The following is a 55,309-nucleotide window of genomic DNA, read 5'->3' as shown; positions in this document are numbered from 1 at the left end:
AGGCGTTCATCCGCGAGGGCACGGCCGACTGGCCCGCCCTCATGGCGGCATCCCTCATCACGTCGCTCCCGCTCGTCATCATCTTCGTCCTCCTGCAGCGCTACTTCGTCTCCGGCCTCGCCGCCGGAGCCGTCAAGGGGTAGCCATGCGTCTCCCGAACAGCTCTACCCCCATCACCTCGAAGGAGCAGTCTCCATGACCATCTCGAACTCACAGCTGAGCCGCCGAGCCTTCCTCGGAGGCGGCACCGTGCTCGCCGCATTCGGTGCCCTCGCGCTCGCCGGGTGTGCAACGCCCGCCGCCCCCGGCGCCGGTGCCGGAGGGGCCTCGGCCGGTGCCGCGACAGCAGCCAAGACGATCAACTTCTACGGCAACTCGCTCGGCGAGGAGGCGCTGAAGTCCGCGTGGCAGGGCATCCTCGACGGGTTCTCCAATAAGGAGGGCGTCAAGGTCGCCCCGGTCATCTACCCGTACGACCAGGCGGCCACGCAGCTCGCTCTGACCGGGCGCTCCGGCAACCTCATGGGCGTCGGTCAGTCGGGCGGGTGGCAGGTCCTCACGCCGATGAACGTACTCGCCGACCTCACCGACCTCGCCAAGGGGCTCGGCATCCCGCAGGGCGTGCTCGACTCGTACACGATGGACGGCAAGCTGCTCGTGCTGCCGCTCACGGCCGCCGGCATCGGCATCATCACCAACGGCGAGATCGCGAAGAGCGTCGGCATCAAATCGGGTATGACGGTGGAGCAGTTCGCCACCGCGCTCGAGAAGATCAAGAAGCAGGACAAGTCGCTGATCCCGTACGCCGCGGTCACCAAGAACCCGGACCTCAAGGACTCCGTGCCGTGGATGTGGGGCTTCGGCAGCGATGTCGTCACCGACGACCTCAAGTGCACGCTGGGAGACGCCGAGAGCGTCGAGGCCGTCACCTGGTACAAGTCGCTGCAGGACCAGGGTCTGACGCAGACCAACGTCGCCCGTAGCGACGCCCGCATCCTGTTCGCCAGCGGCCGGGCAGCGCTCTACGACGACGCCCCGCTCGCCTCGACCTTCGTCAAGACGAACGGTGCCGCGCAGAACATCATCGACAACATCGGGGCGATCTCGCGTCCGACGGCCGGAGGTAAGGACTCCTTCAACCGTGCCTGGGGCAGCGGCGTGTTCGCGACCGCGGGCGAGGGCGAGCTCACCAGCCGCGACTTCATCCTCTACGCCGCGACCAACGTCGAAGCGGCGACGGCACTGTACGAGAACTCCGCCGTGGCTCCGGCCGCCAAGAGCGTCGCGGACAAGATCCCGGCACTCGCGGCCGACAAGTTCCAGGGTGCGTTCCGCACGGAGGTCTCCGAGCACGCTCGGGGCGCCGCGTGGGATCGTGTCGCCGTGACGGCGCAGATCGATGCCGCCATGGGTGCCGGAGTCGCAACCATCCTCGCCGGGCAGGTCGAGGCGCAGGCCGGCCTGAACGCGCTGAAGAAGGAAGTCCAGGGGCTGCTCGACTCCAACGCCTGAGTCCCTGCACGAAGAAGGCCGCGTCCCGAAAGGGGACGCGGCCTTCTTCGTCGTGGGGACGACGGGGTCAGAGCCAGCGATCCCGGAGGACCGGCTTCAGCCAGGCCGCGGGGGACGAGATCGAGAGGCCGCCGTCGACCGCGATGGACGTTCCCGTGACGAAGGAGGCGGCGTCGGAGGCGAGGAACGCCACGACCGAGGCGACCTCCTCCGGCCGGCCGATGCGTCCGAGCGGGTAGCCCTCGCTCTCGCCGGTGTCTACCGCTGCGATGCTGCCCGGCTGCACAGCGTTGACGCGGATGCCCCGAGGGCCGTTGTCGAGCGCGAGCTGCCGCACGAGGCCGTCCACGCCCGCCTTGGCGGCTGCGTAGGCGGCCAGGGCAGGGGCGGCGAGCGAGGAGTTCACCGAGGTGACCGCGACGATCGACGATCCGCGGGTGAGGCGGGGGAGTGCGGCCCGCGCCACGAAGAACGCCGAGTCCAGCGTGGCGCCGAGTGCGCCGCGCCAGTCGTCGTCGCTCGTGGCCTCGGCGCGCGCGATCGGCATGCGGCCCGCGGCGAGCACCACGACATCGAGGCGGCCCAGAGCCTGCTCGGCGTCGGCGACGGCGCGGTCGGCGGCCTCCGGCGCGCTGCAGTCCGCGACGAGGTAGCGCTCGAAGACCGGGTCTGCCGGGTCCTCGAGCCCTACGCCGACGACGGCGTCTCCGCCGTCGACGAAGGCGCGGGCGATCGCGAGTCCGATGTCGGAGCTGCCGCCGATCAGCAGCACGCCGCGGCGTGTCACACGCGCACCGTGGCGGGGATCGGGGGCAGCGCGAGCTCGTCGATCACGAGCTTGACCGAGGCGCGGCTGCCCGCGTCCAGGCGCGAAGCGGGGTAGCGCACCGTCGCATGGTCGATCACGCCGCGTGCGACGAGCACCTCCTTGTGCACCGCCCAGGCGATGCCTCCCTGCAGACCGATGAGCACGAGAGGGAGCATACGACGGAACTCGGCACGCGCCTCCTCGACGCGCCCCTCGGTGAACAGCGCGAGCACCGGGCCGAGCAGGTCGGGGAACTCGCAGGCCGGCATCGTGCCCACCGCACCCCTGGCGTACTCCTCCAGGCAGAACTGGGCGTTCTGACCGCCGAGCACCGCGAAGTCGGGGTCCTCGATCGCCGCGACCACCGCGCCGACCTTGGGGGCCGTCGGCGGCGCCTCGACCTTGACGGAGTCGACCCCGTCGAGGCGGGCGATCTCGGCGATCAGGCTCGGCGCCATCGCGACGCCGGTGACGCCGGGTGCATCCTGCACCATGACGGAGAGCGTGGTCGCGGCGGCCACGTCCCCGTAGAAGTCCACGAGGGTGCCGGCGGGCGGCTTCACCATGAACGGCGGGAGCACCATGAGGGCATCCGCGCCGCCTTCTTCGGCGAGGAGGGACTGCTCGATGGACGTCGCGGTGGAGGTGCCGTTGACGCCGGCGATCACAGGGATGCGGCCGTCGACGACCCGGACGACATCGTCCAGGATCGTGCGGCGCTCCTCGGTCGTGAGAGCGAAGCCCTCGCTCGCCATCCCGAAGACGGCGACACCGTCGACTCCGGAAGCGAGCTGGAACTCGACCAGTCGGCGCAGGCTCGCGCGGTCGAGGGCGCCCGTCTCGTCGAACGGAGTCGCCAGAATGGGCATCAAGCCGTGGAGTGTCGGAGCCATCAGCTGTTTCCCCGCTTCATCATCGTGTATCCACATTTCTCGCAAGTGTTATGCATATTGTGAGATAGTCTGCCACATAACGGTTACGAGCTACCAGCGAAGGATGATCCGGATGTCGCACACCCCGCCCTCCCGAACCGTCGAGATCATCTCCGACGCCCGTTACGTGCAGGCCGAATCTCCGCGCTGGGACGGTCGCGACGGCGGCCTCGCCTGGATCGACATGGCCACCGGGTCGCTGCATCGCGGACGTATCGAGCACGGCAGAGTCGTCCCCGAGACCGCGGTCGTGGTCGGTGCGCAGATCGGCGCTCCCATCCCGCTCGCGCAGTCGGGCGGCGGATGGCTTGTCGGTGTCGATCGCCGCGTGGTGCACGTCGGCGATGACGCGGTCGTCACGGCGCTCACCGACGACGTCGCCGCACCGGGCGACTACATGAACGATGGCGGCGGCGACCCCTCCGGCCGCTTCTGGGTGGGCAGCCAGTCGATGCCGCGCGATCCCCACTGCACGCTGTGGAGCATCGGCGCCGACGGCATCCCCGTCGCGCGCCTCGACGGTGTGACCGTGTCGAACGGTCTCGCTTTCGACCAGACGGGCACCACTCTCTACTACATCGACACCCTGCCCCACCGCAGCATCGAGGCCTTCGACGTGGCCGCCGACGGCACGCTGTCGAACCGCCGCACGGTGTGCCGCGTGGACGGCGGCAACCCCGACGGCATGACCATCGACCTCGACGGCAACCTCTGGGTCGCGGTCTGGGATGCCGCCGAGGTGCGCCGCTACTCGCCGGAGGGTGAGCTCCTGGAGGCGATCGCCCTCCCGGCGAAGCGACCCACCGCTGTGGCGCTCGTCGGAACGCTGCTGGTGATCACGACGGCGAGCATCGGACTCGCAGACCCGGCGGATGCCGATGGTGCGCTGCTCGGCGTGCAGGTCGATGTCGCCGGCGTCCCGGCGTGGCCGTGGGCAGGTGCGGTTCCGGTCGTGAGCGCAGCCGGTTCCGTCGCGGAGGCGGCGCTGTGAGCACCGTCGACAACGCGCAGCTCCGGGAGCGACTGCGAGCCACGCGGCTCGTCGCGATCCTCCGGGGCACCGACGTCGATGCGACGGTGGCCGCGGCGCGCACGCTCATCGACGCGGGCGTCGTGACGCTCGAGATCGCCCTCACCCTGCCGGACGCCGAAGAGGCGATCGCCCAGGTCGTGCAGGATGCTCCGGAATCGGCGCTGATCGGCGCCGGGACCGTGCTCAGCGAGGCCGACGTCGAGCGGGCAGCATCCGCCGGCGCGCAGTTCATGGTGACGCCCACCCTCAGCGCCTCGGTCGAGTATGCGGTCGCGCAGGGGATCGGCGTGCTCCCGGGTGTGTATACGCCGACGGAGATCCAGCGCGGTCACGACCTCGGCAGTGCGGCGGTCAAGCTGTTCCCGGCGTCGGCGCTCGGAGCCGGCTTCATCCGCGCGGTGCGCGACCCCTTCCCCGATGCGCGGATCATCCCCGTGGGCGGAGTGCGCGTCGACACGGTGGGCGAGTACATCGCGGCCGGAGCCTTCGGGATCGGGGTCGGTGGACCCCTCGTCGGCGATGCCGCCGCACCGGGCGGCGATCTCGCGGCGCTCGCCGTTCGCGCCCGTGCGTTCGTGCAGGCCGTGCGCTCCGCCTGATCGCGTCCCTCCGGGCGTCGCAGAAGGTGGTGCGCGATGGCGGGGCTCGTGCTTACCATGTCGCCATGGTCGATAGCGCTGCTGCTTCCGTTCCCCCTGTCCGCCGCCCCTCCACCGTCGAAGAAGTCGCCGAGGTCGTGCGACTCGCCTCCCGCGAGGCCGTCCCCTTGACCGTCGTGGCCGGCGGGCACGGGCCGTGGTCGCACGCCCCGGCCGAGGGGATCCGTCTCGAACTCGGCGGTCTGTCGGGCATCGAGGTCGACGGCACCACCGTGCGCATCGGTGGCGGCGCGGTCTGGGGCGATGTCGCTTCGGCGCTCGCCGGGCACGGTCTGGCGCTCAGCTCCGGCGACACCGCCTCGGTCGGCGTCGGAGGGCTCACGCTCGGCGGCGGAATCGGATGGATGGTGCGGGCCTGGGGTCTCGCCGCAGACCAGTTGATCGGCGCACAGGTCGTCACCGCCTCGGGCGAGGTGGTCGAAGCGTCTTCCGCGACGAACCCCGAGCTCTTCTGGGCACTGCGTGGCGGTGGCGGCAACTTCGGCGTGGTCACACGGTTCGACTTCGCCGCGCATCCGCTGGCCGGGATCGCCTTCGCCGAGAGTGTGATCGACGGTGATGCGGCCGCGGTGCTGCGTGCCGCGCGCGATCTGCTCCGCGACGCTCCGCGTGAGCTCACGGTCACGTACATGGACGTGCCGCCGATGGACCCGAGCGCACCGGCGGGAGCGCGCCTGAGCGCGGTGTGGGCGGCACCGGAGCCCGATCGGCTGCGTGCCATGTGGGAGCCGATCTCCGCGCTCCCCGGCGTGCAGACGCAGGTGACGACTCCGCCGTATCGCGAAGTGCTGATGGAGATGCCCGAGCCGGAGGGCGATGATGTGCCCGCCCCTCCTGGTTTCCTCGGCGGCAACGGGCTCTACGCCGAGCTCGATGACGCGCTGATCGAGCGGCTTGTGGCCTTCCGGCGCGCGTATCCGGCCTCGGTGGTCTTCCTCCGGTCGCTGGGCGGCGCGTTCCACGACGTCGCGCAGGAGGAGACGGCGTTCCCGGCGCGTGCGGCGAACTGGTTCGTGATGGCCGGGGCGTTCGACATCCCGGGCATGCTCGACGATCAGACCCGTGCCGCGATCGATGCGGACGGCGAGGGCATCCGGGCCGGTCGCCTGGCCGAGTACGGCAACTTCGCCGACACCGAGCGCGCGGATGCGGTGCCCGGCATGTTCTCGGCGGATGCGCTCGCGCGGCTCCGGGCCACCAAGGCCGCGTGGGATCCGCAGAACGTCTTCCACCGCAACCACAACATCGTCGTGTGATGCACGAAGGGCCGGGTACCTCGCGGTGCCCGGCCCTTCGTGACGAGACGTCAGTGCGTGTCTTCGGCCTCGATCTCGGTGCGGTCGCCCGACCACAGCGTGTGGAAGGTGCCTTCCTTGTCGATGCGCTTGTAGGTGTGCGCGCCGAAGAAGTCACGCTGTCCCTGGACGAGCGCGGCCGGGAGGCGGTCGGCACGGATGCCGTCGTAGTACGACAGCGACGACGAGAACGCCGGGGCGGGGATGCCGGCTTCGGCGGCCGCGATGACGACTCGGCGCCAGGCTGCCTGGGCACGCGTGATCGCCTCGGTGAAGTACGGGGCGGTGAGCAGAACTGGCAGCTCCGGCGTCTCGGCGTAGGCGTCGGCGATCCGGTTGAGGAACTGGGCGCGGATGATGCAGCCGCCGCGCCAGATCTTGCTGATCGCGCCGAGGTCGATGTTCCAGCCGTACTCGGCGGCGCCGGCGCGGATCTCGTCGAAGCCCTGCGAGTACGCGACGATCTTCGACGCGTAGAGCGCGAGGCGCACGTCTTCGATGAACGCGTCGGTGTCCTCGACTGAGAACTCCTCCTCCGGGCCCGGCAGGTCGCGGGAGACCGCGCGCTGCTCGGGGTGCGAGGAGAGCGAGCGGGCGAAGGTCGCCTCGGCGATGCCCGAGACGGGGACGCCGAGCGACAGCGCGGTCTGCACGGTCCACGCGCCGGTGCCCTTGGCGCCGGCCTGGTCGAGGATCACGTCGACGAGCGGCTTGCCGGTCTCGGCATCCACCTGGCGGAGCACCTCGGCGGTGATCTCGATCAGGTAAGACTCCAGTTCGCCGCGGTTCCACTCGGCGAAGATCTCCGCGATCTCCGCGGGGGTCTTGCCCGTGCCGCGACGGATCAGGTCGTATGCCTCGGCGATCAGCTGCATGTCGGCGTACTCGATGCCGTTGTGCACCATCTTGACGAAGTGTCCGGCACCGTCGTGGCCGACGTGCGTCACACACGGCTCGCCCTCGGCGACTGCAGCGATGGACTTCAGGATCGGTCCGAGCGTGATCCAGGACTCGTCCGAACCGCCGGGCATGATCGACGGGCCCAGCAGGGCGCCCTCCTCGCCGCCGGAGATGCCGGCGCCGACGAAGTTGATGCCCGTCTCGCGGACGGCCTTCTCGCGACGGATCGTGTCGGGGAAGTAGGCGTTGCCGCCGTCGACGATGATGTCGCCCGGCTCGAAGACCTCGACCAGGGAGTCGATCACGGCGTCGGTCGGGCCGCCGGCCTTGACCATGATGATCGCGGTGCGCGGCTTCTGCAGCGAGTCGGCGAACTCCTGGTAGGTGCGGGCCGGGACGAATCCGGCCTCGGGGTGCTCGTCGAGGAGCGTCTGGGTCTTCTCGTAGCTGCGGTTGAAGATCGCCACGGTGTTCCCCTCGCGGCTGGCGAGGTTGCGGGCGAGGTTCGATCCCATGACGGCGAGTCCGACGACTCCGATGTTCGCTGATGCTTCGGGCACAGAAGGCTCCTCGAGGGTGAAGAAGGGGTGGTTTCAGCGTATCGCTGTCCGGGAGGTCAGTGCTCGCCTGTGTCACGCGACGCGATGAAGCGTCGGGACACGGCGATGTCGCGGTCTCCGAGACCCGCGGCCACCAGCTCGTCGAACGCGGCGCGCAGGGTGGGCAGGAGCACGGGGGAGGTGCCGGTGGCCTCGGCGATATCGGCGGCGAAGCCGAGATCCTTCACCATGTACTGCGCGACGCCGCTGGGGGAGTCGTCGCCGGTGACGAGCTTCTCGCGACGGCTGTCGAGCAGTCGCGAGCCGGCGTAGCCGCCGGACAGCAACGACCAGAGGGCATCGAGGTCGAGTCCGGAGCGGTCGGCGAGCACCGTGGCCTCTCCGAGCGCCAGGATCGTCGCGGACACCACCAGCTGGTTGCAGGCCTTCGCGACCTCGCCGGCGCCGAGCGGACCGAGCAGGACGGGCGTGCCGCACGGGGCCAGCACCTCGGCTGCGAGGGCCGCATCCTCGGGGTCGCCGCCGAGCATGATCGAGAGAGTCCCGGCGATGGCGCCGTCTTCGCCGCCCGAGACCGGGCAGTCCGCGACCCGCACCCGCCCGTCGGTCTGCGCGCCGATGCGCTCTGCGAGCGCACGGACGGCCGGTGCCGACGAGGTCGATCCGATCATGATGAGCAGCTCACCGGCGTCCGCGAGGAGTCCGTCCGGGCCGTCGAGCATCGCCTCGAACGGGGGCAGATCCGGCAGCATCATGAGGAGGGCGTCTACTCTGGAGGCGAGTTCGCGCGGTGTCTCCGCCCAGGTGGCTCCGGCCGCCAGCAGCTCCGGCTGCGGGCGTCGCGCGTGGATCACCAGTCGTCCGTGCGCGGCGAGCAGATGGTCGGCCATGGGGCGGCCCATGGCGCCGAGTCCCACGGCGCCGACGGTGACGGATGACATGTTCATGGGCACACGGTAGCAATAATCCAATGGATAGAACAGTGTCCAACAGGATGGATCTGAGCTAAAGTGAGGGATCCAGGATTTCCCGAGGAAGGGATCAGCATGACGGGGACCGAGAACAAGCTGCGTGCCGTCGTGACGGTACCGCTGCGCGAAGACCTCTGCCGGCTCATCGAAGAGCTCGAGCCTCGCGTCGAGGTGGTCCGCGATCACTCGCTCCTCCCTCCGATGCGGGGGCCTGCGGATTGGTCCGGCGACCCGGACTTCGCTCGCACGGAGAGCGAGCAGCGGGCCTTCGATGAACTGGTGGACTCCGCCGACGCCCTCTTCGGCATCCCCGATGTGGACGCCACGGCGCTGGCCCGCACGGTGACGGCGAACCCGCGACTGCGCTGGGTCATGACGACGGCGGCCGGCGGCGGGGCCGCGGTCAAGGCCGCAGAGCTCGACCGCGCGGACCTCGATCGGATCGTCTTCACCACCAGCGCGGGCGTGCACGGCGGGCCCCTGGCTGAGTTCGCCGTTTTCGGCGTGATGGCGGGAGCGAAGAACCTCCCTCGCCTCCTTGCGGATCAGAGCACCCGCACCTGGCCCGACCGCTGGGAGATGCGGCAGCTCGACGAGATGACCGTGCTCGTCGTCGGCCTCGGCGGCATCGGCGCGGAGTGCGCGCGTCGCTTCCACGCGCTCGGTGCCAGGGTCTGGGGCACCACGAGGTCGGGGGAGCCCGTCGCCGGCGTCGATCGTCTGGTGCGACTGGACGAGCTGCGAGACGCGGTTGCCCATGTCGATGCGATCGTCGTGACTCTGCCCGGCACGACCCAGACCCACCACCTGATCGGGGCCGACATCCTCGCGGCGGTGAAGCCGGGAGCGATCATCACCAACGTCGGTCGCGGCACGGTCATCGACGAGACGGCACTGCTCGCCGCTCTCGAGGACGGTCGTATCGCCTTCGCCGCTCTCGATGTCTTCGAGCAGGAGCCGCTCGGCGATGCGTCACCGCTGTGGACGCATCCGAACGTGCTGGTGAGCCCGCACACGGCCGCGCTCAACTCGAAGGAGGAGGAGCGGATCGCTCGACGCTTCGCCGAGAACGCGGCGCGCCTGCTCGATGGCGAGCCGCTGACCGCCGTGGTCGATACGGTCGAGTTCTACTGATCCGCAGGCGGGTGCGTGCGCACCCGCGGCCCCACTGATGGCGGAAGGCGCAGCCATGGACGACGACACCCGCGAGGGGCGCGATCCCGCGCCTGCCGTCACCCGCAGCATCCGCCTGCTCGGCCTCCTCGCTGACGCGGGTGGTCCACGCACCCTGACGGAGCTCGCCGGCGAACTGGGGCTCGCGAAGTCGTCGACCGCGAATCTGTGCCTCGCGCTCGAGGCGGGGGGCATGGTCGACCGCACCGCCCAGGGCTATCGACTGGGCGTGCGAACTGCGGAGCTGGGCGGTGCGTTCGCCGCGCAGTTCAACCAGGTGCGCGAGTTCTACAGCGTGTGCGAGGCCTCGCCGCAGCTGGCCTCCGAGCTCGTGCAGGTCGCCATGCTCGACGGCACGGATGCGCTGTATCTCGCCAGGCACGAAGGGTCGCGGTCGCTGCGACTGGGAACGCCGCTGGGCTCGCGGCTCCCCGCGCCGCTGTCGGCCACCGGACGCGCGCTGCTCGCCGCGATGAGCGATGCCGAGGTCGCCGAGCTCCTCGGGGAGGATGCCGTCTTCCCGTCGCTGACGGAGCGGAGCGCGACGACCATGGCCGGGCTGCTGGAAGTGCTCGCCACCGCCCGCCGGCGCGGCTGGGCGCTGGATGCGGAGGAGTCCTTCCGCGGCATCGTCGGCGTGGCCGTGCCGCTCGAGGGGTGGGCGCCGACCGATCCGCCGCTGGCGCTCGGTGTGGCGATCCGCGCCGCCGAGGCGGACTACGAGCGCATCGAGCGCGTGGGTGAGGCTCTGCGCGCGGCTGCCGCGGCGTTGACGAACCCGTTCAGCACCGCCGTTCGTCGCTGACTCTTTCCGCGCTTCCGTGTCTCGGGGCGCGGTCGGTACTTTCGTGCGTCGAAACCCGGTCCAAAGGGTTGAACGCAATCCAACGGGCTGGTACAGTCGTGCTCACGCCGCAGGCGAAGCCGATCGAAGGAGATGGCAGTGACCGACCCCCGCACCTCAGCACGAGCAGTGTCCGATGACCCGGAGTACGCGGCGAATCTGCGCCGCGCGACGCTGGCCTCCAGCATCGGGAGCGCGCTCGAGTACTTCGACTTCGCGCTCTACGGGCTCTCCACGGCGTTGATCTTCAACGTCCTGTTCTTCCCGCAGGACGACCCCGCCATGGCCACGGTCGCCGCGTTCGCGACCTTCGGCGTCGGTTTCCTGGCACGTCCGTTCGGCGGCCTGTTCTTCGGTGTTCTGGGCGACAAGCTCGGGCGCAAGTGGGTCCTGGTCGCCACGATCGTCCTGATGGGCGGCGCATCGACCGCGATCGGTCTTCTGCCCACCTACGAGGCGATCGGGCTCTGGGCCCCGGTCCTGCTGGTGCTGATGCGCCTCCTCCAGGGCTTCGGGGCGGGTGCGGAGCAGGCCGGTGCCACGGTGCTGATGGCCGAGTACGCGCCGGTCAAGCGCCGCGGGTTCTTCTCCGCACTGCCGTTCGTCGGCATCCAGGCGGGCACCCTGCTCGCCGCGGTCGTCTTCGGGTTGATCACCCTGCTTCCCGAGGACCAGCTGCTGAGCTGGGGATGGCGCGTGCCGTTCCTCGCCTCGTTCGCCCTGATCCTGCTCGCCCTGTTCATCCGGATGCGGCTGCGCGAGACGCCGACCTTCATCGAGCTCGAGAAGCACGAGCAGGTCGCCGATCGCCCCATCAAGGAGATCTTCACGCACGGACTCCCCGGCGTCATCGTCGGCATCGGTCTGCGGATGGCCGAGAACGGCGGCTCCTACATGTTCCAGACCCTCGGTCTCGCGTTCTTCGTCACCGTGGTCGGCGACAGCGCAGACAAGAGCCTGCTCACGTGGGGTGTCACCCTCGGGTCGCTGATCGGCGTCTTCTCGGTGCCGTTCACCGGACACCTCTCCGACCGCTTCGGGCGCCGCACGGTGTACCGCTTCGGTGCCGTCTTCATGCTCGTCTACACGTTCCCCGCGTGGTGGCTGCTGTCGCTCGGCAACTACGCCGTCGCCATCGGCGTGATCGCGATCGGCATCGGCGTCGCCGTGAACAGCATGCTCGGACCGCAGTGCGCCATGCTCCCCGAGCTCTTCGGCAACCGTCACCGCTACCTGGGTGTCGCGATGGCCCGCGAGATCTCGGCCGTGCTCGCCGGCGGCCTCGCCGGTGTTCTCGGTGCCTACCTGATCGCAGTCAGCGACGGGAACTGGGTGCTCCTGGCGATCTACATGGCCGTGCTCGCCCTCATCACCACCGCCTCGACCTTCCTCGCTCCCGAGACGCTGCGTCGCGATCTCACCCGCGTCGACGACGCGATCAAGGTCTCCCGCGAAGAGGGTGGCGACGACGTCTTCGCCACGACGGTCTCGATCAAGGCCGTCGGACGGTGAGCGCCCTGCCTGCGGGCCTCGCCCTCTTCGACCTCGGCGGGCGCACGGCGCTCGTGACCGGATCGAGCCAGGGCATCGGCCGGACCCTCGCGGAGGGACTCGCCGGAGCGGGTGCGACGGTGGTCGTGCACGGACGCGATGCCGCGAAGGCGGCGGCGGTCGCGGCCGAGATCGCACAGAGCACGGGCGCCGCGGTCCACAGCGTCGTCTTCGACGTGACCGATTCCGCGGCGGTGGATGCGGGGATGCGCGAGGTCGAGCAGCTCATCGGCACCCCCGACATCCTCGTGAACAATGCCGGTGTGCAGCGGCGGGCGCCGATCGCGGAGTTCGCGGACGAGGACTGGGATGCGCTCGTGCAGACCAACCTCTCCAGCGTGTTCCACCTGTCGCGCCGCGTCGCCGCCGGCATGATCGCCCGCGGCTCGGGGAAGATCATCCAGATCGGCAGCGTGCAGTCGCAGCTCGCCCGTCCGTCGATCGCCGCATACTCGGCGACGAAGGGTGCGATCGTGATGTTCACGAAAGGGCTCTGCGCCGACCTCGCCCCGCACGGCATCCAGGCCAACGCCATCGCTCCCGGCTACTTCGCGACCGCTCTCACGCAGCCGCTCGTCGAGGACGAGGAGTTCTCGGCGTGGGTCCGCGGGCGCACCCCGGCAGGGCGCTGGGGAGACACCCGCGATCTCGTCGGTGCCCTGCTCTTCCTCGCCGGCGGGGCGAGCGACTTCGTCAACGGCCAGACGCTCTTCGTCGACGGCGGCATGACGGCGGTCGTCTGATGCGGCTCGGTCGAGTCGCGTCCGCCGTCGGCCCCCGCTGGGTGCGCGAGACGACCGACGGGCTCATCCCGATCTCCGACCCGTTCCTCGCGTTCGCGGACGGCCGCACCCCGGATGACGAGGGCGAAGCCATCGACGGGGGCGTCGTCGCCCCGGTCGACCCTCTCGTCATCGTCGGCATCGCCCAGAACGGTCCCGGCCACGAGTCGCCGGTGCAGGCGTGGCTCAAGAGCCCGCGCACCGTGATCGGAAGCGGAGCGGAGGTCACCCTGCGGCGCGATGCGGGCGCCCCGGTGGCGGAGGGCGAGATCGCCGTCGTGATCGGCCGGGCGACCCACGGCTTGACGGCGCAGAACGCTCACGAGTACGTGCTCGGCGTCACCGCGGTGAACGATCTCTCCAGCCCCGATCGCGCGATCCGCGATCCCCGCAACTTCGAGTCGAAGTCGGGGGAGGGCTATACGCCGCTCGGTCCGTGGATCGACACCGCGGCGGGAATCGACGACGTCGAGCTCGACGTGGAGGTCGACGGGCTCCTCGTCGCCCGGACCGGGAGCCGGCAGCTGCCCATGCCGATCCGCGAATGCCTCGCGTACGTCGCGGCGTGGTCCGTTCTGGGCCCCGGCGATGTCGTGATGACCGGTGCCCCGCACTCCCAGGCGTCGGTGCGTCCTGGCCAGCGCGTGACGATCCGGGTGGCCGGAATCGAGCTGGTCACGGCATTCGCCTGACCGAGAAGGAGACGTGGTGTACAATCTCGCCGTGGTGGCCCACGCCGCCGACGATCTGCGGATCGAAGACGTCGGCGCCCCAGCGCCCCGCCCCGACGAGGCGGTGATCGCCGTCGCCTACGGGGGCATCTGCGGCTCCGACCTGCACTACTTCCGGCACGGCGCGGCTGGGGCCTCCGTGCTCCGCGAGCCGATGATCCTGGGGCACGAGGTCGCGGGCGTCGTGGCCGTCGCCGCGGCAGACGGGTCGGGCCCCGTCGTCGGGACGGCTGTGGCCGTGCACCCCCTCACCGCGCACGGCGACGGACGCACACCCTGGCCGCCGGATCAGCCGAACCTCGCGCCGGCCTCGACGTACCTCGGGTCGGCGATGCACCTCCCGCACACGCAGGGAGCCTTCGCACGACGGGCCGCGGTGCCCACGCGCATGCTGCACCCCCTGCCCGCCGGTCTCGACCTGAGAACCGCCGCGCTGGCCGAGCCTGCGGCCGTGGCCTGGCATGCACTGCAGCGAGCCGGAGAGGTGGGCGGACGTCGTGTCGTCGTCATCGGCGCGGGACCTATCGGTCAGCTGGTCGCCGCGGTCGCCCAGCGCGGAGGGGCGGCGTCCGTCACCGTCACCGACCTGCAGCAGCGTCCGCGCGCGATCGCGGAGGCGCGCGGCATCCGGGCGATCGATGCGCGGGCCGAGGCGGAGATTGCGGAGCTGCACGCCGACATCGTGGTCGAATCCAGCGGCACCGTGCCCGGACTCGCGGCCGCGGTCTCGGCGGCGACCCGTGGCGGCACCGTCGTGCTGCTCGGCCTGCAGCGCGGGGGAGATGTTCCGGCGCCCCTGGCCACGGCCATCACCCGTGAACTGACGCTCCGCGGCTCGTTCCGCTTCGGCGCCGAGTTCGACGACGTCATCGCCGCCCTCGCCGACGGCAGCCTCGACGTGCGCGGTATCATCAGCGAGGTGCTGCCGGTGGAGGATGCTCACGAAGCCTTCGCGCTGGCAGCCGATCCTGCGAGCTCCTGCAAGGTGCTCATCGACTTCGGCCTGGAGATATGACTGTGCGCATCGTCGTGATGGGTCCCAGCGGCTGCGGCAAGTCCACTGTCGGCAGTGCGCTCGCGGAGAGCATGGAGGCGCGCTTCATCGACGGCGATGACCTGCATCCGCTGACCAACGTCGAGAAGATGGCCGCCGGCATCCCGCTCGACGATGCGGACCGGATGCCGTGGCTTCGCACCGTCGGAGCGACACTCCACGGCGAGGACCGGATCGTGATCGCCTGCTCCGCGCTGCGTCGTCGCTACCGGGACGCGATCCGCGAAGAGGCACCCGACACGTTCTTCGTGGAGCTGGTGGTGGATCGTGCCACTCTGGAGGCGCGGCTGACGCAGCGCGCTGAGCACTTCATGCCCGCATCGCTGCTGGATTCGCAGCTGGAGACCCTGGAATCGCTGCAGGACGGCGAAAGCGGGATCCGGGTCTCGGCGTCACTCGCTCTGGACGAGGAGATCCGCCTCATCCGCGATGCGGTGCAGGCGTCGGCGGTCTGAGCCGCGTTCAGTCCTTGCGGTAGCTCGAACGCCCCATGGCGAACAGAGCGATGAACGACGTGACGGCCGCGCACACGGTCATGGCGCCGATCAGCCAGAGGATTGCGTGCGAGAGGAAGGCGCCGTCGAGCATGGGGGTTCTCCGTGTTCTGCAGAAAAGGACCGGGTGTCCTCAGCCTATCGGGTCATCCGGTACCATTGAGGCTGTACCTCGGCGAGGGATGCTTCTGCGCGTGCGCGTTCATCCGTTATCGACGCGGCGAAGCAAGCCCGGTGGCTTTCCTCCTGCGTCAGCGAGTTCGACAATTCCAAGACCACCGCGCGGCGCCTTCGCTGCGTGCCCCGAAGGAGAACCCCATGTCTGAAGACACCAAGGTCCAGGCCGAGCTCCGCGAGAGCTTCGGCAAGGGCTTCGCCCGCCGCCTCCGCGCCGCCGGCAAGATCCCCGCCGTCATCTACGGCCACGGCACCGAGCCGGTGCACGTCGCGCTGCCGGGCCACCAGGTCTCGCTCATCATCCGCCGCGCCAACGCGCTGCTCGAGCTCGACATCGAGGGCAAGGGCCAGCTCGCCCTCGTCAAGGACGTCCAGCGCGACCCGGTGCACCAGATCATCGAGCACATCGACCTGCTCGTCGTGAAGAAGGGCGAGAAGGTCGCCATCGACGTGCCGATCGTCGTCACCGGCGAGTCGGCTTCCGGCACCATCGTGAACCTCGACGCGACCACGCTGTCGATCGAGGCCGAGGCCACGCACATCCCGCAGAACATCGAGGTCTCGGTCGAGGGCCTGGAAGAGGGCGCGCACATCACCGGCGCCGACGTGAAGCTCCCCAAGGGCTCCACGCTGCTCTCCGACCCCGAGGTGCTCGTCGTCGCGATCTCCGTCCCGGCCGCACCCACCGAGGATGACGCCGAGGGCGAGAGCGCCGAGGGCACCGAGGCAGCCGAAGAGGCCGCCGCGGAGTGATCTCCGACTGATTCATCACAGAGGGGACGCGATCCGATCGCGTCCCCTCTGTCGTATCCTGACCGGGGCTCGCACCGGGCAGTGAGAGGACGACGACATGGCATCGACCTGGCTCGTGGTGGGGCTCGGCAACCCCGGCCCGCGATATGAGACCACCCGGCACAACATCGGTCAGATGGTGGTCGATGAGCTGGCCTCGCGACGCGGCGAGGCGTTCCGCGAGCACAAGGGCGGAGCGCGCGTCGTCGAGACGTGGCTGCGTCCTGGCGCGGACAAGCTCGTGCTGGCCAAGCCGAACACCTTCATGAACGTCTCGGGTACTCCGGTCGCGGCACTGGCGCGCTTCTACTCGGTGCCTGCAGAGCAGGTCATCGTCGTGCACGACGAACTCGACATCCCCTTCGACACGGTCAAGCTCAAGATCGGCGGCGGGCACGGTGGGCACAACGGCGTGCGCGACATCGCTCGGGCTCTCGGGACGGCAGAGTTCCCGCGTGTGCGCGTGGGAATCGGCCGTCCGGTCGGCCGCCAGGATCCGGCTGACTGGGTGCTCTCACCCTTCGGCAAAGAGGAACGGCCGAACCTGCCGATCCTCGTCGACGATGCCGCCGACGCGGTCGAGCTCCTCGTCGGCGAAGGACTTCTCGCGGCGCAGCAGAAGCACCACGCACCGCGCTGACGCCGCGGTGGTGCTCCCGCCGCTCCAGGAGCACCGTCAGGACGTGTAGGTCGCGAATCCTGTCGCACTGCCGGCCGCGAGAGCGCCGACGAGCACGATGAAGAAGATGACCGCGCCGAGCACGGCGACGACGACAGCGGCGATACCGGTTCCACGGCCCCTGCGCTTCGCGATGGCGATGATGCCGAGCACGATCGCAGTGATCCCGAGGATCGTGCCGATCCAGAAGGACAGCTCGGCCCAGAGGACCTGGTCGCGCGCGGGGGAGAGCACGCTGAGGTCTTCGGCGGTCGACGTCGTGACACCCTGCGGGAGGACGCGTCCGATCTCGAAGGCCGCGATGCCGGCGATGATCGGAGCGACGACCGCCGCGAGGAGTGAAAGCACCAGCGCGATCGTCCCGAACAGGCCGGAGGGGCGGACCGTGGTGTCGGGGGCCGTGTAGGTGCCCGCCGGGGAGGCGTAGCCGCCGACCGGGACCTGGTACGCGCCCGGAGGGGCTGCCGGGTACGCGGCAGCCGGAGCGTTCGGGGTCGTCGCGTACGGCGGTGCGACGGGCGGTGCCGGCGGCGCGAAGGGCTCGGCGCCGGAGGGGGGAGGCAGCTGTGGATCAGTCACGTCCCCCATCCTAGGGCGCGGCTCAGACGCGTCGGAGGAGCCCCACGCGGTCGTACACGTTCGAGAGGGTCGCATCGGCGACGGCGTCCGCGCGTCCGGCGTTCTCGGCCAGGATGCGGTCGAGTTCGGCAGGATCGTCGAGCAGTTCGAGCGCACGCGCGCGCACGGGCTTGAATTCGTTCACGACCACCTCGGCGAGGCCCTTCTTGAAGTCGCCGTAGCCGCGACCTGCGTACTCGTCCTCGATCGCGGCGACCTGGCGACCGCTGAGGGCCGCGTAGATCGTGAGCAGGTTCGAGACGCCGGGCTTGTTCTCCCGGTCGAAGCGCACGGAACCCTCGTTGTCGGTCACCGCTCGCATGACCTTCTTCGCCGACTTCGCCGGGTCGTCGAGCATCCACAGGACTCCCGCGTCGCTCTCCGCCGACTTCGACATCTTGGTGGTCGGGTTCTGCAGATCGTAGATGCGCGCGGTCTCCTTCTGGATGACCGGCAACGGCACGGTGAAGGTCTCACCGAAGCGGGAGTTGAAGCGCTCGGCGAGATCGCGGGTGAGCTCGACGTGCTGCTTCTGGTCGTCGCCCACGGGCACCACATCCGTCTGGTACAGAAGGATGTCGGCGGCCATGAGGACCGGGTACGTGAACAGGCCGACGCTGGTCGCATCGGCTCCGTAGCGCGACGATTTGTCCTTGAACTGCGTCATACGGCCGGCCTCGCCGAAACCGGTGATCGTGCTGAGGATCCAGGCGAGCTCGGCGTGCGCGCGCACGTGGGACTGCACGTACAGGGTCGACAGCGACGGCTCGATGCCCGCGGCGATGTACTGCGCCGCGGTGCGACGCGTCTTCTCGCGGAGCTCGGCCGGGTCCTGTGCGACGGTGAGCGCGTGCAGGTCGACGACCGAGAAGTAGGCATCGTAGGAGCTCTGCAGGTCCCGCCACTGGAGCAGCGCGCCGATGTAGTTGCCGATCTGGAGGGAGTCGGCGGAGGGCTGCATTCCGGAGTAAAGGCGAGGTTTCGTCACACCCCCAATCCTATGGGGTGCGTGCGTGGCCCATACGATGGGCGGATGACGCCCGAATCCCCTCGCCGCCGCCGACGAGGGGACGCAGCCCTCTACGTCGAGGTCCTCATCCGCGCGCCGCTGGAGGATGTCTGGCGACTGACGCAGGATCCCGCCTCGCACGTGCGGTGGGATGCGCGATTCACGGACATCGTTCCGCAGCGCACGCGATCCGACGGCGCGCGGGAGTTCCGATACGAGCTCGATCTCGGGGTGCACACGATCCGCGGCACCGGCGTCTCTCTCGCCACCCGCGAGGGGCCCGTGGGCGAGCGGACCTCGGCTCTGCTGTTCGACACGGAGGATGCACTGTCGCCGCTGGGCGCCGGTCGCGGGTACTGGCGATACATCCCGACGCCGGACGGTGTGCGATTCCTGACCGGCTACGACTACGCGCCGGGATGGGGTTGGCTCGGGCGTCTGTTCGACCCGCTCGTCATCCGCCCGTTCGTGTGGTGGCTGACCGCCCGGAGCTTCGACCGCCTGCGGATGTGGGCGGAGGAGGGCACCTCCCCTGAGCAGGCCAGCGGATGGCGGTCGCTGCGTCGCGGATATCGGCCCCGAGCGCGGAACTGTCGTTCACAGCCTCCCCGCCGCACCGGGAGAACGATCATGGAAGACGCACCGAGATCGCTCGAGGAGATCGCATGACGGCGGGCACCGGAATCTTCGAACGCGCGCTCGGAGACGATTTCGCCCGCCTCCACCCGCAGCTGCAGCGTCGCTTCGGGGTCGGTGTCGAGGCGGGATACGGCTGCATCGGACGAGGCACGATGACGGAGGTGCGTCGCGGCCCCTGGTGGACGCTGCCCTTCCTCCTGATCGGGACCTTCCGCAACATCCTCTTCCCGGAGCGCGGACACGATGTCCCCTTCCGGATCGACAACCACGCGTACCTCGACGATTTCGGCCGCGAGACCGTGACGTTCGTCCGGACGATGGAGGTGCGCCCCGGTCGTCGCCGACGCTTCGACGCCACGATGATCTACAGCGACGCCCGCCGTCGAGTGGTCGACTACCTGGGCACTCATCAGCACCTGGCGGTCGACCTGGATCTGACCGTCACCGACGACGGCGCTCTGCAGCTGACGTCCGGCGAGCAGCGGTTCTACGAGGGGCCTCTCGCGTTCCGATTCCCGATGCTGTTCAGCGGGCGCGCGCGACTGCGGGAGCGATACGACGACGAGCAGCAGCGGTACCTGATCGATCTCGAGATCCACAACGACGTCCTGGGATTCCTGTTCGGCTACCGCGGCGCGTTCACGTGCGAGTTCGTCGACGGGCCGGCGCCCGCGACCGTGAAGCCCTATCGCGAGGAGCTTCGCGAATGACGGCCAGGGGCGCCGTGTTCCTCGCCGCGCTCGGCGACGATGCGGAGCGGCTGCACCCGGAGATCCTCGCGCAGATGCGGGTGGAGGCCGAGAGTGACAGCGCGGTCGGCGTGTTCACGGTCGCCGGCAGCCGGTTCGGGCGGCTGACCGCTCTGGGGTACCCGGTAGTGGGCCCCGGACTGCTGGTCACACGTTTCGCCCGCGATGTCCCGTTCCGGATAGACACGGTCGCGGGTCGGTCGGGATCGGGCCGGGCCACCCTCGCGGCTCGGCGGGAATTCCGCTTTCCCGGGAAGGTCCAGCACATCTCCGATCGCCTCACGGTGACCGGCCGTCCCGGAATCTTCCACAATGCGCTGGGGGTGCGCGGGCGCGTGGAGATGCTCGAAGAGTGTTCCGTCACGCCCGAGGGGGCACTGCGGATGCGCTCCCGCGCGGTCGCCCTGCGCGTCGGCAGACGTCGCATCGTGCTGCGCGGCATCCTGCGCCTCGATGTCGACCTCGTCGACGGCTGGGACGAGGCAGAGCACCGTCGCACCATCGCGATGCGTGCCACCAGCCCCGTGCTGGGGACGGTCCTCGAGTACCGCGGCTGGTACCGTCACACGGATGCCCCGGCGGTACCCGAGGGTGGCCTCGGATCGGGTCAGTACGAGTAGTCGACGACGACCGGAGCGTGATCGCTCCAGCGCTGATCGTAGGCCGCCGCACGGGCCACGTGATAGGTCGTGACGCGCTCGGCGAGTGCCGGCGTCGCGAGGTGATAGTCGATGCGCCAGCCGGAGTCGTTGTCGAACGCCTGACCGCGCATGGACCACCACGTGTACGGTCCGTCGATCTCGCCGTGGAACCGGCGGCCGACGTCGACCCAGCCGAGGCCCGTGCCGATCGTGCCGTCGACGGCGGTGATCTCTGCGCCGGACTCACCGAGGAAGCGGTCGAAATACGCCCGCTCGCGGGGCAGGAAGCCGGCCTTCTTGCGGTTGCCGCGCCAGTTCTTGATGTCGAGCTCTCGGTGCCCGACGTTGAGGTCTCCCGTGACCAGCGCGAGTGCGCCGTCGGCCCCGAGCTCGCCGAGCCGCGTGCCGAACGCGTCGAGGAACTTCCACTTCTCGTCCTGCTTCGGGGTGTCGGCCTCTCCGGAGTGCACGTACGCGCTCACGACGGTCAGCGGACGGTCGCCGATCAGGTAGTCGGCCTCGATCCAGCGGCCCTTCGAGTCGAAGTCCGCGGCACCGAACTCGGTGCGCGACGCGAGGGCCGGCGTGCGGCTCGCGATGGCGACGCCCGCGCGGCCCTTGGCGGTGGCCTCGTCATGCACGAACGACCAGCCGGGCAGCGCGGCTTCGAGGTGTTCGTCCTGTCCGCGGACCTCCTGGAGTGTGAGGATGTCGACACCGGCTTCGTCGAGCCAGCTGCTCATCCCGTTGCGAGCCGCCGCTCGGATCCCGTTGACATTGACCGTGGCGATACGCAGATGGGGCATGCGAACAAGCCTAACGAGCGTCGCCGACATCCCGGGACGGCCGGTGCAGGTCGGCGATGAGGCGCTGCGCGAAGGGGGTGGGCGAATCCACGGGCGGGGGAGGGGAGGCCTCGAGAGCCGCGAGCTCGTTCTCCGCAGCCCGCACCGCCCGTCCGGCGGTCCATGCCTGGAACCACGGGGCGGCGTCGCGGGCGGCATGGGCCTCTCGCACACGGATCTGCGCCGCGGTGAGCAGCGTCTCGTACTCGATCAGGCGGCGCTCCGCCTCGGTCTGCTCCAGCAGGGGCTGGTCCCGGTCGTTCGCGGCGACCGCGATCCAGGACGACGCCACCAGCATCACGACGCCGTTGACGCGGAACCAGAGCAGGAGGCCGATGAAGATGGCGAAGGTCGCGAGCAGCGGATTCGATGGGGTGTAGCTCAGCAGGAAGCCGGCTCCGTATTGGAGCACGGTCATCGCGCCGCCGCCGAGCAGGGCCCCGGGCCAGATGGTCCGCCACTGCAGAGACGTTCCCGTGAGGAAGCGGACCATGGCGGCCAGCGCCGTCGACATGATGGCGAACGACACGATGACGGTCGCGATGCGGATGCCGAGGTTCAGCCCGTCCGAGCCGGAATCCCAGCCCAGCAGGCTGAGGAGCCAGCTCAACACGGCGGCGCTGGCGGAGCTGAGGAGTGAGCCGACGATCAGCGAGACGCCGAAGATCAGGGCCGCGAGCAAGTCGCGGGCCTTCAGGATGACGTAGCTGCGCCGGTCCGGAGGAAGGCCGAAGATGTCCCTCGTCGCTCGCCGCGAGAACGTCACCCAGCCGATGGCCGTCCAGATGACGGTTCCGAGGGCGATCAGACCGGTGATGCCCAGGACGTTGGCGGTGCTCGCGGCGACGTCCTGCACCTGTTCCGGCGTGAAGACGCCGCCCTCGGGGAGGATCAGGTTGGGGATGTAGCTGTTGATCATGTCGATCAGACCGTTGACGGCTTCCTCGCTGCCACCGAGCCAGAGCCCGGCGATGGCGAAGGCGAGGTAGATGGCCGCGAAGATCGCGAAGAGCGCCTGATAGCTCACACCCGCAGCGAGCAGGAATCCGTTGTGCTGCAGGAAGTGCCGCCAGACGCGCACGGGGAACAGGCCGAGGGTGCGCTGCGTGAGTGCGGTCGCGCGCTCGACGGCCGCATCGAGGCGACCGGGCTCGGCCGCGGAGCCATCGGGTTCAGACACGTCCCCACCCTATCCAAGCGCTGCGCGATGCGAGAGCAGCCGGGCACGCGAGAACAGGCGACGACATGAGAACAGGCGGCCCCCGAAGGGAACCGCCTGTTTTCTCGGATGATGGCCTGATGCGGCGCGTCAGGGACGCCCGCGAAGGACCGCCTGCTTGACCTCGGCGATGGCCTTGGTGACCTCGATGCCGCGGGGGCAGGCCTCGGAGCAGTTGAAGGTCGTGCGGCAGCGCCACACGCCTTCCTTGTCGTTGAGGATGTCCAGACGCACGGCCGCGTTGTCGTCGCGGGAGTCGAAGATGAAGCGGTGCGCGTTCACGATCGCGGCGGGGCCGAAGTACTGACCGTCTGTCCAGAACACGGGGCAGGACGAGGTGCACGCGGCGCACAGGATGCACTTGGTGGTGTCGTCGAAGATCTCGCGGTCGGCGATGGTCTGGACGCGCTCCTTGCCCTTCTCCGGGACGGAGCTGGCGACGAGGAACGGCTGCACCTCGCGGTATGAGGCGAAGAACGGCTCCATGTCGACGACGAGGTCCTTCTCCAGCGGCAGACCCTTGATGGCTTCCACGTAGATGGGCTTCGAGATGTCGAGGTCCTTGATCAGCGTCTTGCAGGCCAGGCGGTTGCGGCCGTTGATGCGCATGGCGTCGGAGCCACAGATGCCGTGTGCGCAGGAGCGGCGGAAGGTCAGCGAGCCGTCGACCTCCCACTTGATCTTGTGCAGCGCATCGAGGACGCGGTCGGTGGAGTAGAGCTCCACGTCGTAGTCGACCCAGTGCGGTTCCGCGTCGACCTCGGGGTCGAAGCGGCGGATGTTGAACGTCACGATGAAGGACTGGATGCCGGTCTCTTCGGTCGTGTCCGCGGGTGCTTCGGCGATGGCGTTCGACATTCTCAGTACTTCCTCTCCATCGGCGGGTAGTTCAACTCGCCCTGATCGTTCTTCGTGAAGACGACGGGCTTCCAGTCGAGCTTGATGTGGTCGCTCGGGGTCGACGAGTGCGGGTCGCCGGTGAGGTAGGCCATGGTGTGCTTCATGTACTTCTCGTCGTCACGCGTCGGGAAGTCGTCGCGCATGTGGCCGCCGCGGCTCTCCTCGCGGTTCTGCGCGGCGTAGACCACGACCTCGGCGATGTCGAGCAGGAAGCCCAGCTCGACGGCCTCGAGCAGGTCGGTGTTGAAACGCTTGCCCTTGTCGTCGACGTGCACGTTCTTGTAGCGCTCACGCAGCTCGGCGATCACGCCCAGCACGTGCTGCAGCGAGTCGTGCGTGCGGAACACCTGAGCGCCCTTGTCCATCTCGTCCTGCAGCGTCTTGCGCAGCACGGCGATGCGCTCGGTGCCCTGGTTGTTGCGCAGGTCCTCGAGCATGCCGGAGACGAAACCGGCGGGGTTTTCGGGCAGCGGCACGAACTCGGCCGTCTTGACGTACTCGACGGCGTTGCGGCCGCTGCGCTTGCCGAACACGTTGATGTCGAGCAGCGAGTTGGTGCCGAGGCGGTTGGCGCCGTGCACCGAGACGCAGGCGCACTCGCCGGCGGCGTACAGGCCGGGGACGACCGTGTCGTTGTCGGCCAGGACCTCGCCGTTGTTGTTGGTCGGGATGCCGCCCATGGCGTAGTGCGCGGTCGGCATCACCGGGACCGGCTCGACGACCGGGTCGACGCCCAGGTACGTGCGGGCGAACTCCGTGATGTCGGGCAGCTTGGTCTCGAGGACCTCGGCGCCCAGGTGCGTGCAGTCCAGCAGCACGTAGTCCTTGTGCGGGCCGGCGCCGCGGCCTTCTGCGACCTCCTGCACCATGCAGCGCGCGACGATGTCACGCGGAGCGAGGTCCTTGATCGTCGGGGCGTAGCGCTCCATGAACCGCTCGCCCGAGGCGTTGCGCAGGATCGCGCCCTCTCCACGGGCGCCCTCGGTGAGGAGGATGCCGAGGCCGGCGAGTCCGGTCGGATGGAACTGGAAGAACTCCAAGTCCTCGAGGGGGAGGCCCTTGCGCCAGACGATGCCGACGCCGTCGCCCGTGAGGGTGTGCGCGTTCGAGGTCGTCTTGAAGATCTTGCCGAAGCCGCCGGTCGCGAAGATCACGGCCTTGGCCTGGAACACGTGCAGCTCGCCGGTCGAGAGGTCGTACGCGACGACGCCCGAGACCTGGGTCTTGCCGTCGGCATCCTTCACCGTCAGCAGGTCGAGCACATAGAACTCGTTGAAGAAGTTGATGCCGAGCTTGACGCAGTTCTGGAACAGCGTCTGCAGGATCATGTGGCCGGTGCGGTCGGCGGCGTAGCAGGCGCGGCGGACCGGGGTCTTGCCGTGCTCTGCCGTGTGCCCGCCGAAACGGCGCTGGTCGATCTTGCCCTCGGGCGTGCGGTTGAAGGGGAGGCCCATGTTCTCGAGGTCGATGACCGCCTCGATGGCCTCCTTCGCGAGGATCTCCGCCGCGTCCTGGTCGACGAGGTAGTCGCCGCCCTTGACGGTGTCGAAGGTGTGCCACTCCCAGGAGTCCTCTTCGACGTTCGCGAGGGCTGCCGCCATGCCGCCCTGCGCTGCACCGGTGTGCGAGCGCGTGGGGTACAGCTTGGAGATCACGGCGGTCTTCGCGCCGGGGCCGGCCTCGATGGCGGCCCGCATGCCGGCGCCACCGGCGCCAACGATCACGATGTCGAACTGGTGGTAATGCACGCCGTCACGGACGACGGAATCCTGCGTCTCGGTAGTCACTTCTTCTTAGCCTTCTTCTCAGTTCCCGACCAGTGCGGCGCATTCGCTCCACAGGACGCTGTCCTCGGTCGCACCCAGGCACGGGTCGAACGTGAAGACGACGAGCGTGCCCAGGATGATGAGCAGGCCGGCGGCGAGCCCGAGGGCCCAGGTGAGGGCCTTCCGGGCGGTGGTGTTCGTGACGTAGTCGTTCACGATCGTGCGCATGCCGTTGGCGCCGTGGATCAGTGCGAGCCACAGCATCAGCACGTCCCACCACTGCCAGAACGGCGTGGCGAACTTGCCGGCGATGAATGCGAAGTCGAGGGCGTGGATGCCCTCGCCGACCATGAGGTTGACGAAGAGGTGGCCGAAGATCAGCACGACGAGCACGACGCCCGAGGCGCGCATGAAGACCCAGCCCCACTTCTCGAGGTTGACTCCGCGCCGGCGGCGAGCCGGGGCTGCGATGGTCTGCGCGGTCATCAGTGTCCCCCTCCGAATCCGGCGAACGCGAGCATCAGGTGGCGGGGCACGAAGCCGGCCATGATGATGCCCCAGACCAGCAGCACGCCCCAGAAGAGCTGACGCTGGTACTTGGCGCCCTTCGACCAGAAGTCGACGGCGATGATGCGTAGCCCGTTCATCGCGTGGAACACGATGCCGGCCACGAGCACGACCTCGCCGAGCGCCATGATGGGGTTCTTGTACGTGCCGATCACGGCGTTGTACGCCTCCGGCGAGACCCTGATCAGTGCCGTGTCGAGCACGTGCACCAACAGGAAGAAGAAGATGGCGACTCCGGTGATGCGGTGAAGCACCCACGACCACATGCCTTCGCGGCCCCGATAAAGGGTGCCGCGGGGGGTCTTGGACGTGGTTTCCGAAATCGACGGTGTCAAGCGAGCGCTCGTGGACACGGTCGTCCTCCCTGATCGATGTGCGTCGGTCGCATGCGCTGCTCTCGTTCAAGTGTGAGCCTGTCGAAGTCAGGCACGCCCGATCGCTGTCCATCCTATTCCTGTCAGAAGACTGGGAGCGACGAAGGGGAGCCTAAGTATCTCGATGTCGAGAGGTCTCGTCGGGCTACCCTGGCAGGGTGAGCGCACCCATCAAGGATTTCTACGCAGTGATTCCCGCCGGCGGCATCGGCAGCCGGCTCTGGCCGCTCTCCCGTGCGGACGCGCCCAAGTTCCTGCACGACCTCACGGGTTCCGGGCATTCGCTGCTCCGTGACACCTGGGACCGCCTGGAGCCGCTCAGCGGATCCGACCGGATCGCCGTGGTCACCGGGCGCGCGCACCGTGCCGCGGTCGAGGCCGAGCTGCCGGGCATCGCCGACCTCAACGTCTTCCTGGAGTCGGAGCCGCGGGAGTCCGCCGCCGCGATCGGCCTCGCCGCCGCGATCCTGCACCGGCGCGAGCCCGACGTGATCATCGGCTCGTTCAGCGCGGACCATGTGATCCGCAGCACGCGCGTGTTCGAGTTCGCGGTGCGCGACGCCGTCGAGGTCGCCCGCGAGGGATACATCTGCACCATCGGCATCTCGCCCACCGAGCCCGCGATCGGGTTCGGTTACATCAAGAAGGGTCCGGAGCTGGTCGTCGACGGCGCGCGTGAGGCCGCGCTAGTGGAGAGCTTCGTCGAGAAGCCCGACCTGGAGACGGCGAAGGAGTATCTCGCCGATCGCGACTATCTGTGGAACGCCGGCATGTTCATCGCGAAGGCGAGCGTGCTGCTGGAGGAACTCGCCGCGAACGAGCCCGAGCTGCACGCCGGGCTCCTCGAACTCGCCGAGGCCTGGGACGACCGCGAGCTGCGCGGACCTGCGGTCGACCGCATCTGGCCGCGCCTGAAGAAGATCGCCATCGACTACGCGGTGGCCGAGCCGGCCGCCCGCCGCGGACGGCTCGCCGTCGTCCCCGGTCACTTCGACTGGGACGACGTGGGCGACTTCGCCTCGCTGACCAAGCTCATCAACAACGGGCGCAAGAACGACCTCGCCGTCCTCGGGCCGAACGCCCGGGTGCTGACCGACGGCGCGAGCGGAATCCTCGTCAGCCAGACGTCTCGGGTGATCAGCCTGGTGGGCGTCCAGGACATCGTCGTCGTCGACACCCCCGATGCTCTGCTGGTCACCACGGTCGAGCACGCGCAGCGGGTGAAGGGCGTCGTCGAGTCCCTCAAGCTCACCGGCCGGGGAGACGTGCTCTGACGCCTGCGCCGATGAGCAGGCGTTCACGCTCATCGGGTGGCTTGATTTCAGCTTTGTAACCTTTGGCCAGCGCATCCGCTGCGCACGTGCGCAAAAGGCGAAACAGTAGGTAACTTTGATCGATCCGCGATGGCCGCGGTTTCGTTGAGGGAGGCATCAGTTGACCATCTCCACCACCAAGAAGCTGCTCGGCGCGACGGTCGCCGCGGGCGTCATCTTCGCGCTCGCCGGCTGCGGTCAGGCACCGACCGACAAGCCCGCAGGCTCCGAGAAGCCGGTCGACTCCGACTTCCTTCCCTGCCTCATCTCCGACGCGGGCGGCTGGAACGACAAGTCGTTCAACCAGTCGGCCAAGGAGGGCATGGACAGCGCGGCTGAAGAACTCAGCATCAAGCCGCTCGAGTTCGAGTCCGCGAACGACAACGACTACGCCCCGAACCTCGAGACCGCCGTCTCCGAAGGCTGCTCGCTCATCGTCGCGGTCGGCTTCAAGCTCTCGGCAGCCACGGTCGAGTCCGCGCTCGCGAACCCCGAGATCGACTACGCGATCATCGACGACTACGCCGACAACGACTTCGACGGCACCACCGATGCTCCGAACATCAAGCCCCTCGTCTTCGACACCGCGCAGGCGGCCTACCTCGGCGGCTACGCCGCGGCAGCCTGGTCCGCGCAGAGCGGCGTGAACAAGGTCGGCACCTTCGGCGGCATGCAGATCCCGTCGGTCGCCGTGTTCATGGACGGCTACCAGCTCGGCGTCGACAAGTACAACGAGGACAAGTCGGCTGCGGTCGAGGTCTTCGGTTGGGACGCCGCGACGCAGAAGGGCTCGTTCACGGGCGGCTTCGACGCGAACGACACCGCCAAGCAGACCGCGCAGGGCGTGCTCGACCAGGGCGTCGACGTGATCCTCCCGGTCGGCGGTCCCGTCTACCAGAGCGCTGCTGCGGCGATCACCGACAGTGGCAAGGACACGCTGATGCTCGGCGTCGACAGCGACCTGGCCGTGGCTGACCCGAACGTGGCCGGCATGACGCTGGTCTCGATCATGAAGGCGATCGACGTCGCCGTGCATGACGCCACCGTCGCCGCCGCCGCCGGTGAGTTCGACGCAGCGCCGTACGTGGGCACGCTCGAGAACGAGGGCGTCAAGCTCTCCGGTTTCGGCGACTTCGAGGGCGACCTCCCCGAGGGCCTGGTCGACGAGCTGGCCGAGCTGCAGAAGCAGATCATCGCCGGTGACATCACGGTGGAGTCCGAGAACTCCCCGTAAGTCGTAACCGGTCCAGCACGGGGCGAGTGGTGAGCAGTCTGCCACTCGCCCCGTGCCGTGGACGGACGATGATTCTCCTGGATGACTGTTCTGGATAACTCTTCTGGATAAGGTGCAGATATGAAGCTCGAACTTCGCGGCATCACCAAGCGATTCGGTAGCCTCGTGGCCAACGACCACATCGATCTGGTGGTCGAGCCGGGGGAGATCCACGCGCTCCTCGGCGAGAACGGCGCGGGCAAGTCCACACTCATGAACGTCCTCTACGGCCTCTATCAGGCCGATGAAGGTGAGATCCTCCTCGATGACGAGGTGCAGCGCTTCCGCGGTCCTGGCGACGCGATGGCTGCGGGGATCGGCATGGTCCACCAGCACTTCATGCTCGTCCCGGTCTTCACCGTGGCCGAGAACGTGATGCTCGGTCACGAGCAGACCAAAGCGCTCGGAAGGCTCGACATCGCGAAGGCGCGAGAGCACGTGCGGTCGGTGGCTGCCCGGTTCGGATTCGACATCGATCCGGATGCGCTCGTGGGCGACCTGCCCGTCGGCGTGCAGCAGCGGGTCGAGATCATCAAGGCGCTGTCGCGCGACGCGAAGGTGCTCGTGTTCGACGAGCCGACGGCCGTCCTCACCCCGCAGGAGACCGACGAGCTGATGAACATCATGCGTCAGCTGCGCGATGAGGGCACGGCGATCGTGTTCATCACGCACAAGCTGCGCGAGGTGCGCGAGGTGGCCGACAAGATCACCATCGTCCGCCTCGGCAAGGTCGTCGGCGAGGCTTCCCCCACCGCGACGAACGCGGAGCTCGCCTCCCTCATGGTCGGTCGCGCGGTCGAACTGACCGTGCACAAGGACCCGCCCCGCCTGGGCGAGGGCGGTTTCGAAGTCAAGGGACTGCGCGTCCTGACGCCCACCGGCGCGATCGTCGTCGACGGTATCGACCTCGCCGTCCGACCGGGTGAGGTCCTCGCGATCGCCGGCGTGCAGGGCAACGGCCAGACCGAGCTGGTGGAGGCCATCGTCGGCCTCGCGGCCCGCGTCGAAGGCAGCATCGTGCTCGACGGGAAGGAACTCATCGGCAAGAGCGTGCGCGCCATCCTCGACGCCGGCGTCGGCTTCGTCCCGGAAGATCGCACGGAGGACGGCCTGGTCGCCGGATTCTCCGTCGCGGAGAATCTCATCCTCGACCGCTCGGACGACCCGGCCTTCAGCCGAGCCGGCACGTTGCGCCGCGCAGCCCTCGACGAGTTCGCCCGTGCGCGCATCACCGAGTACGACATCCGCACGCAGGGGCCGGAGACGGCGGCGGGCACGCTGTCGGGCGGTAACCAACAGAAGGTCGTCATCGCCCGGGAGATGAGCCGCGACCTGCGGCTCCTCGTCGCCGCGCAGCCGACACGTGGCGTGGACGTCGGCTCGATCGAGTTCATCCACAAGCGCATCATCGAGACGCGCGATGCGGGCATCCCCGTGATCGTCGTCTCCACGGAGCTCGACGAGGTCGCAGCTCTCGCCGACCGGATCGCGGTCATGTACCGCGGCACGATCGTCGGCATCGTCCCCGGCGACACGCCTCGGGAGACGCTCGGACTCATGATGGCCGGAGCGGCCGAAGGGGAGGTGGCCGCGTGAGCGGAGCGACGCCCGGCGCGGGCGATGTGACCAAGGGGATCCCGCCGCAGGAGCTCGCCACGAGCACAGGCACCGTCCCTCGAGACCCCTCCGACGTGCCCCCGCCCCCGCGCGGAAACCTCATCCTCAAGGAGATCCTCCGCGGCAACGCCGTCACGACGATCCTCGCGATCGTCCTGGCACTCGTCGTGGGCGGCATCCTCATCGCCTTCACGAACGAAGACGTGCAGGCGGCATCGGTCTACTTCTTCAACCAGCCGGGCGACACCTTCGTCGCCGCCTGGAACGCCGTGTACAACGGCTACGAGGCGCTGTTCCGTGGGGCGATCTTCAACGCCCGCGGCGCGGACTTCGCAGCCCAGATCCGTCCGCTGACGAACACCCTCGGCTTCGCGGCTCCGCTGATCGCGGCCGGCCTCGGTGTCGCTCTGGCATTCCGCGTCGGCCTGTTCAACATCGGTGCCCGTGGCCAGATGCTCATCGGCGTCGCGGTTGCGGCGCTCCTGACGTTCTCCCTCGACCTGCCGATCTGGCTGCACATCCCGGTGACGCTGATCGCCGGTATCGCCGGCGGCGCGCTCTGGGGCGCGATCGCGGGGCTCATCAAAGCGCGCACCGGTGCGCACGAGGTGATCCTCACGATCATGCTCAACTACATCGCTTACTACCTGCTGCTGTGGATGATCCGCACGCCGGGCCTGCTGCAGAAGCCGGGCACCAACCAGGCACTCGGCTCGGCGACGCCGCAGAGCGCGCAGTTCCCGACCCTGCTCGGACCGCAGTTCCCGCTGCTCGATCTCGGCTTCGTGATCGTGATCGTCGCGACCCTGTTCGTCTGGTGGCTGATCGAGCGCTCGTCGCTCGGCATGCGGATGCGCGCCGTGGGCGAGAACCCCCATGCGGCACGCGCCGCCGGCATCAGTGTGCAGCGCATCTACGTCTACGCGATGCTGTTCGCCGGAGGCCTGGCGGGTCTCGCCGGCATGAACCAGATCCAGGGTGCCGTCACCACCGGCGTGACCGAGACGATCGACGCCGGCATCGGCTTCGACGCGATCACGGTCGCGCTCCTCGGTCGCAGCCGCGCCTGGGGCACGTTCGCCGCCGGCATCCTGTTCGGGGCGCTCAAGGCGGGCTCGTTCTCGATGCAGGCGCAGGATATCCCGGTCGACATCGTCCTCGTGGTGCAGTCTCTCGTGGTGCTGTTCATCGCGGCGCCGCCGCTGCTGCGGACGGTGTTCTTCCTCCCGAAGACCGATATCGAGAAGGCTGCCAGGCTGAGAGCCAAGGCCTCGAAGAAGGCGGTGGCGGCATGATGTCCCTCGTGCAGACCCAGGCCGCTGACGGCACGGTACAGCTGGCGACCGTGAAGGAGCGGCACCTCAAGGCGCCGATCGTCCTCGCAGGCGCCACCGTGCTCCTCGCGCTGTTGTTCCTGTTCGTGCCGCGTGACGGCATCAGCACCTTCCGGCTCTCCGATCAGTCGTCTGCGCTCGCGCTGCCCGACGTCGCACTGCCCACGGCCTCGACGTTCTGGGTCGTGCTCGGAATCCTCGTGGTCTTGACGGTCGGAGCGTTCCTCCGCGCGTGGACCTACCGCACGCCTTCGCTGTGGCTGGTCATCGCCTACAGCGTGCTGGCTGTCTTCGCGTTCCTCGTCTGGGCGTCCGCCGGCGGACTCGTGCCGGTCACGAGCCTGCTGTTCGGTGCGGTCTCGCTCTCGGTACCGCTGGTGTTCGGCGCCCTGGGCGGTGTCATCGGCGAGCGTGCCGGCGTCGTGAACGTCGCCATCGAGGGGCAGCTGCTTCTCGGGGCATTCTCGGCCGCTCTGCTCTCGAGCATCACCGGCAACCCGTTCGTGGGTCTGGTCGGCGCGATGATCGGCGGCGTCCTGGTCGCCAGCGTCCTCGCCGCGTTCGCGATCAAGTACCTCGTCGAGCAGGTGATCGTCGGTGTCGTACTCAACGTCCTGGTCACCGGTCTCACCGGGTTCCTCTACGGGGCGCTGCTCGCACCGAACGAGTTGACGCTGAACACCCCGGTGCGGTTCCCGCGCGTGGAGATCCCCGTGCTCAGCGACATCCCCATCATCGGGCCGGTGCTCTTCAACCAGACGTTCATCGGGTATCTGATGTTCATCACCGTCGCCGTCGTGGCCTGGGGGCTGTATCGCACCCGGTGGGGTCTGCGGCTGCGTGCCGTGGGCGAGCACCCGCAGGCTGCAGACACCGTCGGCATCAAGGTGAACCCGACCCGGTTCTGGAACGTGCTGCTCGCCGGCGCGATCGCCGGTATGGGTGGTGCGTACTTCACGCTCGTCTCGGTGCCGCAGTTCGGCAAGGACATGACGGCCGGGCTCGGCTTCATCGCCCTCGCCGCCGTGATCTTCGGTCGCTGGGACCCGATCCGCGCGACGCTCGCGGCGCTGCTGTTCGGCTTCGCCACCAACCTGCAGAACCTGCTGTCGATCCTGAAGACACCCATTCCGGGCGAGTTCATGCTGATGCTGCCCTACGTCGTGACGTTGCTCGCGGTCGCCGGGTTCGCCGGTCAGATCAAGGCGCCCGCCGCCGACGGCAAGCCCTACATAAAGTCCTAGCCCGGTCGGAAGAGGAAAAGAATCGCAATGACAGACATCGACTGGGACGAACTGCGCCAGGTCGCCACGGATGCCATGACGAAGGCGTACGCGCCGTACTCGCGCTATCGCGTGGGGGCGGCGGCCCTCGTCGGCGACGGTCGCATCGTCGCCGGCTGCAACGTCGAGAACGCGTCCTACGGCGTGACCCTGTGCGCCGAGTGCGCCCTCGTCGGCGATCTGCACATGTCGGGCGGCGGCCAGCTCGTCGCCTTCGTGTGCGTGAACAACGACGGACAGACGATCATGCCGTGCGGACGCTGCCGTCAGCTGCTGTTCGAGCACGCGATGCCGGGCATGCTGCTGGAGACGGTCTCCGGCATCCGCACGATCGACGAGGTGCTGCCCGATGCATTCGGGCCGCGCGACCTGGAGGAAGCACGATGACTGTTGAGCCTTTCGACGCGGTGGACGTGATCCGCGCCAAGCGCGACGGCGGTGCGGTCCCCGAGGCGGCGCTGCGGTGGATGATCGACGCGTACACCCGCGGCTATGTCTCCGATGCGCAGATGGCCTCGTTCGCGATGGCGATCTTCCAGCGCGGGATGGAGCGTGATGAGATCCGCGTGCTGACCGACGCGATGATCGCGTCGGGGGAGCGGATGAGCTTCGCCTCCCTCGGCAAGAAGACCGTCGACAAGCACTCGACCGGCGGGGTCGGCGACAAGATCACCCTTCCGCTCGCTCCGCTGGTCGCTTCGTTCGGCGTCGCCGTTCCCCAGCTCAGCGGTCGCGGACTCGGCCACACCGGCGGCACGCTCGACAAGCTCGAGTCGATCCCCGGCTGGCGCGCCGCCCTCAGCAACGAGGAGATGTTCGCGCAGATGCAGGGCGACGTCGGTGCGGTCATCTGCGCCGCGGGCTCGGGTCTCGCGCCCGCCGACAAGAAGCTGTACGCCCTCCGCGACGTCACCGGCACGGTCGAGGCGATCCCGCTGATCGCGTCGAGCATCATGTCGAAGAAGATCGCCGAGGGCACCGACGCGCTCGTACTCGACGTGAAATTCGGCTCCGGCGCCTTCATGCAGGACATCGACCGCGCCCGGGAACTCGCGCGCACGATGGTCGCGCTCGGCACCGACTCCGGCGTGGCCACGACCGCGCTCCTCACCGACATGAACGTGCCGCTCGGACTCGCGATCGGCAATGCCAACGAGGTCCGCGAATCCGTCGAGATCCTCGCCGGCGGCGGCCCCGCCGATGTCCGCGAGCTGACCCTCGCCCTGGCACGGGAGATGCTCGCCCTCGCCGGACAGCCGGATGCCGACGTGGAGGCCGCGCTCGACGACGGCCGGGCGATGGACACCTGGAAGGCGATGATCCGCGCCCAGGACGGCGACCCCGATGCGGCGCTGCCGACCGCACGGGAGACGCACGTCGTGACGGCCGCGGCCGACGGTGTGATGACGCGCATGGACGCACTGCCGTTCGGCATCGCCGCCTGGCGACTCGGAGCCGGTCGCGCCAGGGCCGAGGATCCGGTGATCTTCGAGGCGGGGATCGACCTGCACGCCAAGCCCGGTGACCGCGTCGTCGCGGGGCAGCCGCTGTTCACCCTCTCCGCTGCCGACGACGCACGCTTCGGCCGGGCTCTCGATGCTCTCGAGGGCTCGTGGGAGATCGGCGACGAGGCTCCGGCCACCGGTCCCATCGTGCGCGAGCGCATCACGGCGTGACGCGCGACCGCTAGCCTGAACTGAGCACATCCGCGACCGAGAGGATCACCATGTCGATCGATGCGAACGGCGACGTCACGCTGCAGGGCGTCTCCCTGCGGAGCCTCCCGAAGGTGTCGCTGCACGACCACCTCGACGGCGCTCTGCGCCCCTCGACGATCCTCGAGCTCGCGGACTCCATCGGCCTCGAGGTCCCGGAATCCACGCCCGCAGCCCTCGGAAAGTGGTTCGCGAAGCAGAGCGACTCCGGTTCCCTGGTCGAGTACCTCAAGACGTTCGACCTGACCACGGCTGTCATGCAGACCCAGGAGGGACTCACCCGCGTCGCGCGCGAGTTCGTCCAGGACCTCGCAGCCGACGGTGTGGTCTACGGCGAGGTGCGCTGGGCTCCGGAGCAGCACCAGGCGCAGGGCCTCACGCTCGAGCAGACCGTCGAAGCCGTGCAGCAGGGCATCGAGGAGGGTGAGGACGCGGCGGACCGTGACGGTCGCAGCATCCGCGTCGGCCAGCTCATCACGGCGATGCGCCACACCGACCGTGCCCGGGAGATCGCGGAGCTCGCGGTCGACTTCCGCGGTCGCGGTGCCGTCGGCTTCGACATCGCCGGCCCGGAAGACGGCTTCCCGCCGTCGAACCACCGCGCGGCTTTCGACTACCTCGCCGACAACTTCTTCCCGGTCACCGTACACGCGGGCGAGGCCGCAGGTCTCGCCTCGATCCGATCGGCGCTGATCGACGGTCGCGCGCTGCGCCTGGGCCACGGCGTGCGTATCGCCGAAGACCTCCAGGTCGTCACGCAGGAGGGCGACGAGGTACAGGTGCAGTTCGGCGATCTGGCCCGTTGGGTGCGCGACCGCGAGATCCCGCTCGAGCTCTCGCCGTCGTCGAACCTGCAGACCGGAGCGATCGCCGCGTGGGGCGACACCCTGGCCGACCACCCGTTCGACCTGTTGTACCAGCTCGGATTCGCGGTGACGGTGAACGTCGACAATCGCACGATGAGCGCCACCTCGCTGACGCGCGAGCTCGCCCTGCTCGTGGAGACGTTCGAGTACGACCTCGACGATCTCGAGACGTTCCAGTTCAATGCGGCTGCGGCCGCGTTCCTCCCCGTCGAGGAGCGGGAGGAGCTCGTCGAGTTGATCGCCGAGGGATTCGACATCTGACCGTGGCTTCCGGGGGGAGGCGGCGCGGGGGCGTCGCGGGCATCATCATCGCTGCCGTGATCGTCGTCGTGGGCGCCGGCTTCACGACATACGTCTGGCTGAACCACGCACCGGCCGAGGCCGAAGCGAAGCCGACACGGACGCCGACGCCGATCGTGACCCCGACGCCGCTGACACCGGCGGAGCAGCTCATCGCGGATGCCGATGATCCGCTCGCCTGCGCGGTGACGTTCACGGGCGAAGGGGTTCCGGCCGACCCCCAGCTGCAGCGGCAGGACGGTCTGTACCAGGCGCTCCCGATCCCGGCGCTCGCCGGCCGCGTGTTCGCCGGCTGGTACGCGACGGCGGCGGATGCCGCGGCCTACACCGTCGCCGCACGGGTGAACGGTGCGGACCCCGTGGTCTGCGACCAGCAGCAGGTCGAGCTCTTCGCCGCCTGGAAGACGCCGGAGCAGAACACGGCCGAGGGCGTGCAGGTCCCGATCCTCATGTACCACCAGTTCACGGCGAATCCTGAGGGCGAGTCCGGGTGGCTGCGCGGGAACTACGCGTACATCGGCGACTTCGACGCGCACATGAACCACATCGCGACGACGGGCTTCTACCTGCCCACCTGGGACGAACTGAGTGCCTTCATCGACGGTCGGCTCTCGCTGCCCGCGCGGAGCGTGATCATCACGGACGACGACGCCGACCAGACCTGGTTCGACCTCGGGGCCCCCGTCGTGGCAGCGCACAACCTGCTCGCAACCTCCTTCATGGTGACCGCCTACCGCTCCGACCCGCCGCCGTCGATCCACGTGCTGCGCCGCTCGCACACGCACGACATGCACAAGGCGGGCGACAACGGCGACGGCCTGATGGTGAACTGGACCGCGGATCAGATCGCCGCCGACCTCAACCTCTCCGGCGACACTCTGGGCGTTCGCGAGGTCATCGCGTATCCCTTCGGGCACTACAACGACACCGCCAAGCAGGGTGTCACGCAGGCCGGCTACGAGATGGCGCGGACGATCGAACCCGGGTTCGTGACGATCGGCACCGACAAGCTCGCCCTCCCCGTGGTGCGCATCGACTACGGCATGGGCCTCGACGCCCTGGTGTCGCGCATCGGCTGACGGCGTCGGGACGGCAGGATGGTCGCATGCCCGACTCCGTCTTCATCGCCGGTCCCGCGTCATGGAACACGATCGTCGTGCTCGATCGGCTTCCCGAGCCGGTGCCCCACATGCAGTTCGCCGAGGAGACGTGGGCGACCGTGGGCGGCACGAGTGCCGGCAAGGCCCTGAGCCTCACCGGGCTCGGGCGTGCGACGCAGCTCTATGCCCTCGCCGGACCCGACGAGGAGGGCGACCGCGTGCGTGCGGCCCTCGATGGTGCGGGAGTGCGAGTGCGCTGGGGTCAAGGAACCACCGAGCGGCATCTGAACCTCATGACCCGCGCTGGCGAACGGGTCTCGCTGTACCTGTCGTCGCCGGACGCGACCGCGGGCGAGGACGACGCCTGGGCGCGCGAACGGATGGGGGAGGCGGCCGCGATCGTGCTTGACCTCGCCGCCGAACCGCTGCGGCTCCTGCCGGCCGCGCGCGAGATGGGCGTCCCGATCTGGGTCGACGTGCACGACTACGACGGTGAGGCCGAGTTCCACCGCCCGTTCCTGGCGGCGGCGGACGCCGTGTTCTGCAACGCGGATCGCCTTGCAGACCCGGTCGCGTTCCTGCACTCGCGTATCGCCGCCGGTGCCTCACTCGCCGTGTGCACGCTCGGGGCGGAGGGCGCGGTGGCCGTGGATGCAGAAGGAATCGAGTACCGGGTGGCCGCGGTGCCCGTCGAGGTCATCGACACGAACGGTGCGGGCGACGCCTTCCTCGCGGGCGTGCTCGACGCGCGCCTGGACGGCGCGGGAGTCGGCGCGGCACTCGAGGCGGGCGCGCGGACAGCCGCGGCCGTTCTCCGTTCGCGGCACCTGCATCCGTTGCTGGATGCGGCCGTCGGCTCGGCGGGGGAGTGAACGTCAGGGCGCGAGCGGCGCGAGGAACTCTTCGGTGAGTCGCGTGACCTCGTCGTGCATCTCGTCCGTCGAGATCGTCGGGGTGCCGTCGCCGTCCTGCGGGCCGTAATCGCCGAAGGACGCGTGCGATGCGCCTTCGATCTCCACCATCTCGGCGTCAGCGGGCAAAAGATCCCGCGCGTCCGCGATCTTCTCCGGAGTGGAGAGGCCGTCTTCGCTTCCGGAGAGGCTGAGGACGGGAAGCCCGCTCTCCGACACGTCGGTCGCGCAGTACGACCCGAACAGCACGATCGCGTCGGCATCCGCGGCGAGTTGGCAGGCGCGGACGCCGCCCAGCGAGTGTCCGCCGACGCCCCAGACATCGATATCGGGCGCGGCCGAGGTGAAGGCGTCGAGTCCGCGCGGGTCGAAGAAGGCCAGGTTCAGCCAGGGGCGGGTGATCACGACCGTGGTTCCCTCCTCGGCGAGCCCCTGGAGGATGGCCGCGTAGGCCCACGGGTCGACCTTGGCGCCCGGGATGAAGACCAGGCCGAGATCCGAGTCGCCGTCGGCGGGGGCGAGCACGATGCCCTCGTCCGCGTCGGTGACCGTGATCGCGGGGTTCTCCCGCACGCTCGCGAGCGGTTCCGGCTCGGCGGCCATGACACCGATCTGCGTGTACGCGACGACGCCGACCACCGCCAGCACCAGCACGATCGCGAGACTCCACAGCACACGTTTCAGGACCCGGCGGCCACGCTTCTTCTGCACGGATCAACGCTACCCCGCGTCGACGCCCGCCCGAGCGACGGCTGAGTGCGTACGGAGGTACTCCTCGAAGGCCTCCCGCGTGGTGCGGCGCGGCGTGTAGCCGAACACCTCCTTCAGTCGGCGATTCGCTAGCACCGGGCGGTACCGCAGGAACGGGACCTTCTCCGGTCCGTGCGGGGTGAGCCGCAGCATCCGTCCGATCCGCAGCACGCTCGACAGTGCCCACGCGGGCAGCACGATCTGCGGTTTGCCCAGACGAGCAGCGATCTCCGGCACCGTCATCCGTCCGTCGCCCGCGACGTTGAAGATGCCCGCGGGGCCGTCGGTCGCCGCCCGCACCATCGCGGCCGCCACATCGTCCACCCAGATGAACACGAAGGGCGACTCCGAGCCGGAGATGCGAAGGATCCGCCGACCGTCCCAGAGCGCGGTGATCTGGTTGCGCACGGTCGGACCGAGGATCGTGCCGATGCGGAAGATCACCTGGTCGAGCTCGGGGTGGGTACGCCGGTGCTCGGCCAGCATCTCCTCGACCAGCCGCTTGTGCCGGGCGTACGGGAACGCGTCGTTGCCTCGAAGCGGCTGGTCCTCGTCGATCCACTCCGGGTTGTCCGCGTGGTATCCGTACGCCGCCCCGGAGCTGGAGACCACGATGCGCTGCACGCCCGTCTCGACGCACGCGGCGAGGACGTTCGCGCTGCCGGTCACATCGACGCGGTACTCCAGGTCGACGTCGTGACCCGGGTTCACGATTGCCGCGAGGTGCACCACGGTGTCGATGCGGTGCTGCCGCAGCACGGGAGCGATCGCCGCGGCATCCGTCACGTCCAGCGTCGCATCGATGACGCCCGCGCGGGGTGCGCCCGCTCGCAGGTCCGCGGCGACCACGACCTCGACGTCGTCACGGGCCGCGAGGGCTTCAGCCACGTGCGAGCCGAGGAAGCCGCTGCCGCCCGTGATCAGCACCCGGGGCATCAGGCGGCCTCGACGGTCGTGCGGCCGCTCGCGTCGCCGGTGCTCGAACCCGTGCGCTTCCTGGTGTGCCGTGCCCAGAGTCCGGCCAGGACGAGGCCGGCGACGATGTCCCAGATGCCCCACCAGCCGGCCACGATCGCCATGCCGCCGAGTCCGTCGAAGAACAGGAACACCAGGCCGAGCCCGAGGCCGGCGTTGCGGATGCCGACTTCGAACGTCATGGCCTTGCGCTCGCGGGTGCCGAGTCCGCCGACCACCGCTGTGCCGTAGCCGAGCGCGAGCGCCACCGCGTCGTGCACCGCGACCACCAGCAGGATGATGCCGAGAACCTGCACGAACACCGCCCAGTTGCCGACGAGCGCGGCGATGATGAAGCCGAGCAGCGCGATCAGGCTGAACCACTTCACGAACGGCTGCACGCGGGCGCTGAAGCCCGGTGCCTTGGCGCGCAGGAGCAGACCGACGGCGAAGGGGAGACCGACGATGAGGAAGATCTCCAAAAGCATCCGCCACGGGTCGAGCGTGATGTCGCGCAGCAGAGTGCGGGCGGTCGGATGCAGCGAGGCCCAGAACGTGATGCTCAGCGGCATCGCGACGATGTAGATGAGGTTTCCCACCGCCGTGAGCGACACCGAGAGGGCGACGTTGCCGCCGGCGCGGTGGGTCAGCACCTGCGAGATGTTCCCCGGAGGGCAGCAGGCCACGAGCAGCATCCCGAGCGCCATCGACGGCGGCACGGGAAGCACGAGCGTGAGCACGAACGTCGCGATCGGCAGCAGGAGCAGCTGGGCGAGGATCGCGATCGCGAAAGGTTTCGGATGCTTCGCCACGACGCGGAAGTCACTCGGCGAGGTGTCCAGCGCGATGCCGAACATGATGAGACCGAGGACCACGTTGAGGATCGTCAGCGTGCCGGGCGTGAACGAGAGCACGACATCGTCGACGTTCATGCCGAGGCCTCCAGCGCGCGCTTCTCATCCCGTACGGCGCCCCGGTAGGCATCCTTGTTCACGTAGTACGCCATCCGGTCGAGGCCCAGGTAGTGATAACCGCCCGTCAGATCCGGCCACGACGTTCCGGTGACCCGGTCGCGGAAGCGGGCGGCCCGCGCGGGGTCGGTCTCGGCGGCGTCGAGGTAGGCGGCGAGCAGCTCGGCCTGTTCGTAGCGGCCCTGCCAGCCGATGCCCGACGCCTCGATCATGCCCATCACGTAGAGGCCGTTGAACGAGGCGGGGAAGACATTCAGGAAGAGCCGTGGCGAGGCTCCCTGCCAGTGCAGGTGCTCGCGGTCGACGAAGGGATAGTCGAGGGTGTAGCCGGTGGCGAGCAGCACGAGATCGTACTCGTTGGCGCTGCCGTCGCGGAAGTGCACCGTGTGCCCGTCGAAGCGGTCGATGTCCGGGCGGATGCGCAGATCGCCCTGCCCGAGGTGGTTGAGGATCAGGGTGTTCACGATCGGGTGCGACTCGTAGATGCGGTAGTTCGGCTTCGGGAACCCGAATCGCACGGGGTCGCCCGTGAACGCCCGCAGGACGCGGCTGTCGACCGCCTGCTTGATGCGCGCCGGCAGCGGGCGGCCCTGGTTGAGGGTGTCGCTGGGCTTGCCGAACAGGTAGCGGGGCACGAAGTAGTACCCGCGTCGCACGCTCATGTCGACGGACACGGCGTGATGCACGGCATCCACGGCGATGTCGCAGCCCGAGTTCCCGGCGCCGATCAGCAGCACCCGCTTGCCGCGCAGCTGCTCCGGCGACTTGTAGGCGCTGGTGTGCAGCAATTCGCCCGTGAAGCTCCCGCGGAACGTCGGCACGTTCGGCTCGGCGAGGGTTCCGTTGGCGAGGACGACGCCGGCGTACCAGCGCGTGTCCGTGCCGTCGGGGCCGGAACTGGTGAGATCCCAGCCGCCGTCGTGAGGCTCGAGGCGCGTGACGCGCGTGTCGAACCGGAACAGGCCGGTGAGCCCGAAGTGGTCGGCGAAGTCGTCGAAGTACTCCTTCAGCACCCGGTGGCCGGGGTAGTCGACCCGCGAGCGCATCGGGAACTCGGCGAACTCGGTCGTGGTGCGCGACGAGATCAGATGCGCGGACTCGTACATCGTGCTGCGGGGGTTGGTGATGTCCCAGAGGCCGCCCACGCTATGGGAGGCCTCATAGCCGTCCACGGCGATTCCGCGCTTCTGCAGCGCGCGCGCCGCGGCCAACCCCGATGGACCCGCGCCGATCACGGCGTATCTGTTCATGCTGCTCCCCGCACGTCAGTGTGCTCGAAAAAACGCCCCCGCTCACCGATCGTAATGGGTGGGCAGGGGCGTCGAGTTCCGCGAGGTCAGGCGGCTCCGAGGTGCTGCTGACGCGCGGCGACGGCTTCCCGGATGGCCGTGAACAGCGGATGCTCGGGGTCCAGGCCCGTGGTGCGGGCGGTGAAGGCGGCGGGCTCCTCCGTGCGCAGCAGCTGCTGGAGCTCCACCGACTGCTCGTCGGCCGGATCGTCGAACTCCAGTGCGGCGCTCACGGCCGCCACGAGAGCCTCGGCCGGCAAGCCACGCTCCGCGGCCATCGCAGCGGGCCCGACGAAACGCTCGTGCCGTGAGATCTTGCGCAACGGCTGCCGTCCCACCCGCTGCACCGTGTCGACGAGCGCGGGATTGCGGAACCGCTCGAGGATCGTGGCGCGGTACGCCGCGAGGTCGGCGGGGTCGAGCCCGTGCTCGGCGACCAGTACAGCCGAGGTCTCCTCCAGCGCGGCCGAGACGCTCGCCGCGATGGCCGGGTCGGCCAAGGCATCCGAGATCCGTTCGATCCCTGCGCGGGCGCCGAAGTAGGCCGTCGCGGCGTGCCCCGTGTTCACCGTGAAGAGCTTGCGCTCGATGTACGGCGCCAGGTCGTCGACGAAGTGCGCGCCGGGGATGGCCGGCAGTGCCCCGCCGAACGGACCCGATTCGATCGCCCATTCGAAGTAGGGCTCGACCGTGACGTCGACCCCGCCGTCTGCAGGCTGTGCCGGCACGATGCGATCGACAGCCGTGTTCGCGAAGACCGCGCGGGGGAGCAGCACCTCGGCATCCGCTCCCGCCGCCGTCGCGATCTCCTGGCGGAGCAGGTCGGTGGCTCCGATCGCGTTCTCGCAAGCCATCACCTGGAGCGGTGCGGCATTGGGGGAGCGGAGCGCGAGTCCGGCCACGATCGACGGTGCCACGAACCGCAGCACGGTGGGCCCGACCGCGGTCGTGACCACATCGGCCGACGCGACCTCCTCGGCCACGGCGGCGGGATCCGTGCGGCTGTTGACGGCCCGGAAGCCGGTGACGACGTGATCGGTCCCTCCGGGGCCGGCTTCGTGCACGGTGTACGCGTCGACCGCATTGATCGTGTCGACCAGGGCGTCGGCGACGTCGGAGAACACGACCTCGTACCCGCCCTGGCGAAGCAGCAGACCGACGAACCCGCGCCCGATGTTGCCCGCCCCGAAGTGGACCGCCTTCATCCCTCGTTCACCTCCGACAGGAGGGCGTAGAGCTCCTCCGGGGTCTGCGCCGCCGAGAGCCGCGCGACGTCGTCCTCCTCGGAGAACAGGATCGCGATCCGGGAAAGGATCTCGAGGTGCTCGTCACCGATCCCGGCGATGCCGATCACGAAGGTCGCGGGATCGCCTGCCCAGTCCACACCGCCGTCGTAGCGGACGACGGACAGTGCCGAGGCGAGGATGGTGTCCTTCGCGTCGTTGGTACCGTGCGGGATCGCGAGACCGTTGCCCATGAAGGTCGACACGGTCTCCTCGCGCTGCCGCATCGCGTCGACGTACGCGGGGGTCACGGCTCCGGCGGCGACGAGGATGTCCGTGGCCTCCTGGAGCGCCTCGTCCCGCGTCGCACCGCCGGGGTGGATGCGGACCTGGACCGGGGTGAGAACGCTCATTCTGTGTCCTTTCGCTGTGCCCGCACCATCTCGACGACCTCTTCGTAGCGGGGCGAGTTCATGAAGTTGTCGACCGACACGTGCACCGAGTTCGGCGACTTCGCCGCGGCGCGCTCGGTGAGCTGCTGCTGCGTGATGACCACGTCGGCGGTGCCGTCGAGGTTCGCGATCGCCTGGTTGGTGACGTTCACGTCCTCGATGCCGGCCTTCTTGAGCTTGTTGCGCAGGACGCTGGCGCCCATCGCGGACGAGCCCATACCGGCGTCGCACGCGAACACGATCCGCTCGATCGGCGCGGTGGCGACGGCGGTGGTGCTCGGTGCGGACGTCTCCGCCACCGACGAGCCCGTGGACGTGCGCAGCGCATCCATCGCGGCGGACGACTTGCCCTTGTTCGCCTCGGTCTGCGCGATCGCGGCACCGAAGGTGTCGCCCTCGGCCTCGAGGTCGCGCTTGCGGGAGGCCCGCAGGATCACGCCGGTGATGAGGAACGTCACGGTGGCGGCGATGAGGACCGACAGGTAGACGACCAGGAGGTTGGGGACGCCCGCACCGACGGCCGCGACGGTCACGGCGATGATGCTGCCGGGAGCGGCCGGGAATACGAGCCCACCGTTCAGAAGCATGTTCGTGGTCACGCCGGCGGCACCACCCGCGATGAGCGCGAGGATCGTGGTCGGCTTGCTCAGCGCGTACGGGAAGTAGATCTCGTGGATGCCGCCGAAGAACTGGATGATCGCCGCGCCGGGGGCCGACGCCTTCGCGACACCGACTCCGAAGAAGCTGAACGCCAGCAGCAGACCGATACCGGGGCCGGGGTTCGCCTCGATGAGGAACAGGATCGACTTGCCGGCCTCCGAGGCCTGCTCGAATCCGAGCGGGGTGAACACGCCGTGGTTGATGGCGTTGTTGAGGAACAGCACCTTCGCCGGCTCGACGATGATCGACACGAGCGGCAGCAGCTGCGCCGCCACGAGCCAGTCGACGGCGGTGCCCAGCGCGGCGCTGATGCCGAGCATGGCCGGGCCGAAGGCGAAGAACCCGAAGATGGCGAGGAGCATGCCCAGGATGCCCGCGGAGAAGTTGTTCACCAGCATCTCGAACCCGGGGCGGATCTTGCCGTCCCAGAGCCGGTCGACCTGCTTCATGATCCAGGCCGCGAGCGGTCCCATGATCATCGCGCCCAGGAACATCGGGATGTTCGTGCCGACGATCACGCCGACGGTGGCGATGGAGGCGACCACGCCGCCGCGGTCGCCGTAGACCATACGGCCCGCGGTGTTGGCGATCAGCAGCGGCAGCAGATATGTGACCATCGGACCGACCAGGCCGACGTAGGCGAGGATGTTGCCGTCGGCGGTCTCGGCGACCGATGTCATCGCGCCCTGCCACCCGATGATGACGGAGTCACCGCCGCCGCCGAGGATCTCGGACACCCCTTCCCAGTGCCAGCCGAAGGGGCTCTCGGCACCGAAGAAGCCTCGGGGAATGAAGAGCATCGTGATGAAGCCCCAGGCGATGAAGGCGGCGATGTTCGGCATGATCATGCCGGAGAGGAACGTGCCGAATCGCTGTACTCCTACGCGGAGGCCGCCGGGTTTGGTCGCGGCAGGTGACGTCGTCGTCATGATGTCGTCTCTTTCTTGTGAAGGGGGAGTGCCGCGGCGAGCGTCGCCACGGCGGTTCGGGCGGAGGGGGCATCGTCGGCGGCCAGTGCGGCCTCCGCGAGGCTCCGCGCCTCGGACGGGGTGCGTTCGGAGAGCGCGTGTCGCACATCGGCCAGCGCCGAGGGAGCCATCGAGAGACTCGTGGCACCGAGCCCGACGAGCACGACGGCGAGGAGTGGATCTGCTGCGGCCTCGCCGCAGATTCCGACCGGTTTGCCCAGGCGGGCACCGGCGTCACCGACCTCGCGCACCAGACGAAGCACGGCCGGATGCCAGGGGTCCTGGAATCCGGCGACCGAGCCGAGCATGCGGTCGGCCGCCATGGTGTACTGCGTGAGGTCGTTCGTGCCGATCGAGGCGAAGTCGGCGTGCGCGAGCACGCGGTCGGCCAGCAGGGCGCTCGCCGGGATCTCGACCATGACCCCTGCGGTCTGCAGTCCGTACTCGCGGGCGAGCCCCGTGAAGTAGATCGTCTCCTCGACGGTGGCCACCATCGGAGCCATCACCCACAGGTCGGCGTCGGTCTCGGCGTCGGCTTCGGCCAGGGCGGTCAACTGCTCGCGCAGGATGTCCTCGCTCGCGCGCAGCGCCCGGAGGCCGCGCAGTCCCAGCGCCGGATTCTCCTCGTGCGCGTCGTTGAGGAACGCCAGCGGCTTGTCGGCGCCCGCATCGAGCATCCGGACCACGACCTTCTTACCGGGAAAGGCGGCCAGCAGCTCGCGGTACGACTCCCGTTGCTGAGCGATGGTCGGCGCCTGTGCCGAGGAGAGGAACAGGAACTCCGTGCGGAACAGCCCGACGCCCTCGGCCCCCCGAACGACCGCATCGGCCGCATCTGCGGGCTTCCCCAGGTTCGCGAGCAGCGCGACAGGTGTGCCGTCGGCGAGGGCGCCGGGAGTGGGAGGAGCGGTGTCGGCCGACTGGCGGGCAGCGGCGCGCTGAGCTGCGCGGTCCTTCTCGTCCTCCGTCGGCTCGCGGGTGACCACGCCGCTGGCGGCATCGACGATCACCGTCTCGCCCGTGACGAGCTGCGTGCCGACTCCGACGCCGACGATCGCGACGATGCCCTTCTCCCTCGCGAGGATCGCGGTGTGGGAGGTCGGCCCGCCGTCGGTCGTGATCAGGGCGAGCACCTGATCCAGGTCGAGGAGTGCGGTGTCGGCCGGAGCGAGGTCACGGGCGACCAGGACGAACGGGTGCCCCGGGTTCGGAACACCGGGCGCATCGACGCCGCGGAGATGCGCCAGGACGCGCTGGGCGATGTCGTCGAGGTCGGCGGCGCGCTCGCCGAGGTAGCCGCCGACGGCCTCGAGCGTGGCGCGGAAACCTGCGAACGCGTCGTGCACGGCCCATTCCGCCGTCGCCCCGGCATCGATCCGGGTGTCCACCTCGTCCTGCAGCGTCGGATCCTCGGCGATCATCGCCTGCGCTTCCAGTACCTCTTGAGCGGCGCCTCCTGCCGCCTCACCGCGTTCGTTCAGTTCGCGGGCGACCGTCGCCACCGCCTCGTGAACCCGCGCACGCTCGGCTTCGGCGCCCGCCGTGCTCGGCGTGTTCTCCGGAGCCGGCATCGCCTCGGCCATGCGGACGACCGGTCCCTGGGCCACGCCCAGACCGATGCCTACCCCGCGCAGCTCGCTCATCCGGCGGCGTCCTGGTCATGGTCCGTGGTGAGGAGCTCGGTGAGCGTGTCCAGCACGCCTTCGGCTCCCTCGCCCTCGGCCGTCAGCGTCACGTAGTCGCCGTACTCGATCGCGAGCGCGATCACGCCGAGGATGCTGGCGGCGTTGACCGGTTTGCCCGAGTCCTTCGCGATCGTCACGGCGAGGCCCGAGTCCTTGGCCGCCTGTGCGAAGAGCTTCGCGGGGCGGGCGTGCAGTCCGTGGGAGGAGCCGATCCGGACGGTGCGGGTGGCGGTCATGATGTTCCTTTCGGGGTGTCCCCGGCGGCGGCGAGGATCGATCGGGCGAAGTCGAGGGTGCGGGAGCCGTCACGGTCGGTGAAGACGTCGTCCGGCAGCACGGCGACGGGCGCTTCCACGCTGCGGCGCATCGTCTCGAGCCGGTCGCCGAGATGCGGACCCACGAGGACGAGGTCGTGGTCGGAGCCGGCGACGGAACTCTCGGTGCCCGCCACGGCATCCCAGCCGAGACCGGCCGCTGCTGCCGCTGTGCGGAGCCGCAGCGCGACGAACGTGCTCGACGCACCGGCGCCGCACACCACGAGGATCCTCATCGATTCCCACCTTCCTGAGAACAGTCTGGGAACCGGGAGGGGTGCCGCACCAACAGGTTCCTTTCCGCCCCTGCGGAACCCCGGTTTCCGCCCGGGGATGCCGGCATGCTGACATCATGGAGACCACGTCGAGACAGTGCGGTCACCAAGCGGGAAGGGGAGGATCATGTCGCGCCAGCGTCAGGACCAGCTCCTCACCGCCCTGCTGCGCCAGGAAGGGTGGGCGACGGCTGCCAGCCTCGCCGATCTACTCGGGGTCACGCCCCGCAGCATCCGGTCGTACGTGGCAGCGCTGAACGCGCGGACCCCGGGGGCCGGCGTGATCGAGTCCGGCCCGGCCGGGTACCGCGCAGGATCCGGTGCCCGCGGTGCGCTCCGGATGCGTCAGACCGGCGAGTCCGCTCCCCGCGATCGGCTGCACACTCTGGTGCGGCTGCTGCTCGACGAGCCCGCCGGGATAGACGTGTTCGACACGGCCGACGAGCTGCACGTGAGTGAGGCGACTCTCGAGGCGGACCTGGTGCGGGTGCGCAGCCTGCTCGACGGCACCGAACTCGCGCTCGAACGCGACCGGGAGAGGGTGCGACTGCGGGGGAACGAAGCCGCGCAGCGGCGCCTGCTCAGCAGGCTCGCGCATGACGAGATGGATGACGCCTCCTTCCACCCCGAGACCTTCCGGCGCGCCCTGTCGCGGTCGGCGGTGGCCGCCAGCGCGGTCGGCCCGTTCAAGACATCGCTGGTGCGGGAGCTCGGCGAGCTCGGCTACTACGTGAACGAGCTCGCGATCGCCGACGTGCTGCTGCACATCGCGATCGCCGCCGAGCGGGTGGCCGCGGGGCACGCCCTCGAATCGTCGCCGGCGGGTGCCCGGGAGGAGATCCCGCGGGTGGGCGCCGTCATCGCCCGGCTCGCCGCCGAGCACTTCGACGTGACCCTCGGCGACGGCGACAGCGGTCACCTCGCCTCGCTGGTCCTGACCCGCATCGTCGCGCCGGGAGAGGATGCGACCCGGGAGGTCGCGCGCAGCGGTGTGGATCCGGCCGTCGAAGCCGCGGTCCGGGCGGAGATCGCGCGCGCCGCCGAAGACTTCCAGGTCGATCTCGTGGACGAGACCTTCGTCCTCCGACTCGCGCTGCACGTGCAGAACCTGCTGCGGCGGGCCGAGGAGAGCGCGCTGACGCGCAACCCGCTCACGCGCTCGCTCAAGACGACGTATCCGATGATCTTCGAGGTGGCGGTGTCGATCGCGAGCGGACTCCACGATCGCGTCGGCACGCCCATCCACGATGACGAGATCGCGTACATCGCCATGCACGTCGGCGGGCGACTCGAGCGCAGTCGCAAGGCGGAGTCGATCCTGACCGCCACGATCGTCTGCCCCGGGTACCAGGAGTTGCACGAGCTGCTGCGCTCCAGCGTCGACCGCTCACTCGGCTCTGCGATCGAGGTCACGACCGTCGTCACGAACGTGGATCCGGACTGGGCATCCTTCGACACCGACCTCGTCCTGAGCACGATCGAACCGGGGGATGTGGGTGACCGTTTCGTCCGCATCCAGCCGTTCCTGACGGATACCGACGTCGACCGCATCCAGCAGGCCGCCGCCCGCGTCCGACGCGGGCGACGCCTCACCCGCCTACGCGGCGAACTCGCGCGCTACTTCTTGGCCGACGCCTACGTCTTTCCCCTGCAGGATGAGGGGGAGGAGACGATCATCCGACGCCTCGGCGGGCTCCTCGTGCAGGCGGGGCTGATCGGCGAGGACTACATCGAGAACACGATCGTGCGTGAGCGGATGTCGTCGACCGCCTTCACCGATGCGCTCGCGGTGCCGCACGCGCTGCAGATGACGGCGACCCGCACGGCCATCGCGATCGGCGTGGCGGACGGCTCGGCCGCGTGGGGCGACGGACGTGTGCAGGTCGTCGCGCTCGCCGCGTTCAGCGAGAGCGACCGGGCGGCGTTCCAGACCGTATTCGAGCAGCTGGTCGAGGTGTTCAGCGAGCGCGAGAGCGTCCAGCGCATCGTGCGCAGGGGCACCACGTTCGAGGCCTTCCTCGACGAGCTCGTCGCGGTGATCGACGGCTGATCCGCGAGGCTCACTCCCGCGGTGCGAGCACCTCGGCGAGCTGATCCAGGATGTCGTCCGCGGTGCCGGAGGCCGCCGTCTCGAGCACGACCGCGTCTCCGGACGAGATCCCCAGGTCCATGACCGCCAGCACGCTGCTCAGGTCGACGGTCGTGCCGTCGGCGGTGCGCAGGGTCACCGGGGCGTCGTGCGAGTGCGCGAGTCGCACGAGCTCGGCCACCGGGCGGGCGTGCGCGCCGTTGTGCGCGCTGACGATCAGGCGTCGGGTGGGCATGCTCAGGAGCGCTCGTCGAGCAGGGCGCGCACTCCCGCCTCGAGCTCTGCCACGGCACCGCGCGCCGCTTCGGCGGAGTCCGCTCGGGCGTCGATGTAGACCTTGAGCTTCGGTTCGGTGCCGCTCGGTCGGACGATGACGCGCGAGCCGTCGCCGAGGCGATACCGCAACACGTCACCGGAGGGCTGTCCCGGTGCCGCCTGCAGCAGGTCTTCGGCCGAGGTGATGGTGCGTCCGGCGATGTGGGTCGGCGGCAGCGAGCGCAGCGAGAGCATCACGTTGCCGATGACGGCGAGATCCTCGACCCGCACCGAGACCTGGCCGCTGGCGAAGTGCCCGTATGTCTCGCCCAGCTCATCGAGCAGATCGATGAGCGTGGCCCCGCGGTCTCGCGCCTCGGCGGCGAGGCCGAGCACGGCGATCGCCGCAGAGACCCCGTCCTTGTCGCGCACCGTCTCGGGGTTCACGAGGTAGCCGAGCGCCTCCTCGAACCCGAAGACGATGCCGGGGGCGCGGGAGATCCACTTGAATCCGGTCAGGGTCTCGTGGAAGTCGAGACCGTGATGCGCAGCGACGGCACCGAGGCCGGGCGACGATACCAGCGAGCAGGCGAGCGAGGCTCCGGGTGTTCCGGCCGCGGCGCGGGCGGCCCTCGCGCCGAGCAGGAGTCCCACCTCGTTGCCCGTCAGGCGACGCCAGCCGTCCGCGGCGGAGTCGTCGGGAACAGCGACCGCCAGGCGGTCGGCGTCGGGGTCGTTGGCGAGGATGAAGTCCGCTTTCACACGGCGGGCCCGCGCGAAGGCGAGGTCCATCGCTCCCGGCTCCTCGGGATTCGGGAACGAGACGGTGCGGAAGGTCGCATCGGGCGTCAGCTGCTCGTCGACGACGAACGGCTGGGGGTAGCCGGCGTCCCGCACGATGCGCGACAGCGTCTCCCAGCCCACCCCGTGCATGGCGGTGTAGACCCACCGCATGCCGGAGGAGCCGGCGGGTGCGGGAGCCACGGCCGCGGTGGCCGCGATGTACGCCTCGACGACATCCTCGCCGGCGGTCTCGTAGGCCGTGGAGCGGGGCAGCGCCGCCACGGAGCCGGTATCGGCCGTGTGCTGGATGTGCGCGGCGATCTCGGCATCCGCGGGAGCGACGATCTGCGAGCCCTGGTCGGCGCCGCCGAGATACACCTTGTAGCCGTTGTCGTTCGGCGGGTTGTGGCTCGCGGTCACCATCACGCCGGCGTCCGCGCCGAAGTGACGGACGGCGAAGGCCAGCACGGGCGTCGGCAGCAGGCGGGGCAGCAGGATGGCGCGCAGGCCGGCGCCGACGAACAGCTCGGCCGAATCCGCGGCGAACACGCGGGAGTTCCGGCGTCCGTCGTAGCCGATCACGACGGTCGGAGTGTGCCCTTCCGCCGCCTTCTCGCGCAGGTAGGCGGCGAATCCGGCGGCCGCCTGCGCCACGAGCACGCGGTTCATCCGGTTGCTTCCGGCACCGAGCTCGCCGCGGAGGCCGGCGGTGCCGAACTCGAGGCGCGCGCGGAACCGGTCGTCGAGTTCCGCGACGGCGGCGTCATCCCCGCCGGAGGCCCGCGTGATGAGGCCGGCCAGCTCGTCGCGGGTCTCGTGATCGGGGTCCTGTCGCAGCCAGGCGCGCGCCTGCGCGATCCGCTCCTCGCTCACAGCGCCTCGACCACCCTGGCCAGGAGCGCGGAGATCACCGGCTCGGCCTCACGCCCGGCCTCGATCACCTCGGCGTGGCTGAGCGGGGTCTGCTGGATCCCGGCGGCGAGGTTCGTGATGAGGGAGAAGCCGAGGATCTCCATGCCGGCCTCGCGGGCGGCGATGGCCTCGAGAGCGGTCGACATGCCGACGATGTGTCCGCCGATGTGCTTCGCCATCTGTACCTCGGCCGGGGTCTCGTAGTGGGGGCCGCGGAACTGGGTGTACACGCCCTCGTCGAGCATCGGATCGATGCTGCGCGCGACGTCGCGCAGGCGCTTCGAGTACAGGTCCGTCAGGTCGATGAAGGTCGCGCCCTCGAGCGGGGAGTCGGCGGTGAGGTTGATGTGGTCGCTGATGAGCACCGGCTGGCCGGGCGTCCAGGTCTCGCGGATGCCTCCGGCGCCGTTCGTGAGCACCATGATCTTGGCCCCCGTGGCGGCGGCGGTGCGGACGCTGTGCACGACGCGGCGCACGCCGTGGTCCTCGTAGTAGTGCGTGCGCGCGCCGATCACGAGGACGTTCTTGCCGCCGGGCGTGCGGATGCTGCGGAGCGTGCCGACGTGGCCCTCCAGCGCGGGCTTGGAGAACCCGGTGACCTCGGTGGCGGGGATCGTGGCGATGGTCTCGCCGATGATGTCGGCGGCCTTGCCCCAGCCGCTGCCGAGGGTGAGAGCGATGTCGTGATTCTCGACTCCGGTCAGACGCGCGATGTCGGCGGCGGCCTGTGCGGCGACCTCGAACGGGTTCGCGGTCGGGTCATCGAGAGGGTTGCTGTGCGTTTCGGGCATGGATCCACTCTAGGAAGGTGCAGGCTCCGGGGCCAGGATTGCGGAAGAATGGGTTGCATGTCTTCCACCACTTTCGAGCGCACTCAGCGCGTCGCCGTCCTCGGCGGCGGTCCCGGCGGTTACGAGGCGGCCCTCGCGGCCGCTCAGCTCGGAGCGGAGGTCACCCTGGTCGAGCGGGTGGGAGTCGGTGGATCGGCCGTCCTCACCGACGTCGTGCCCTCCAAGAGCTTGATCGCGACGGCCGATGCCGCGGTGGCCATCTCCGAGGCGAGCGACCTCGGCGTGAACTTCTACGCCAAGGGGGAGAACGGCAAGCCGCTCAAGCCCGAGATCGCGATCAACCTCGCCGCCGTCAACAAGCGTCTCATCGCGCTCGCCGGGCAGCAATCCGAGGACATGCGAGCCACCCTGCTCGAAGCCGGCGTCCGGATTCTCTCCGGGCACGGACGCCTCGAAGGCCCCACCGCGATCGTGGTGTCGACGGGCGAGAAAGGCACGGACTTCGACCGCGTCGAGGCCGACACCATCGTCGTGGCCGTGGGGGCGTCGCCCCGTGAGCTCGATTCCGCGAAGCCCGACGGCAAGCGCATCCTCACGTGGACGCAGCTGTACGACATGAAGGCGCTGCCGGAGCACCTCATCGTCGTGGGCTCGGGCGTGACCGGCGCGGAGTTCGCCTCCGCCTACATGAACCTCGGTGCCAAGGTCACGCTCATCTCCAGCCGCGAGCAGGTGCTCCCCGGCGAGGACAAGGATGCGGCGAGCGTCCTGGAGAAGGTGTTCAAGCGCGGCGGCATGCAGGTGCTCTCGAAGTCCCGTGCCGACAAGGTCGAGGCCACGAAAGAGGGCGTGACCGTCACGCTGTCCGACGGCCGCACGGTCGAGGGGAGCCACTGCCTGATGGCCGTCGGCTCGATCCCGAACACCGCGGGGATCGGCCTGGAGGAGGCGGGCGTCGAGCTCGACGACTCGGGTCACGTGCGGGTGAACAAGGTCGCGCGCACCTCGGTGCCCAACGTCTACGCGGTCGGCGACTGCACGAACTTCTTCCCGCTCGCCTCGGTCGCGTCCATGCAGGGGCGCACGGCGGTCTTCCACGCGCTCGGCGACATCGTGATCCCGCTGGAGCTCATCAAGATCACCTCGAACATCTTCACCGCTCCGGAGATCGCGACGGTCGGATACGGGGTCAAGGACGTCGAGGACGGCGTCGCGGACGGCATGGTCTACAAGCTCCCGCTCGCGGCCAACCCGCGCGCCAAGATGATGGGCATCAAGGACGGCTTCGTCAAGCTCATCGCCCGCAAGGGATCCGGCACCGTCATCGGCGGCGTGATCGTCGCCCCCAAGGCCTCCGAGCTGATCTATCCGATCGCCGTGGCCGTCGAGCGTCGCCTCACGGTGGACCAGGTCTCGCGGGTGTTCGCGGCATACCCGTCGCTCTCGAGCAGCATCACCGACGCCAGCCGGGCGATGCACCTCGTGAACATCTCCTGAGACGCAGGACGAGAAAGGCGCCCCACCTCGGTGGGGCGCCTTTCACATTTCCGGGACGCGGTCCCTGAGCTTCGTGTGCGAAGGATCAGCTGATCGTGAGCAGCTGGTGTCCGGCGGAGACCGTCAACCCGGCATCCGCGTTGATGTTGCCGATGACGCCGTCCTTGTGGGCCTGCAGCGGCTGCTCCATCTTCATCGCCTCGAGCACGACGACGAGGTCGCCCTTGACGACCTGCTGGCCGTCTTCGACGGCGACCTTGACGACCGTGGCCTGCATGGGCGACTTCACGGCATCGCCGGATGCGCCCGCGTTCGCCGTGGTGGCGTGGCTGCGACGCGACGGGGGTACGACGGCGGGGCGACCCGCAGTGCCCGGAGCGACGGCCACGCGGTCGGGCAGGCTCACCTCGAGGCGCTTGCCGGAGACCTCGACGACGACCGTGTGGCGCGACTCGCCGGCGGCCGGTGACTCGAGCTCACCGTCCCACGCGGGGATGTCGTTGACGAACTCGGTCTCGATCCAGCGGGTGAAGATGCTGAACTCGCCGTTCTCGGCCGTGAACGCCGGGTCGCGCACGACCTTGCGGTGGAACGGGATGACGGTGGGGAGACCGGCGACCTCGAATTCGTCGAGTGCGCGGCGCGAGCGCTCCAGTGCCTCGGCCCTGTCCTTGCCGGTGACGATGATCTTCGCGAGCAGCGAGTCGAACGCGCCCGAGACCGAGTCGCCCGCGGTGACGCCGGAGTCGAGGCGGATGCCGGGACCCCCGAAGGTCTTGAAGACGTGGATCGGGCCGGGCTGGGGGAGGAATCCGCGACCGGGGTCCTCGCCGTTGATGCGGAACTCGATCGAGTGGCCCTGCGGCTTCGGGTCGTCGTAGTCGATGGTGCCACCGGCCGCGATGCGGAACTGCTCGCGCACCAGGTCGATGCCGGTGACCTCCTCGGAGACCGGGTGCTCGACCTGCAGACGCGTGTTCACCTCGAGGAACGAGACCGTGCCGTCGGCGCCGATCAGGAACTCGCAGGTGCCTGCACCGACGTAGCCGACCTCCTTGAGGATGGCCTTCGACGCCGAATAGAGCAGGCCGTTCTGCTCCGCGGTCAGGAACGGCGCAGGGGCCTCTTCGACGAGCTTCTGGTGGCGGCGCTGCAGCGAGCAGTCGCGCGTCGAGATGACGACGACGTTGCCCTCGGCGTCTGCCAGGCACTGGGTCTCGACGTGGCGCGGCTTGTCGAGGTACTTCTCGACGAAGCACTCGCCGCGACCGAAGGCGGCGACGGCTTCGCGGGTGGCCGATTCGAACAGCTCGGCGACCTCGTCGAGTTCGCGGGCGACCTTGAGGCCGCGTCCGCCGCCGCCGTAGGCCGCCTTGATGGCGATCGGGAGGCCGAACTCCTTCGCGAAGGCGATGACCTCATCGGCTCCGGCCACGGGGCCGGGGGTTCCGGGGG

The 55,309-nt window shown here is 69.3% G+C and carries 56 protein-coding genes (1 of these 56 cut by a window edge); 29 read left to right on the top strand and 27 right to left on the bottom strand.

Annotated features, from left to right (window positions below; all coding sequences use genetic code 11):
• Window positions 1-143, top strand: partial view of a carbohydrate ABC transporter permease gene (locus BQ2383_RS05660; protein WP_051662341.1) — the 3' portion only. Its footprint begins 715 nt before the window's first position; only the last 143 of its 858 coding nucleotides appear in the window; its start codon lies off the left edge, out of view; it ends in the stop codon at window positions 141-143.
• 52 nt (window positions 144-195) lie between these two features.
• On the top strand, window positions 196-1,512 hold the full coding sequence (locus BQ2383_RS05655; RefSeq protein ID WP_091030900.1) for a hypothetical protein: 1,317 nt from the start codon (window positions 196-198) through the stop codon (window positions 1,510-1,512).
• A gap of 67 nt (window positions 1,513-1,579) precedes the next feature.
• Here BQ2383_RS05655 and BQ2383_RS05650 read toward each other — a convergent pair whose 3' ends face one another.
• Both BQ2383_RS05650 and BQ2383_RS05645 read right to left on the bottom strand, forming a co-directional pair.
• Window positions 1,580-2,299 carry an SDR family NAD(P)-dependent oxidoreductase gene (locus BQ2383_RS05650; RefSeq protein WP_091030897.1) on the bottom strand — a complete coding sequence of 240 codons (720 nt, stop codon included), beginning with the start codon at window positions 2,297-2,299 and terminating at the stop codon, window positions 1,580-1,582.
• Entirely contained in the window at window positions 2,296-3,213 is a 918-nt protein-coding gene (locus tag BQ2383_RS05645) for a dihydrodipicolinate synthase family protein (protein ID WP_091030893.1), read from the bottom strand. Before BQ2383_RS05645 ends, BQ2383_RS05650 begins: the two co-directional genes overlap by 4 nt.
• 112 nt (window positions 3,214-3,325) lie before the next feature.
• Here BQ2383_RS05645 and BQ2383_RS05640 point away from each other — a divergent pair, with 112 nt between their 5' ends.
• From BQ2383_RS05640 to BQ2383_RS05630, 3 genes are all read left to right on the top strand, one after another.
• Window positions 3,326-4,243 carry an SMP-30/gluconolactonase/LRE family protein gene (locus BQ2383_RS05640; RefSeq protein WP_167381546.1) on the top strand — a complete coding sequence of 306 codons (918 nt, stop codon included), beginning with the start codon at window positions 3,326-3,328 and terminating at the stop codon, window positions 4,241-4,243.
• Window positions 4,240-4,884 carry a bifunctional 4-hydroxy-2-oxoglutarate aldolase/2-dehydro-3-deoxy-phosphogluconate aldolase gene (locus tag BQ2383_RS05635; RefSeq protein ID WP_091030889.1) on the top strand — a complete coding sequence of 215 codons (645 nt, stop codon included), beginning with the start codon at window positions 4,240-4,242 and terminating at the stop codon, window positions 4,882-4,884. The genes BQ2383_RS05640 and BQ2383_RS05635 overlap by 4 nt, the downstream gene beginning before the upstream one ends.
• A gap of 65 nt (window positions 4,885-4,949) precedes the next feature.
• Window positions 4,950-6,200, top strand: a complete 1,251-nt coding sequence (locus tag BQ2383_RS05630; protein ID WP_091030885.1) for an FAD-binding oxidoreductase — start codon at window positions 4,950-4,952, stop codon at window positions 6,198-6,200.
• A gap of 50 nt (window positions 6,201-6,250) precedes the next feature.
• On the opposite strand, the gene gndA is transcribed toward BQ2383_RS05630, so the two are convergent.
• Window positions 6,251-7,699, bottom strand: coding sequence for an NADP-dependent phosphogluconate dehydrogenase (gndA, locus tag BQ2383_RS05625; RefSeq protein WP_091030878.1), 1,449 nt, complete (start codon window positions 7,697-7,699; stop codon window positions 6,251-6,253).
• A gap of 56 nt (window positions 7,700-7,755) precedes the next feature.
• Window positions 7,756-8,646, bottom strand: coding sequence for an NAD(P)-dependent oxidoreductase (locus BQ2383_RS05620; RefSeq protein ID WP_091030874.1), 891 nt, complete (start codon window positions 8,644-8,646; stop codon window positions 7,756-7,758).
• 99 nt (window positions 8,647-8,745) lie between these two features.
• Between BQ2383_RS05620 and BQ2383_RS05615 the strand changes: the two genes are divergently transcribed.
• From BQ2383_RS05615 to BQ2383_RS05585, 7 genes are all read left to right on the top strand, one after another.
• A complete protein-coding gene (locus tag BQ2383_RS05615; RefSeq protein WP_091030871.1) occupies window positions 8,746-9,804 on the top strand; it encodes a D-2-hydroxyacid dehydrogenase in 1,059 nt (352 codons plus the stop codon).
• 55 nt (window positions 9,805-9,859) lie between these two features.
• Window positions 9,860-10,648: an IclR family transcriptional regulator gene (locus BQ2383_RS05610; protein WP_091030868.1), complete on the top strand. Its 789-nt coding sequence runs from the start codon at window positions 9,860-9,862 to the stop codon at window positions 10,646-10,648.
• Between the two features lie 132 nt (window positions 10,649-10,780).
• Window positions 10,781-12,199, top strand: coding sequence for an MFS transporter (locus BQ2383_RS05605; RefSeq protein ID WP_091030864.1), 1,419 nt, complete (start codon window positions 10,781-10,783; stop codon window positions 12,197-12,199).
• Window positions 12,196-12,981 carry an SDR family NAD(P)-dependent oxidoreductase gene (locus tag BQ2383_RS05600; RefSeq protein WP_091030861.1) on the top strand — a complete coding sequence of 262 codons (786 nt, stop codon included), beginning with the start codon at window positions 12,196-12,198 and terminating at the stop codon, window positions 12,979-12,981. The genes BQ2383_RS05605 and BQ2383_RS05600 overlap by 4 nt, the downstream gene beginning before the upstream one ends.
• Window positions 12,981-13,712 (top strand): fumarylacetoacetate hydrolase family protein, encoded by a 732-nt coding sequence (locus BQ2383_RS05595; RefSeq protein WP_091030859.1) that lies wholly within the window; start codon window positions 12,981-12,983, stop codon window positions 13,710-13,712. The genes BQ2383_RS05600 and BQ2383_RS05595 overlap by 1 nt, the downstream gene beginning before the upstream one ends.
• A 16-nt stretch (window positions 13,713-13,728) precedes the next feature.
• Complete coding sequence (locus BQ2383_RS05590) at window positions 13,729-14,766, top strand: alcohol dehydrogenase catalytic domain-containing protein (RefSeq protein WP_091031280.1); 1,038 nt, start codon at window positions 13,729-13,731, stop codon at window positions 14,764-14,766.
• A complete protein-coding gene (locus BQ2383_RS05585; RefSeq protein WP_091030856.1) occupies window positions 14,763-15,260 on the top strand; it encodes a gluconokinase in 498 nt (165 codons plus the stop codon). The genes BQ2383_RS05590 and BQ2383_RS05585 overlap by 4 nt, the downstream gene beginning before the upstream one ends.
• Before the next feature lie 7 nt (window positions 15,261-15,267).
• Here BQ2383_RS05585 and BQ2383_RS19590 read toward each other — a convergent pair whose 3' ends face one another.
• Window positions 15,268-15,393: a hypothetical protein gene (locus BQ2383_RS19590; RefSeq protein ID WP_258134167.1), complete on the bottom strand. Its 126-nt coding sequence runs from the start codon at window positions 15,391-15,393 to the stop codon at window positions 15,268-15,270.
• A gap of 224 nt (window positions 15,394-15,617) precedes the next feature.
• On the opposite strand from BQ2383_RS19590, the gene BQ2383_RS05580 reads away from it, so the two are divergent.
• Window positions 15,618-16,229 carry a 50S ribosomal protein L25/general stress protein Ctc gene (locus BQ2383_RS05580; protein ID WP_091030853.1) on the top strand — a complete coding sequence of 204 codons (612 nt, stop codon included), beginning with the start codon at window positions 15,618-15,620 and terminating at the stop codon, window positions 16,227-16,229.
• 97 nt (window positions 16,230-16,326) lie between these two features.
• Window positions 16,327-16,908 carry an aminoacyl-tRNA hydrolase gene (gene pth / locus BQ2383_RS05575; RefSeq protein WP_091030851.1) on the top strand — a complete coding sequence of 194 codons (582 nt, stop codon included), beginning with the start codon at window positions 16,327-16,329 and terminating at the stop codon, window positions 16,906-16,908.
• A 36-nt stretch (window positions 16,909-16,944) separates the two neighbouring features.
• Here pth and BQ2383_RS05570 read toward each other — a convergent pair whose 3' ends face one another.
• Together BQ2383_RS05570 and trpS are read right to left on the bottom strand one after the other, a co-directional pair.
• Window positions 16,945-17,535 carry a hypothetical protein gene (locus BQ2383_RS05570; protein WP_244175908.1) on the bottom strand — a complete coding sequence of 197 codons (591 nt, stop codon included), beginning with the start codon at window positions 17,533-17,535 and terminating at the stop codon, window positions 16,945-16,947.
• Window positions 17,536-17,548: 13 nt separating this feature from the next.
• Window positions 17,549-18,553, bottom strand: coding sequence for a tryptophan--tRNA ligase (trpS, locus tag BQ2383_RS05565; protein ID WP_091030845.1), 1,005 nt, complete (start codon window positions 18,551-18,553; stop codon window positions 17,549-17,551).
• A gap of 45 nt (window positions 18,554-18,598) precedes the next feature.
• Here trpS and BQ2383_RS05560 point away from each other — a divergent pair, with 45 nt between their 5' ends.
• From BQ2383_RS05560 to BQ2383_RS05550, 3 genes are read left to right on the top strand one after another with little or no spacing between them, the layout of a single operon-like run.
• The gene (locus tag BQ2383_RS05560) at window positions 18,599-19,243 is read left to right on the top strand and encodes a hypothetical protein (RefSeq protein ID WP_091030842.1); all 645 of its coding nucleotides are present in this window, start codon (window positions 18,599-18,601) and stop codon (window positions 19,241-19,243) included.
• Window positions 19,240-19,923: a DUF4166 domain-containing protein gene (locus tag BQ2383_RS05555; RefSeq protein ID WP_091030840.1), complete on the top strand. Its 684-nt coding sequence runs from the start codon at window positions 19,240-19,242 to the stop codon at window positions 19,921-19,923. The genes BQ2383_RS05560 and BQ2383_RS05555 overlap by 4 nt, the downstream gene beginning before the upstream one ends.
• Window positions 19,920-20,582, top strand: coding sequence for a DUF4166 domain-containing protein (locus tag BQ2383_RS05550; protein ID WP_091030837.1), 663 nt, complete (start codon window positions 19,920-19,922; stop codon window positions 20,580-20,582). The genes BQ2383_RS05555 and BQ2383_RS05550 overlap by 4 nt, the downstream gene beginning before the upstream one ends.
• Here BQ2383_RS05550 and BQ2383_RS05545 read toward each other — a convergent pair.
• From BQ2383_RS05545 to sdhC, 6 genes are all read right to left on the bottom strand, one after another.
• Window positions 20,570-21,409: an exodeoxyribonuclease III gene (locus tag BQ2383_RS05545; protein ID WP_208617624.1), complete on the bottom strand. Its 840-nt coding sequence runs from the start codon at window positions 21,407-21,409 to the stop codon at window positions 20,570-20,572. The genes BQ2383_RS05550 and BQ2383_RS05545 overlap by 13 nt on opposite strands.
• A 10-nt stretch (window positions 21,410-21,419) precedes the next feature.
• A complete protein-coding gene (locus BQ2383_RS05540; RefSeq protein WP_091030832.1) occupies window positions 21,420-22,628 on the bottom strand; it encodes a YihY/virulence factor BrkB family protein in 1,209 nt (402 codons plus the stop codon).
• Between the two features lie 129 nt (window positions 22,629-22,757).
• Window positions 22,758-23,525 (bottom strand): succinate dehydrogenase iron-sulfur subunit, encoded by a 768-nt coding sequence (locus tag BQ2383_RS05535; RefSeq protein WP_091030828.1) that lies wholly within the window; start codon window positions 23,523-23,525, stop codon window positions 22,758-22,760.
• A 2-nt stretch (window positions 23,526-23,527) separates the two neighbouring features.
• Window positions 23,528-25,354: a succinate dehydrogenase flavoprotein subunit gene (gene sdhA / locus BQ2383_RS05530; protein WP_091030825.1), complete on the bottom strand. Its 1,827-nt coding sequence runs from the start codon at window positions 25,352-25,354 to the stop codon at window positions 23,528-23,530.
• 18 nt (window positions 25,355-25,372) lie between these two features.
• A complete protein-coding gene (locus BQ2383_RS05525; protein WP_091030821.1) occupies window positions 25,373-25,819 on the bottom strand; it encodes a succinate dehydrogenase hydrophobic membrane anchor subunit in 447 nt (148 codons plus the stop codon).
• On the bottom strand, window positions 25,819-26,253 hold the full coding sequence (gene sdhC / locus BQ2383_RS05520) for a succinate dehydrogenase, cytochrome b556 subunit (RefSeq protein ID WP_072591539.1): 435 nt from the start codon (window positions 26,251-26,253) through the stop codon (window positions 25,819-25,821). The genes BQ2383_RS05525 and sdhC overlap by 1 nt, the downstream gene beginning before the upstream one ends.
• Before the next feature lie 179 nt (window positions 26,254-26,432).
• Here sdhC and BQ2383_RS05515 point away from each other — a divergent pair, with 179 nt between their 5' ends.
• The 10 genes from BQ2383_RS05515 (at window position 26,433) to BQ2383_RS05470 (ending at window position 37,947) form a co-directional block, all read left to right on the top strand.
• Window positions 26,433-27,548, top strand: a complete 1,116-nt coding sequence (locus BQ2383_RS05515) for a mannose-1-phosphate guanylyltransferase (protein ID WP_091030817.1) — start codon at window positions 26,433-26,435, stop codon at window positions 27,546-27,548.
• A 160-nt stretch (window positions 27,549-27,708) separates the two neighbouring features.
• Window positions 27,709-28,821: a BMP family lipoprotein gene (locus BQ2383_RS05510; RefSeq protein ID WP_091030813.1), complete on the top strand. Its 1,113-nt coding sequence runs from the start codon at window positions 27,709-27,711 to the stop codon at window positions 28,819-28,821.
• Between the two features lie 120 nt (window positions 28,822-28,941).
• Window positions 28,942-30,456 (top strand): ABC transporter ATP-binding protein, encoded by a 1,515-nt coding sequence (locus tag BQ2383_RS05505; RefSeq protein WP_091030810.1) that lies wholly within the window; start codon window positions 28,942-28,944, stop codon window positions 30,454-30,456.
• Window positions 30,453-31,772: an ABC transporter permease gene (locus tag BQ2383_RS05500; protein ID WP_091030805.1), complete on the top strand. Its 1,320-nt coding sequence runs from the start codon at window positions 30,453-30,455 to the stop codon at window positions 31,770-31,772. Before BQ2383_RS05505 ends, BQ2383_RS05500 begins: the two co-directional genes overlap by 4 nt.
• The gene (locus BQ2383_RS05495; protein WP_091030799.1) at window positions 31,769-33,055 is read left to right on the top strand and encodes an ABC transporter permease; all 1,287 of its coding nucleotides are present in this window, start codon (window positions 31,769-31,771) and stop codon (window positions 33,053-33,055) included. Before BQ2383_RS05500 ends, BQ2383_RS05495 begins: the two co-directional genes overlap by 4 nt.
• Before the next feature lie 27 nt (window positions 33,056-33,082).
• Window positions 33,083-33,481, top strand: coding sequence for a cytidine deaminase (locus tag BQ2383_RS05490; protein ID WP_029262551.1), 399 nt, complete (start codon window positions 33,083-33,085; stop codon window positions 33,479-33,481).
• Entirely contained in the window at window positions 33,478-34,770 is a 1,293-nt protein-coding gene (locus BQ2383_RS05485) for a thymidine phosphorylase (RefSeq protein WP_091030794.1), read from the top strand. Before BQ2383_RS05490 ends, BQ2383_RS05485 begins: the two co-directional genes overlap by 4 nt.
• Window positions 34,771-34,820: 50 nt before the next feature.
• A complete protein-coding gene (locus tag BQ2383_RS05480) occupies window positions 34,821-35,936 on the top strand; it encodes an adenosine deaminase (protein WP_091030791.1) in 1,116 nt (371 codons plus the stop codon).
• Window positions 35,937-35,938: 2 nt separating this feature from the next.
• Window positions 35,939-37,054, top strand: a complete 1,116-nt coding sequence (locus tag BQ2383_RS05475) for a polysaccharide deacetylase family protein (protein WP_244175906.1) — start codon at window positions 35,939-35,941, stop codon at window positions 37,052-37,054.
• 26 nt (window positions 37,055-37,080) lie between these two features.
• Window positions 37,081-37,947, top strand: coding sequence for a carbohydrate kinase family protein (locus BQ2383_RS05470; RefSeq protein ID WP_091030786.1), 867 nt, complete (start codon window positions 37,081-37,083; stop codon window positions 37,945-37,947).
• 3 nt (window positions 37,948-37,950) lie between these two features.
• Here BQ2383_RS05470 and BQ2383_RS05465 read toward each other — a convergent pair whose 3' ends face one another.
• From BQ2383_RS05465 to BQ2383_RS05420, 10 genes are all read right to left on the bottom strand, one after another.
• On the bottom strand, window positions 37,951-38,697 hold the full coding sequence (locus BQ2383_RS05465) for an alpha/beta hydrolase (protein ID WP_167381545.1): 747 nt from the start codon (window positions 38,695-38,697) through the stop codon (window positions 37,951-37,953).
• 9 nt (window positions 38,698-38,706) lie between these two features.
• Window positions 38,707-39,672, bottom strand: a complete 966-nt coding sequence (locus BQ2383_RS05460; protein ID WP_091030783.1) for an SDR family oxidoreductase — start codon at window positions 39,670-39,672, stop codon at window positions 38,707-38,709.
• Window positions 39,672-40,622: a bile acid:sodium symporter family protein gene (locus tag BQ2383_RS05455; RefSeq protein WP_091030779.1), complete on the bottom strand. Its 951-nt coding sequence runs from the start codon at window positions 40,620-40,622 to the stop codon at window positions 39,672-39,674. The genes BQ2383_RS05460 and BQ2383_RS05455 overlap by 1 nt, the downstream gene beginning before the upstream one ends.
• The gene (locus BQ2383_RS05450) at window positions 40,619-41,911 is read right to left on the bottom strand and encodes a flavin-containing monooxygenase (protein WP_091030776.1); all 1,293 of its coding nucleotides are present in this window, start codon (window positions 41,909-41,911) and stop codon (window positions 40,619-40,621) included. Before BQ2383_RS05450 ends, BQ2383_RS05455 begins: the two co-directional genes overlap by 4 nt.
• Before the next feature lie 86 nt (window positions 41,912-41,997).
• Window positions 41,998-43,155, bottom strand: a complete 1,158-nt coding sequence (locus BQ2383_RS05445; RefSeq protein WP_091030772.1) for a mannitol-1-phosphate 5-dehydrogenase — start codon at window positions 43,153-43,155, stop codon at window positions 41,998-42,000.
• Window positions 43,152-43,586, bottom strand: a complete 435-nt coding sequence (locus BQ2383_RS05440; protein WP_091030769.1) for a PTS sugar transporter subunit IIA — start codon at window positions 43,584-43,586, stop codon at window positions 43,152-43,154. The genes BQ2383_RS05445 and BQ2383_RS05440 overlap by 4 nt, the downstream gene beginning before the upstream one ends.
• Window positions 43,583-45,214 (bottom strand): PTS mannitol transporter subunit IICB, encoded by a 1,632-nt coding sequence (locus tag BQ2383_RS05435; RefSeq protein ID WP_091030765.1) that lies wholly within the window; start codon window positions 45,212-45,214, stop codon window positions 43,583-43,585. The genes BQ2383_RS05440 and BQ2383_RS05435 overlap by 4 nt, the downstream gene beginning before the upstream one ends.
• Entirely contained in the window at window positions 45,211-46,896 is a 1,686-nt protein-coding gene (gene ptsP / locus BQ2383_RS05430) for a phosphoenolpyruvate--protein phosphotransferase (protein WP_091030761.1), read from the bottom strand. The genes BQ2383_RS05435 and ptsP overlap by 4 nt, the downstream gene beginning before the upstream one ends.
• Window positions 46,893-47,174: an HPr family phosphocarrier protein gene (locus BQ2383_RS05425; RefSeq protein WP_091030758.1), complete on the bottom strand. Its 282-nt coding sequence runs from the start codon at window positions 47,172-47,174 to the stop codon at window positions 46,893-46,895. Before BQ2383_RS05425 ends, ptsP begins: the two co-directional genes overlap by 4 nt.
• Window positions 47,171-47,488: a PTS sugar transporter subunit IIB gene (locus BQ2383_RS05420; protein WP_091030755.1), complete on the bottom strand. Its 318-nt coding sequence runs from the start codon at window positions 47,486-47,488 to the stop codon at window positions 47,171-47,173. Before BQ2383_RS05420 ends, BQ2383_RS05425 begins: the two co-directional genes overlap by 4 nt.
• A 166-nt stretch (window positions 47,489-47,654) precedes the next feature.
• Between BQ2383_RS05420 and BQ2383_RS05415 the strand changes: the two genes are divergently transcribed.
• On the top strand, window positions 47,655-49,577 hold the full coding sequence (locus tag BQ2383_RS05415; RefSeq protein ID WP_091030752.1) for a BglG family transcription antiterminator: 1,923 nt from the start codon (window positions 47,655-47,657) through the stop codon (window positions 49,575-49,577).
• A 10-nt stretch (window positions 49,578-49,587) separates the two neighbouring features.
• On the opposite strand, the gene BQ2383_RS05410 is transcribed toward BQ2383_RS05415, so the two are convergent.
• The 3 genes from BQ2383_RS05410 to BQ2383_RS05400 are packed head-to-tail and all read right to left on the bottom strand — an operon-like array spanning window position 49,588 to window position 52,357.
• Window positions 49,588-49,851, bottom strand: coding sequence for an HPr family phosphocarrier protein (locus BQ2383_RS05410; protein ID WP_091030749.1), 264 nt, complete (start codon window positions 49,849-49,851; stop codon window positions 49,588-49,590).
• A 2-nt stretch (window positions 49,852-49,853) separates the two neighbouring features.
• The gene (locus BQ2383_RS05405) at window positions 49,854-51,527 is read right to left on the bottom strand and encodes a phospho-sugar mutase (RefSeq protein WP_091030746.1); all 1,674 of its coding nucleotides are present in this window, start codon (window positions 51,525-51,527) and stop codon (window positions 49,854-49,856) included.
• Complete coding sequence (locus BQ2383_RS05400) at window positions 51,524-52,357, bottom strand: purine-nucleoside phosphorylase (RefSeq protein WP_091030742.1); 834 nt, start codon at window positions 52,355-52,357, stop codon at window positions 51,524-51,526. Before BQ2383_RS05400 ends, BQ2383_RS05405 begins: the two co-directional genes overlap by 4 nt.
• A 48-nt stretch (window positions 52,358-52,405) precedes the next feature.
• Here BQ2383_RS05400 and BQ2383_RS05395 point away from each other — a divergent pair, with 48 nt between their 5' ends.
• Window positions 52,406-53,854, top strand: coding sequence for an NAD(P)H-quinone dehydrogenase (locus BQ2383_RS05395; protein ID WP_029262532.1), 1,449 nt, complete (start codon window positions 52,406-52,408; stop codon window positions 53,852-53,854).
• Window positions 53,855-53,939: 85 nt separating this feature from the next.
• On the opposite strand, the gene BQ2383_RS05390 is transcribed toward BQ2383_RS05395, so the two are convergent.
• Window positions 53,940-55,309 (bottom strand): biotin/lipoyl-containing protein (locus tag BQ2383_RS05390; protein ID WP_091031271.1); only part of this gene is annotated, 1,370 nt, incomplete at its 5' end.

The sequence above is a fragment of the Microbacterium oxydans genome, assembly GCF_900095745.1.
In the GTDB taxonomy this organism is placed as follows: Bacteria; Actinomycetota; Actinomycetes; order Actinomycetales; family Microbacteriaceae; genus Microbacterium; species Microbacterium oxydans_B.
This window is presented reverse-complemented; position numbering and strand designations above follow the sequence as displayed.

What these genes read in the sequence shown, in the direction of transcription:
- BQ2383_RS05655 (WP_091030900.1), top strand. Translation starts at nt 196, where the DNA reads ATGACCATCTCGAACTCACAGCTGAGCCGCCGAGCCTTCCTCGGAGGC.
- BQ2383_RS05645 (WP_091030893.1), bottom strand. Translation starts at nt 3,213, where the DNA reads ATGGCTCCGACACTCCACGGCTTGATGCCCATTCTGGCGACTCCGTTC.
- BQ2383_RS05640 (WP_167381546.1), top strand. Translation starts at nt 3,326, where the DNA reads ATGTCGCACACCCCGCCCTCCCGAACCGTCGAGATCATCTCCGACGCC.
- BQ2383_RS05630 (WP_091030885.1), top strand. Translation starts at nt 4,950, where the DNA reads ATGGTCGATAGCGCTGCTGCTTCCGTTCCCCCTGTCCGCCGCCCCTCC.
- BQ2383_RS05620 (WP_091030874.1), bottom strand. Translation starts at nt 8,646, where the DNA reads ATGAACATGTCATCCGTCACCGTCGGCGCCGTGGGACTCGGCGCCATG.
- BQ2383_RS05615 (WP_091030871.1), top strand. Translation starts at nt 8,746, where the DNA reads ATGACGGGGACCGAGAACAAGCTGCGTGCCGTCGTGACGGTACCGCTG.
- BQ2383_RS05610 (WP_091030868.1), top strand. Translation starts at nt 9,860, where the DNA reads ATGGACGACGACACCCGCGAGGGGCGCGATCCCGCGCCTGCCGTCACC.
- BQ2383_RS05605 (WP_091030864.1), top strand. Translation starts at nt 10,781, where the DNA reads ATGGCAGTGACCGACCCCCGCACCTCAGCACGAGCAGTGTCCGATGAC.
- BQ2383_RS05595 (WP_091030859.1), top strand. Translation starts at nt 12,981, where the DNA reads ATGCGGCTCGGTCGAGTCGCGTCCGCCGTCGGCCCCCGCTGGGTGCGC.
- BQ2383_RS05585 (WP_091030856.1), top strand. Translation starts at nt 14,763, where the DNA reads ATGACTGTGCGCATCGTCGTGATGGGTCCCAGCGGCTGCGGCAAGTCC.
- BQ2383_RS19590 (WP_258134167.1), bottom strand. Translation starts at nt 15,393, where the DNA reads ATGCTCGACGGCGCCTTCCTCTCGCACGCAATCCTCTGGCTGATCGGC.
- BQ2383_RS05580 (WP_091030853.1), top strand. Translation starts at nt 15,618, where the DNA reads ATGTCTGAAGACACCAAGGTCCAGGCCGAGCTCCGCGAGAGCTTCGGC.
- pth (WP_091030851.1), top strand. Translation starts at nt 16,327, where the DNA reads ATGGCATCGACCTGGCTCGTGGTGGGGCTCGGCAACCCCGGCCCGCGA.
- BQ2383_RS05570 (WP_244175908.1), bottom strand. Translation starts at nt 17,535, where the DNA reads ATGGGGGACGTGACTGATCCACAGCTGCCTCCCCCCTCCGGCGCCGAG.
- BQ2383_RS05560 (WP_091030842.1), top strand. Translation starts at nt 18,599, where the DNA reads ATGACGCCCGAATCCCCTCGCCGCCGCCGACGAGGGGACGCAGCCCTC.
- BQ2383_RS05555 (WP_091030840.1), top strand. Translation starts at nt 19,240, where the DNA reads ATGACGGCGGGCACCGGAATCTTCGAACGCGCGCTCGGAGACGATTTC.
- BQ2383_RS05550 (WP_091030837.1), top strand. Translation starts at nt 19,920, where the DNA reads ATGACGGCCAGGGGCGCCGTGTTCCTCGCCGCGCTCGGCGACGATGCG.
- BQ2383_RS05545 (WP_208617624.1), bottom strand. Translation starts at nt 21,409, where the DNA reads ATGCCCCATCTGCGTATCGCCACGGTCAATGTCAACGGGATCCGAGCG.
- BQ2383_RS05535 (WP_091030828.1), bottom strand. Translation starts at nt 23,525, where the DNA reads ATGTCGAACGCCATCGCCGAAGCACCCGCGGACACGACCGAAGAGACC.
- BQ2383_RS05525 (WP_091030821.1), bottom strand. Translation starts at nt 25,819, where the DNA reads ATGACCGCGCAGACCATCGCAGCCCCGGCTCGCCGCCGGCGCGGAGTC.
- BQ2383_RS05505 (WP_091030810.1), top strand. Translation starts at nt 28,942, where the DNA reads ATGAAGCTCGAACTTCGCGGCATCACCAAGCGATTCGGTAGCCTCGTG.
- BQ2383_RS05495 (WP_091030799.1), top strand. Translation starts at nt 31,769, where the DNA reads ATGATGTCCCTCGTGCAGACCCAGGCCGCTGACGGCACGGTACAGCTG.
- BQ2383_RS05490 (WP_029262551.1), top strand. Translation starts at nt 33,083, where the DNA reads ATGACAGACATCGACTGGGACGAACTGCGCCAGGTCGCCACGGATGCC.
- BQ2383_RS05485 (WP_091030794.1), top strand. Translation starts at nt 33,478, where the DNA reads ATGACTGTTGAGCCTTTCGACGCGGTGGACGTGATCCGCGCCAAGCGC.
- BQ2383_RS05480 (WP_091030791.1), top strand. Translation starts at nt 34,821, where the DNA reads ATGTCGATCGATGCGAACGGCGACGTCACGCTGCAGGGCGTCTCCCTG.
- BQ2383_RS05470 (WP_091030786.1), top strand. Translation starts at nt 37,081, where the DNA reads ATGCCCGACTCCGTCTTCATCGCCGGTCCCGCGTCATGGAACACGATC.
- BQ2383_RS05460 (WP_091030783.1), bottom strand. Translation starts at nt 39,672, where the DNA reads ATGCCCCGGGTGCTGATCACGGGCGGCAGCGGCTTCCTCGGCTCGCAC.
- BQ2383_RS05455 (WP_091030779.1), bottom strand. Translation starts at nt 40,622, where the DNA reads ATGAACGTCGACGATGTCGTGCTCTCGTTCACGCCCGGCACGCTGACG.
- BQ2383_RS05450 (WP_091030776.1), bottom strand. Translation starts at nt 41,911, where the DNA reads ATGAACAGATACGCCGTGATCGGCGCGGGTCCATCGGGGTTGGCCGCG.
- BQ2383_RS05445 (WP_091030772.1), bottom strand. Translation starts at nt 43,155, where the DNA reads ATGAAGGCGGTCCACTTCGGGGCGGGCAACATCGGGCGCGGGTTCGTC.
- BQ2383_RS05440 (WP_091030769.1), bottom strand. Translation starts at nt 43,586, where the DNA reads ATGAGCGTTCTCACCCCGGTCCAGGTCCGCATCCACCCCGGCGGTGCG.
- BQ2383_RS05435 (WP_091030765.1), bottom strand. Translation starts at nt 45,214, where the DNA reads ATGACGACGACGTCACCTGCCGCGACCAAACCCGGCGGCCTCCGCGTA.
- ptsP (WP_091030761.1), bottom strand. Translation starts at nt 46,896, where the DNA reads ATGAGCGAGCTGCGCGGGGTAGGCATCGGTCTGGGCGTGGCCCAGGGA.
- BQ2383_RS05425 (WP_091030758.1), bottom strand. Translation starts at nt 47,174, where the DNA reads ATGACCGCCACCCGCACCGTCCGGATCGGCTCCTCCCACGGACTGCAC.
- BQ2383_RS05420 (WP_091030755.1), bottom strand. Translation starts at nt 47,488, where the DNA reads ATGAGGATCCTCGTGGTGTGCGGCGCCGGTGCGTCGAGCACGTTCGTC.
- BQ2383_RS05415 (WP_091030752.1), top strand. Translation starts at nt 47,655, where the DNA reads ATGTCGCGCCAGCGTCAGGACCAGCTCCTCACCGCCCTGCTGCGCCAG.
- BQ2383_RS05410 (WP_091030749.1), bottom strand. Translation starts at nt 49,851, where the DNA reads ATGCCCACCCGACGCCTGATCGTCAGCGCGCACAACGGCGCGCACGCC.
- BQ2383_RS05400 (WP_091030742.1), bottom strand. Translation starts at nt 52,357, where the DNA reads ATGCCCGAAACGCACAGCAACCCTCTCGATGACCCGACCGCGAACCCG.
- BQ2383_RS05395 (WP_029262532.1), top strand. Translation starts at nt 52,406, where the DNA reads ATGGGTTGCATGTCTTCCACCACTTTCGAGCGCACTCAGCGCGTCGCC.